This is a genomic window from Amycolatopsis jejuensis (assembly GCF_000717335.1).
Lineage (GTDB): Bacteria > Actinomycetota > Actinomycetes > Mycobacteriales > Pseudonocardiaceae > Amycolatopsis > Amycolatopsis jejuensis.
The window spans coordinates 56906-113061 of the sequence record NZ_JNYZ01000023.1; the positions used below are offsets into that span (position 1 = coordinate 56906).

Annotated in this window: 59 protein-coding genes (2 of these 59 running past the window's edge); 30 read left to right on the plus strand and 29 right to left on the minus strand. The window is 69.6% G+C overall.

Annotation, left to right across the window (positions count from 1 at the left end; translation table 11 throughout):
* Positions 1-73 carry the 3' end of a VanZ family protein gene (locus tag OO71_RS29685; RefSeq protein ID WP_033293241.1) on the plus strand. Its footprint begins 431 nt before the window's first position, so the window shows 73 of its 504 coding nt (coding positions 432-504); its start codon lies off the left edge, out of view; the stop codon is at positions 71-73.
* 248 nt (positions 74-321) lie between these two features.
* Here OO71_RS29685 and OO71_RS29690 read toward each other — a convergent pair whose 3' ends face one another.
* The gene (locus OO71_RS29690; protein ID WP_033293242.1) at positions 322-765 is read right to left on the minus strand and encodes a pyridoxamine 5'-phosphate oxidase family protein; all 444 of its coding nucleotides are present in this window, start codon (positions 763-765) and stop codon (positions 322-324) included.
* On the opposite strand from OO71_RS29690, the gene OO71_RS29695 reads away from it, so the two are divergent.
* Complete coding sequence (locus OO71_RS29695; RefSeq protein ID WP_033293243.1) at positions 764-1246, plus strand: MarR family transcriptional regulator; 483 nt, start codon at positions 764-766, stop codon at positions 1244-1246. The genes OO71_RS29690 and OO71_RS29695 overlap by 2 nt on opposite strands.
* Here OO71_RS29695 and OO71_RS29700 read toward each other — a convergent pair.
* Both OO71_RS29700 and OO71_RS29705 read right to left on the minus strand, forming a co-directional pair.
* Entirely contained in the window at positions 1243-1773 is a 531-nt protein-coding gene (locus OO71_RS29700; protein WP_033293244.1) for a hypothetical protein, read from the minus strand. The genes OO71_RS29695 and OO71_RS29700 overlap by 4 nt on opposite strands.
* A 92-nt stretch (positions 1774-1865) precedes the next feature.
* Positions 1866-2294, minus strand: coding sequence for a MarR family winged helix-turn-helix transcriptional regulator (locus OO71_RS29705; protein ID WP_033293245.1), 429 nt, complete (start codon positions 2292-2294; stop codon positions 1866-1868).
* A 64-nt stretch (positions 2295-2358) separates the two neighbouring features.
* Here OO71_RS29705 and OO71_RS29710 point away from each other — a divergent pair, with 64 nt between their 5' ends.
* Positions 2359-3693: an MFS transporter gene (locus OO71_RS29710; protein WP_245633822.1), complete on the plus strand. Its 1335-nt coding sequence runs from the start codon at positions 2359-2361 to the stop codon at positions 3691-3693.
* Here OO71_RS29710 and OO71_RS29715 read toward each other — a convergent pair.
* Positions 3663-4739, minus strand: coding sequence for a C40 family peptidase (locus OO71_RS29715; protein WP_033293316.1), 1077 nt, complete (start codon positions 4737-4739; stop codon positions 3663-3665). The two genes, OO71_RS29710 and OO71_RS29715, sit on opposite strands and share 31 nt — an antisense overlap.
* 91 nt (positions 4740-4830) lie before the next feature.
* On the opposite strand from OO71_RS29715, the gene OO71_RS29720 reads away from it, so the two are divergent.
* From OO71_RS29720 to OO71_RS29745, 6 genes are all read left to right on the plus strand, one after another.
* Entirely contained in the window at positions 4831-5640 is an 810-nt protein-coding gene (locus OO71_RS29720; RefSeq protein WP_033293247.1) for a biotin--[acetyl-CoA-carboxylase] ligase, read from the plus strand.
* An 82-nt stretch (positions 5641-5722) separates the two neighbouring features.
* Positions 5723-6298, plus strand: a complete 576-nt coding sequence (locus OO71_RS29725) for a PH domain-containing protein (protein WP_033293317.1) — start codon at positions 5723-5725, stop codon at positions 6296-6298.
* 1 nt (position 6299) lies between these two features.
* Complete coding sequence (locus OO71_RS29730) at positions 6300-7229, plus strand: hydroxymethylglutaryl-CoA lyase (RefSeq protein ID WP_033293248.1); 930 nt, start codon at positions 6300-6302, stop codon at positions 7227-7229.
* Positions 7219-7650, plus strand: a complete 432-nt coding sequence (locus OO71_RS29735; RefSeq protein ID WP_033293249.1) for a GNAT family N-acetyltransferase — start codon at positions 7219-7221, stop codon at positions 7648-7650. The genes OO71_RS29730 and OO71_RS29735 overlap by 11 nt, the downstream gene beginning before the upstream one ends.
* An 82-nt stretch (positions 7651-7732) precedes the next feature.
* Positions 7733-8629 carry a TNT domain-containing protein gene (locus OO71_RS29740; RefSeq protein ID WP_245633824.1) on the plus strand — a complete coding sequence of 299 codons (897 nt, stop codon included), beginning with the start codon at positions 7733-7735 and terminating at the stop codon, positions 8627-8629.
* Entirely contained in the window at positions 8626-8889 is a 264-nt protein-coding gene (locus OO71_RS29745) for a hypothetical protein (RefSeq protein WP_033293251.1), read from the plus strand. Before OO71_RS29740 ends, OO71_RS29745 begins: the two co-directional genes overlap by 4 nt.
* Here OO71_RS29745 and hisN read toward each other — a convergent pair.
* On the minus strand, positions 8883-9674 hold the full coding sequence (hisN, locus tag OO71_RS29750; RefSeq protein ID WP_033293252.1) for a histidinol-phosphatase: 792 nt from the start codon (positions 9672-9674) through the stop codon (positions 8883-8885). The genes OO71_RS29745 and hisN overlap by 7 nt on opposite strands.
* Positions 9675-9716: 42 nt before the next feature.
* Here hisN and OO71_RS29755 point away from each other — a divergent pair, with 42 nt between their 5' ends.
* Both OO71_RS29755 and OO71_RS29760 read left to right on the plus strand, forming a co-directional pair.
* Positions 9717-10418, plus strand: a complete 702-nt coding sequence (locus OO71_RS29755) for a response regulator transcription factor (protein WP_033293318.1) — start codon at positions 9717-9719, stop codon at positions 10416-10418.
* Between the two features lie 12 nt (positions 10419-10430).
* Positions 10431-11714: an ATP-binding protein gene (locus tag OO71_RS29760; protein ID WP_033293253.1), complete on the plus strand. Its 1284-nt coding sequence runs from the start codon at positions 10431-10433 to the stop codon at positions 11712-11714.
* A gap of 3 nt (positions 11715-11717) precedes the next feature.
* On the opposite strand, the gene OO71_RS29765 is transcribed toward OO71_RS29760, so the two are convergent.
* The 3 genes from OO71_RS29765 to OO71_RS29775 are packed head-to-tail and all read right to left on the minus strand — an operon-like array spanning position 11718 to position 15025.
* On the minus strand, positions 11718-12242 hold the full coding sequence (locus tag OO71_RS29765) for a GtrA family protein (protein WP_033293254.1): 525 nt from the start codon (positions 12240-12242) through the stop codon (positions 11718-11720).
* A gap of 37 nt (positions 12243-12279) precedes the next feature.
* A complete protein-coding gene (locus OO71_RS29770) occupies positions 12280-12777 on the minus strand; it encodes a GtrA family protein (protein ID WP_033293255.1) in 498 nt (165 codons plus the stop codon).
* Positions 12778-12787: 10 nt separating this feature from the next.
* A complete protein-coding gene (locus OO71_RS29775; protein WP_033293256.1) occupies positions 12788-15025 on the minus strand; it encodes a sigma-70 family RNA polymerase sigma factor in 2238 nt (745 codons plus the stop codon).
* A gap of 249 nt (positions 15026-15274) precedes the next feature.
* Between OO71_RS29775 and OO71_RS29780 the strand changes: the two genes are divergently transcribed.
* From OO71_RS29780 to purE, 4 genes are all read left to right on the plus strand, one after another.
* Positions 15275-16126 carry a hypothetical protein gene (locus tag OO71_RS29780; RefSeq protein WP_033293257.1) on the plus strand — a complete coding sequence of 284 codons (852 nt, stop codon included), beginning with the start codon at positions 15275-15277 and terminating at the stop codon, positions 16124-16126.
* 44 nt (positions 16127-16170) lie between these two features.
* Positions 16171-17493: a glycosyltransferase 87 family protein gene (locus OO71_RS29785; RefSeq protein ID WP_033293319.1), complete on the plus strand. Its 1323-nt coding sequence runs from the start codon at positions 16171-16173 to the stop codon at positions 17491-17493.
* A 287-nt stretch (positions 17494-17780) separates the two neighbouring features.
* Complete coding sequence (locus OO71_RS29790; RefSeq protein ID WP_033293258.1) at positions 17781-18965, plus strand: 5-(carboxyamino)imidazole ribonucleotide synthase; 1185 nt, start codon at positions 17781-17783, stop codon at positions 18963-18965.
* Between the two features lie 21 nt (positions 18966-18986).
* Positions 18987-19484, plus strand: coding sequence for a 5-(carboxyamino)imidazole ribonucleotide mutase (gene purE / locus OO71_RS29795; protein ID WP_033293259.1), 498 nt, complete (start codon positions 18987-18989; stop codon positions 19482-19484).
* On the opposite strand, the gene OO71_RS29800 is transcribed toward purE, so the two are convergent.
* Positions 19481-19939, minus strand: coding sequence for a hypothetical protein (locus OO71_RS29800; protein WP_033293260.1), 459 nt, complete (start codon positions 19937-19939; stop codon positions 19481-19483). The genes purE and OO71_RS29800 overlap by 4 nt on opposite strands.
* A 67-nt stretch (positions 19940-20006) precedes the next feature.
* Positions 20007-21680 (minus strand): class I adenylate-forming enzyme family protein, encoded by a 1674-nt coding sequence (locus OO71_RS29805; RefSeq protein WP_211260637.1) that lies wholly within the window; start codon positions 21678-21680, stop codon positions 20007-20009.
* A 108-nt stretch (positions 21681-21788) separates the two neighbouring features.
* Here OO71_RS29805 and OO71_RS29810 point away from each other — a divergent pair, with 108 nt between their 5' ends.
* A complete protein-coding gene (locus tag OO71_RS29810; RefSeq protein ID WP_033293262.1) occupies positions 21789-22946 on the plus strand; it encodes an acyl-CoA dehydrogenase family protein in 1158 nt (385 codons plus the stop codon).
* Between the two features lie 71 nt (positions 22947-23017).
* On the opposite strand, the gene OO71_RS29815 is transcribed toward OO71_RS29810, so the two are convergent.
* Positions 23018-23863, minus strand: coding sequence for a lipocalin-like domain-containing protein (locus tag OO71_RS29815; protein ID WP_033293263.1), 846 nt, complete (start codon positions 23861-23863; stop codon positions 23018-23020).
* Between the two features lie 178 nt (positions 23864-24041).
* On the opposite strand from OO71_RS29815, the gene OO71_RS51745 reads away from it, so the two are divergent.
* The 5 genes from OO71_RS51745 (at position 24042) to OO71_RS29835 (ending at position 27327) form a co-directional block, all read left to right on the plus strand.
* Complete coding sequence (locus OO71_RS51745) at positions 24042-24191, plus strand: hypothetical protein (RefSeq protein ID WP_156096610.1); 150 nt, start codon at positions 24042-24044, stop codon at positions 24189-24191.
* 45 nt (positions 24192-24236) lie between these two features.
* Positions 24237-24956, plus strand: coding sequence for a DinB family protein (locus tag OO71_RS29820; RefSeq protein WP_033293264.1), 720 nt, complete (start codon positions 24237-24239; stop codon positions 24954-24956).
* 44 nt (positions 24957-25000) lie between these two features.
* Positions 25001-25804: an alpha/beta fold hydrolase gene (locus tag OO71_RS29825; RefSeq protein ID WP_156096611.1), complete on the plus strand. Its 804-nt coding sequence runs from the start codon at positions 25001-25003 to the stop codon at positions 25802-25804.
* 64 nt (positions 25805-25868) lie between these two features.
* A complete protein-coding gene (locus OO71_RS29830) occupies positions 25869-26789 on the plus strand; it encodes an esterase/lipase family protein (protein WP_033293266.1) in 921 nt (306 codons plus the stop codon).
* 115 nt (positions 26790-26904) lie between these two features.
* Complete coding sequence (locus tag OO71_RS29835; protein ID WP_033293267.1) at positions 26905-27327, plus strand: hypothetical protein; 423 nt, start codon at positions 26905-26907, stop codon at positions 27325-27327.
* Here the strand turns inward: OO71_RS29835 and OO71_RS29840 are convergent.
* Complete coding sequence (locus tag OO71_RS29840) at positions 27263-29143, minus strand: elongation factor G (protein WP_033293268.1); 1881 nt, start codon at positions 29141-29143, stop codon at positions 27263-27265. The two genes, OO71_RS29835 and OO71_RS29840, sit on opposite strands and share 65 nt — an antisense overlap.
* 276 nt (positions 29144-29419) lie before the next feature.
* Here OO71_RS29840 and OO71_RS29845 point away from each other — a divergent pair, with 276 nt between their 5' ends.
* A complete protein-coding gene (locus OO71_RS29845) occupies positions 29420-29848 on the plus strand; it encodes a DoxX family protein (protein WP_033293269.1) in 429 nt (142 codons plus the stop codon).
* Here the strand turns inward: OO71_RS29845 and OO71_RS29850 are convergent.
* From OO71_RS29850 to OO71_RS29860, 3 genes are all read right to left on the minus strand, one after another.
* A complete protein-coding gene (locus tag OO71_RS29850) occupies positions 29843-30547 on the minus strand; it encodes a TIGR03089 family protein (RefSeq protein ID WP_033293270.1) in 705 nt (234 codons plus the stop codon). The genes OO71_RS29845 and OO71_RS29850 overlap by 6 nt on opposite strands.
* A 21-nt stretch (positions 30548-30568) precedes the next feature.
* Positions 30569-31672, minus strand: a complete 1104-nt coding sequence (locus OO71_RS29855) for an LCP family protein (RefSeq protein ID WP_033293320.1) — start codon at positions 31670-31672, stop codon at positions 30569-30571.
* Positions 31673-32191: 519 nt separating this feature from the next.
* The gene (locus OO71_RS29860) at positions 32192-33724 is read right to left on the minus strand and encodes an LCP family protein (RefSeq protein WP_084145386.1); all 1533 of its coding nucleotides are present in this window, start codon (positions 33722-33724) and stop codon (positions 32192-32194) included.
* 120 nt (positions 33725-33844) lie between these two features.
* On the opposite strand from OO71_RS29860, the gene rfbB reads away from it, so the two are divergent.
* A complete protein-coding gene (gene rfbB / locus OO71_RS29865) occupies positions 33845-34837 on the plus strand; it encodes a dTDP-glucose 4,6-dehydratase (RefSeq protein ID WP_033293271.1) in 993 nt (330 codons plus the stop codon).
* Positions 34838-34865: 28 nt separating this feature from the next.
* Positions 34866-35750: a dTDP-4-dehydrorhamnose reductase gene (gene rfbD / locus OO71_RS29870; protein ID WP_033293272.1), complete on the plus strand. Its 885-nt coding sequence runs from the start codon at positions 34866-34868 to the stop codon at positions 35748-35750.
* A 3-nt stretch (positions 35751-35753) separates the two neighbouring features.
* Here rfbD and OO71_RS29875 read toward each other — a convergent pair whose 3' ends face one another.
* From OO71_RS29875 to OO71_RS29900, 6 genes are all read right to left on the minus strand, one after another.
* Complete coding sequence (locus OO71_RS29875; protein WP_033293273.1) at positions 35754-37541, minus strand: flavin-containing monooxygenase; 1788 nt, start codon at positions 37539-37541, stop codon at positions 35754-35756.
* Between the two features lie 129 nt (positions 37542-37670).
* A complete protein-coding gene (locus OO71_RS29880) occupies positions 37671-38420 on the minus strand; it encodes an SDR family NAD(P)-dependent oxidoreductase (protein WP_033293274.1) in 750 nt (249 codons plus the stop codon).
* A gap of 7 nt (positions 38421-38427) precedes the next feature.
* A complete protein-coding gene (locus OO71_RS29885) occupies positions 38428-39276 on the minus strand; it encodes an MBL fold metallo-hydrolase (protein ID WP_033293275.1) in 849 nt (282 codons plus the stop codon).
* Positions 39277-39411: 135 nt separating this feature from the next.
* Positions 39412-40497 carry a glycosyltransferase family 4 protein gene (locus tag OO71_RS29890; protein WP_033293276.1) on the minus strand — a complete coding sequence of 362 codons (1086 nt, stop codon included), beginning with the start codon at positions 40495-40497 and terminating at the stop codon, positions 39412-39414.
* A complete protein-coding gene (locus OO71_RS29895) occupies positions 40490-43000 on the minus strand; it encodes a glycosyltransferase (RefSeq protein ID WP_033293277.1) in 2511 nt (836 codons plus the stop codon). Before OO71_RS29895 ends, OO71_RS29890 begins: the two co-directional genes overlap by 8 nt.
* A 34-nt stretch (positions 43001-43034) precedes the next feature.
* A complete protein-coding gene (locus OO71_RS29900; protein WP_211260638.1) occupies positions 43035-43964 on the minus strand; it encodes a glycosyltransferase family 2 protein in 930 nt (309 codons plus the stop codon).
* Positions 43965-43982: 18 nt separating this feature from the next.
* Here OO71_RS29900 and OO71_RS29905 point away from each other — a divergent pair, with 18 nt between their 5' ends.
* Together OO71_RS29905 and OO71_RS29910 are read left to right on the plus strand one after the other, a co-directional pair.
* Positions 43983-45050 carry a glycosyltransferase family 4 protein gene (locus OO71_RS29905; protein WP_033293278.1) on the plus strand — a complete coding sequence of 356 codons (1068 nt, stop codon included), beginning with the start codon at positions 43983-43985 and terminating at the stop codon, positions 45048-45050.
* 911 nt (positions 45051-45961) lie between these two features.
* Positions 45962-47092: a glycosyltransferase family 4 protein gene (locus OO71_RS29910; RefSeq protein WP_033293279.1), complete on the plus strand. Its 1131-nt coding sequence runs from the start codon at positions 45962-45964 to the stop codon at positions 47090-47092.
* A gap of 136 nt (positions 47093-47228) precedes the next feature.
* Here OO71_RS29910 and OO71_RS29915 read toward each other — a convergent pair whose 3' ends face one another.
* Positions 47229-47762 carry a hypothetical protein gene (locus OO71_RS29915; RefSeq protein ID WP_033293280.1) on the minus strand — a complete coding sequence of 178 codons (534 nt, stop codon included), beginning with the start codon at positions 47760-47762 and terminating at the stop codon, positions 47229-47231.
* 87 nt (positions 47763-47849) lie between these two features.
* Between OO71_RS29915 and OO71_RS29920 the strand changes: the two genes are divergently transcribed.
* A complete protein-coding gene (locus OO71_RS29920; protein ID WP_211260639.1) occupies positions 47850-48716 on the plus strand; it encodes a glycosyltransferase family 2 protein in 867 nt (288 codons plus the stop codon).
* Between the two features lie 277 nt (positions 48717-48993).
* Here OO71_RS29920 and OO71_RS29925 read toward each other — a convergent pair whose 3' ends face one another.
* Complete coding sequence (locus OO71_RS29925; protein ID WP_033293281.1) at positions 48994-49428, minus strand: hypothetical protein; 435 nt, start codon at positions 49426-49428, stop codon at positions 48994-48996.
* 141 nt (positions 49429-49569) lie between these two features.
* Here OO71_RS29925 and manB point away from each other — a divergent pair, with 141 nt between their 5' ends.
* From manB to OO71_RS50410, 3 genes are read left to right on the plus strand one after another with little or no spacing between them, the layout of a single operon-like run.
* Positions 49570-50649, plus strand: coding sequence for a mannose-1-phosphate guanylyltransferase (manB, locus tag OO71_RS29930; protein WP_033293282.1), 1080 nt, complete (start codon positions 49570-49572; stop codon positions 50647-50649).
* A complete protein-coding gene (locus OO71_RS29935; protein ID WP_033293283.1) occupies positions 50649-51542 on the plus strand; it encodes a DNA-3-methyladenine glycosylase family protein in 894 nt (297 codons plus the stop codon). Before manB ends, OO71_RS29935 begins: the two co-directional genes overlap by 1 nt.
* A gap of 46 nt (positions 51543-51588) precedes the next feature.
* Positions 51589-51870 (plus strand): hypothetical protein, encoded by a 282-nt coding sequence (locus tag OO71_RS50410; protein ID WP_156096612.1) that lies wholly within the window; start codon positions 51589-51591, stop codon positions 51868-51870.
* A 240-nt stretch (positions 51871-52110) separates the two neighbouring features.
* Here OO71_RS50410 and OO71_RS29940 read toward each other — a convergent pair whose 3' ends face one another.
* The 6 genes in view from OO71_RS29940 to OO71_RS29960 are tightly spaced (at most 9 nt apart) and all read right to left on the minus strand, a layout consistent with a single transcriptional unit that may run on beyond the window.
* Complete coding sequence (locus OO71_RS29940) at positions 52111-52464, minus strand: GntR family transcriptional regulator (RefSeq protein WP_033293284.1); 354 nt, start codon at positions 52462-52464, stop codon at positions 52111-52113.
* A complete protein-coding gene (locus OO71_RS49325) occupies positions 52461-52607 on the minus strand; it encodes an LPXTG cell wall anchor domain-containing protein (RefSeq protein WP_084145387.1) in 147 nt (48 codons plus the stop codon). The genes OO71_RS29940 and OO71_RS49325 overlap by 4 nt, the downstream gene beginning before the upstream one ends.
* A gap of 9 nt (positions 52608-52616) precedes the next feature.
* On the minus strand, positions 52617-53147 hold the full coding sequence (locus OO71_RS29945) for an NUDIX hydrolase (RefSeq protein WP_033293285.1): 531 nt from the start codon (positions 53145-53147) through the stop codon (positions 52617-52619).
* Positions 53144-54553, minus strand: coding sequence for a coenzyme F420-0:L-glutamate ligase (locus tag OO71_RS29950; RefSeq protein ID WP_084145388.1), 1410 nt, complete (start codon positions 54551-54553; stop codon positions 53144-53146). Before OO71_RS29950 ends, OO71_RS29945 begins: the two co-directional genes overlap by 4 nt.
* Entirely contained in the window at positions 54489-55481 is a 993-nt protein-coding gene (gene cofD, locus OO71_RS29955) for a 2-phospho-L-lactate transferase (protein ID WP_033293287.1), read from the minus strand. Before cofD ends, OO71_RS29950 begins: the two co-directional genes overlap by 65 nt.
* Positions 55478-56156, minus strand: partial view of a GNAT family N-acetyltransferase gene (locus tag OO71_RS29960; protein ID WP_033293288.1) — the 3' portion only. It continues 71 nt past the right edge of the window; the window shows 679 of its 750 coding nt (coding positions 72-750); its start codon lies off the right edge, out of view; the stop codon is at positions 55478-55480. Before OO71_RS29960 ends, cofD begins: the two co-directional genes overlap by 4 nt.

Here is a 56156-nt window from a genome sequence, read left to right on the forward strand (position 1 = left end):
CGCGGCTCTCGGCTTGCTGCTGGCATACGGCGCGCGTGCGGTGGCGGCACGTTTTGCGCCGGTCACCCGCTGACCCACGCGTTGTCGGCGTTGCTCGCCGAGTGGTTCGGCCGCGGTGCATTCCAGCGGCCGCAATCGGCGCGTTTGACCCCCGATACTCGTCAAGGGTTTGCCAAGTGTTGTAGGCGGTGCTCAGCCGCCATGGAGTCATTTTCTTGGGGCGACGACATTGTCGCGGATCTGGGGTTGTAGCCGCGTGGCTCGGCAGCAGTGGGTTCGGCGATTGCGCCCCACGTGCGTTGGCGGCACGTTTTGCGCCGGTCACCCGCTGAGCCATGCGCCGTCGGCGGTGCTCAGCCGCCACGGGGTCATCTTGAGGACCACGATGTTGTCCCCCAGAATCCGTGGGTCGTAGCCAAGCGGTTCGGCTGCAGCCAAGAAGAAATCCCACACCCTGCGCCGCGTCGGTTCGTCCTCGGCGAATTCTGCCGCGCATTCGGCGACCGCGACCTCGTGCGCCGGATCCCAATACGAACACGACACATAAGGCCGACGCGTCAAATGTGCCACCTTCAGCGGCGTCGGTCGCGTGAACGCCCACCCGACAAGGCCGTCGCCGACGCGTTCCCAATACGGATGAATGACCCGCGACCGCGGACGGTCCCGGCGGTCGACGGTCGCCACCGTGCACCACACGATCCGGTGCGCCACGCGGACGAAATCGTCGACCACCTTCGCCGGGGGACTGCTACATTGCACAACCATGGTTGTGCAATGTACGCCGGCGGACCTGGACCTGTCACTCGTCGCGGTATTCGCGGGCTGGGCGATGGCGGACGAGGTCCAGCGCAGGATGGTCGCCGAGCGTTTCGGGGAGCTGCGGTTCAACGACGGCGTCGTGATCCAGCACGTGGTTGCGGGACCGGTGTCGATCACCGCGATCGCGGAGCGGATGGGGGTGAGTCAGCAGGCGGCGTCGAAGGCGGTCGCGGATCTTGAACGGCGCGGCGTCCTCACGCGGCGGAAGTCACCCGAGGACGCGCGCGCGTGGTTGGTGCACTTGACGGAATACGGCGAAAACGCCGTGCGGGCCGCGCGGGTTCATCGGGCGGACCTCGACGCCGAGCTTGCGGACGATTTCGGCGCGGACCGGGTCGCCGCGGCTCGGGAGGTGCTGGCGGCCGTGGTGACCCGGTTCGGCGCGGCGGACGCGGTGCGGCACCGGCGGGTGCGTCCGGCGCATTAGTCCACCACGTACCACTTGCCGTTGCGGAGTTCCAATACTGCGTCGCCGAGGTCGCCGTCGGTGAACTTCACGCTGGCTTTCACTGCGCTGGCCGGGATTTCGACCTTCTTCGCGCCCTCGGTGATACGAGACCGGTCGACGGTGGCGGTCAGCAGTGCCTTCTTCTGCGCGGCGGAGATCATCCCGAACGAGATCGGGATCGTCTGCTCGCACGGCCCGAATCCCTGGTCCTCCGCCTTTTTCGCGGCCGGACCGGCGATTTCGCACACCGTCGCGACGTCCTGCTTGCCCACCGCGTGCATGAAGGCCTCGTACCGCTCGACCGCGCCCTGTTGCGTGGAACTCGTCGGCGGCGCGGAGGTCGACGGCGCCGTCGAAGTCGACGATGGTGCCGACGAGGTGGACGAGGCCGGGGCCAAGCTCAACGAAGAAGACGCCGGAGCCGCCGAGCCGCTCACGCCGCTCGAACACCCGGCAACCAGCAGGAAAACGCCCATGGCGAACACAGGCAATGCACGAGCGGACATGAAGTGCCTTTCCCCTCAGGAAGAATGTCCGGAGCATAAGCGACGACGATCGGGCCGGCGGGCGAAACCGGAAAACTCCAGCCCGCGGGGAGTCACCGGGGCCGGATCAACCGCTCCATCAGGTGATGGAACTGGATCACTTCGGAGCGCGACCAGTCAGCGGTCAGTTCCGCGAACACCGTCTCCTGCCACTCGTGCGCGGCTTCCACCAGATCGGCCCCGGCAGCGGTGACCGCCAGTCGGCGCTGCCGTCCATCGCGCGGCGAAGCGACCTTCCGCAGATAGCCACGCTGTACCGCCTGCGCAACGAACCGGCTCGCGCCCGATTGGTCGATGCCCAGCTCGTCGGCGACATCGTTGACCGTCGCGCCGCCGCGGTCCCGCCAAGCCTGTACCGCCTCGACGACCATCACGTCCCGGCCGCGTTCGGCGTCCACCGCCTGGCCCGCTCCGGTCCAGCGCCGTGACCAGTAGCGGACGAAGCGGAAGAGCGTCTGGCCGGGACCACGGGGTTCGCGCATGCCCCAAGTGTATGCGAAACGCATGCTATATTTATATGCGAATCGCATACATATGGAGGGGCGGATGGCCGGTTTCGCCGCGCTGCTGCTGGGCATGCTGCTGGCTCAGCTGGACACGAACATCGTGGTCGCGGCCTTGCCGTCGATCGGGAGCGACCTCCACACCGGGGCGATCGCCGGGGTGACCGCGGCGTACCTGCTCACCGTGACCGTGACGACCCCGCTCGCCGGAAAGCTCGGCGACGTCCTCGGCCGGCGAGCCGTTTTCACCGCCTCGGTGCTCGTCTTCGGCGCCGGGTCGCTGGCATGCGCGGCGTCGGGCTCGATGCTCACGCTGATCCTGGCGAGGGCGGTGCAGGGCGTCGGCGGGGCCGGGTTGATCGTGACTGCGGTCAGCACCATGGGCGTGTTGTTCGACAAGACCGAACTGGTACGCCGCCAGATTTGGCTGAGCGCGGCCACGGCCGTCTCCGCGCTGGCCGGTCCGCCGGTGGGCGGGTTCGTGTCCGCGGCTTGGGGATGGCCGTCGATCTTCCTGATCAACGTGCCCGTCTGCCTCGTCGCGCTGATGCTCGGTTTACGTGGTTTACCTGCTGGGGAAGGGGTTTCGTCGCTCCGCGGGTTCGACGTCCTCGGCACCGTGCTGATTGCCGTCGTCGCGTCGAGCATCGTGCTGCTCGGCTCCTTCGAACAGCTCGCGAACTCGCCGGCGTGGGCGTCTGTGCTCGCCGGAGCCGCGGCTGCGGGGACCTGGTGGTTCGTGCGGTGCGAACGGCGCGCGGCGAACCCGTTGATCCCGCCGGGGCTCTTCGCTTCCCGCGGGCTCGCCAGATCCATCGTCGCGACGGGGCTCAGCGGGATCGCCCTCTTCGGCACCTTCACCTTCATCCCGCTCGCCGTCATCGCGGGTACCGGCTACGACGCGGCCACGGTCAGCGGCATGCTGGTCGCCCTGACCGGAGGTCAGCTCGCAGTCACGATCACGTTTTCCATCGTGGCCCGCCGTTACCCACGCATGGTCCCGTGGGGACGGCTCGGGCTGGGCATGGGCGTGGCAGGCCTGGGTTTGCTTGCCACGCTCCCCTTTCAGCCGGGGATCGCCGCACTGCTCGGGCTCGCGCTGTCCGGCGCTGCCCTCGGCCTGTCGATGCAGGCGTACCCCTTGCTGGGCATCGCGTGCGCCCCGCCGGAGCACTTCGGCTCGGCCATGGCGACGGTGACGTTCGCCCGGCAACTCGGCGGCTCACTGGGTGCGGCCGTCTTCGGCTGGCTCGTGATCGTCCTGCAGACGCCGGCCGTCGCACTCGGTGCCGCCGCCGTCGTTCTCCTCGTCGCACTCGTTGCCGCGCCCCGGAAACGAGACGAACTTCAGCCGGTCGGCCGACCCGCTCCCGCGTAGTCGTCGCCGGGGGTGTGGAACGTGTGGATCTGGATGGCCTGTCCCTCGGTGGGCGCGTTGATCATCAGGCCGTTCCCCAGATACAGCCCCACGTGGTGGATGTTCGTGGCCGGATTGCCGTAGAAGACCAGGTCACCCAGCTGCGGTTCCTGCCCGCGCGCGACCGGCGGCAGCGCGCGGAACTGGCTGTCTGCCGTACGCGGCAAGGCGACACCCGCGCTGTCGTACGACGCCTTCGTGAGGCCTGAGCAGTCGAAACCCGCGGCGCCTGCGTCGGGGCCGTTGCCGCCCCAGACGTACGGCAGGCCCAGTTGCCCCAGCGCGAACCGTGTGGCGCGCACCGGCGGCGACGCGGATTTGGCCGGGTCGAGCGAAAGCGTGGCGTACAGCTGCGCGTACCCGAGCACCCGCTGCCGGAACAGCTCCATGTCACTGCCGTTGTGGTACCCGGACATGGCCTTCCACCAGCCGTTGCCCGCCGACAGGTCGACGCCGCTCGCGCACAGTGCGCGGCCCGCGGCGACGGACGCCGAAGACGGATCGGACAACGCCGGGTGCGCGATTCCCGGGATCTCCGCGCCGTATTTCTTCCACTGCGCCGGGGACAACCCCATCGGGGCGCCGTCGCGAGTGGCCTGGCCGACGCCCGCGAGCGTGACCCACGACAGATGGCAATCGGGGTGTTCGTTGCGCATCGTCAGCTCACCGTTGGCATACCCGAGCAGCGCGGGCGCCGGAATGTCGAGCGGTCCGGCCAGCGAACCCGCCCACTGCTCCAGCGGCGACGGACCACCGCCGCCACCCGCCGCACCCTGCGCCGGTTCCTGTGCGCGTACCGGGGCGCTCGCCTGCAGCACCGACGGCCCGCTGACCGGCGCGGGCGCGGTGAGCGCTGCCTCGGCCGGAGCGGGCGCGGGTTGGTCGCGGCCGGCCACGAGCCAGCCCGCGGTGGCCAGCCCGGCCACGAGCGGCAACGCCACCAGCGCACGATGCAGTGCACCGCGGGCCCAGGACGGGCCGGCGGTGCGGGTCTCCGGCGGCGTCACGGCGTCCAACTTAGAAGAGCGCACCTCTGCGTAACGAGCGAACGGCTCGCACGTTAGGGGGACTCTCATATCGTGGGCATATTGTGGTCGCATGCCTGAACTCGACGCGACCCGGCTGCGGGACGGACTCGGCGGCCGCTACGCCCGCCTCGACGTCGTGGCGACCACCGGTTCCACCAATGCCGACCTGCGGGAATCCCTCGTCGCGGGAGCCGCCGACCGGACCGTCCTGCTGGCCGAGGAGCAGACCGCGGGGGTGGGTCGGCGGGCTCGCTCGTGGAGTTCGCCGAAGGGCGCCGGGCTGTATCTGAGCATCGGGCTGCGGCCGTCCGGCGTGCCGTTCGCCGCGCTCGGCTCACTGTCCGTGGTTGCCGGGCTTGCGGTGTACGCCGTCGCCACCGATTTGGGGGTCGACGCGGCACTCAAATGGCCCAACGACGTGCTCGCCGGACCCGAGCGGGCCAAGTGCGCGGGCATCCTCGCCGAGGCCGTGTCCGGCGACGAACCGGCCGTCGTGCTCGGCATCGGGCTCAACGTGCTGCCGCTCGGCGACGACGTCCCGGCCGGTCCGGGCGGGCTGGCCGCGACCTCGCTCGCCGAGCAGGGCGCGACGTCCACCGACCGCACCGAGGTCGCGCTCGCCCTGCTCACCCGCTTCGACGACCTCGAACGGCGCTGGCGGCTGGCCGCCGGGGACCTCACCGAGGCCGGTCTGCTCGGCGACTACCGCGCGCAGTGCGCGACGCTGGGCCAGGACGTACAGGTGCAGCTGCCCGACGGGTCCACGCTCACCGGGCGCGCGGCCGACGTCGACGCCGCGGGCCAGCTGCAGGTCGACGTCCCCGATGGGCGGCGGCTCACCGTCTTCGCCGGTGACGTGGTGCACGTCCGCCCTGCTTGACCTGATCGGGCGCGCCTGCCCGGGTCCGGCGCCGGTACGGTGGATCCACCACACCGCTACACACTCGCAGGGGGCGCACGCCGTGGCCTATCCGGACGATTTGCTCAGCCAGAACGAACGCGTGGTGGTGCACAGCCACCCGCACTTCAAGATGCTGATCTTCCCGTTCCTGGCGTTCGTGATCACCGTCGGCGCGGCGGTGTGGCTGCTGCTGGTCACCAAGGACCTCGCCGGACCGTGGAACAGCGTCTCGATGATCGCGATCGGCGTGGTCGCGCTGGTACTCGTGGGGTGGCTCTTCCTCGCGCCGCTGGTCCGCTGGCGCACCACGCACTTCATCGTGACCACGGACCGGCTGATCGCGCGCGAGGGCGTGCTCAAGCGCACCGGCATCGACATTCCGCTGTCCCGGATCAACAGCGTGCAGTTCGAGCACGGTCTGCTCGACCGGATCTTCGGCTGCGGCACGCTCATCATCGAATCGGCCTCGGACGAGCCGCTGCGCTTCGATGACATTCCCCACGTCGAGCACGTGCACACGGTCATTTACCGCGAAGTCAACGACAATCCTTACGACGACTACCACGGCACGCCCGGCCCGCAGGACACCGAACCCCTGCCGCCGCGCGGCCGGGAACCGCGCGGAAGGAGACGCTGACGTGGGTGCTCGAGAGGTCGGCCTGCCGGAACGGGTGCCTGCGGCCGGACTGCCGCCGCGGGTGGAGATCTGGGAGGTCGGGCCGCGCGACGGGCTGCAGAACGAGGACTCCGTCGTCCCGGTCGAGGTCAAGCTCGAATTCCTGGACCGGCTCGCCGGCGCCGGGCTGACCACCCTCGAGGCGACGAGCTTCGTGCACCCGAAGTGGGTCCCGCAGCTCGCCGACGCCGAGCAGCTGCTCGCCGGGCTCGACCGGCGCGACGGTGTGCGGTACCCGGTGCTGGTGCCGAACGACCGCGGCCTGAACCGAGCGCTCGACGCCGGGGTCGACCACATCGCGATCTTCGCCAGCGCCACCGACACCTTCGCCCAGCGCAACCTCAACTCCACTTTCGAAGACCAGTTCGCCATGTTCGAGCCGGTCGTCACGCGGGCCCGCAAGGAGGGCCTGGAAGTCCGCGGCTACCTGTCGATGTGCTTCGGCGACCCGTGGGAGGGCGTGGTGCCCGCCGAACAGGTCGTGCGCGCGGGCAAGCGGCTGCTCGACTTCGGCTGCTCGCAGCTTTCCCTCGGCGACACCATCGGCGTGGCGACCACGAACCAGGTCACGCGGCTGATCGAGGCGTTCGGGGACAAGTCCGCACTCGCCGTGCACTTCCACGACACCTACGGCCAGGCGCTGGCCAACACCGAGGCCGCCCTGCGCGCCGGAGTGTCCACTGTGGACTCGTCGGCGGGTGGGCTCGGCGGCTGCCCGTACGCCGAATCCGCGACGGGCAACCTCGCCACCGAGGATCTGGTGTGGCTGCTCGAAGGACTGGGGGTGGAGCACGGCGTCGACCTCGGCAAGCTGGTGGAGACCAGCGTGTGGATGGCCGGGCAGCTGGGCCGCCCGTCGCCGTCACGAGTCGTCAACGCGATTGCCGGCTGAGAAGGAGCACGTCCGCGGCGAGGCGGCGGATGGAAAACCGTTGGGGCTGCTGGCAGTCGTCCACGGGGAACCGCTCGGCTGGGTCGCGGTGTCGCCGCGGGCGGACAACCCGCGGCTCACGCGGTCGCGCGTGATGGCGTCGGACGAACCGGGCGCGGTCTGGGCCATCACGTGCTTCTATGTCGATCGCCGCGGTCGTCGGCGTGGGCTCGCGAGCGCGTTGCTGCGCGCGGCCGTGGACTACACGGCCGAGCACGGCGCGGACTGCGTCGAGGGTTACCCCGTGGCGGACGGTGCCCGCGCCGCGAACGATCGGTACCACGGGACCACCGGCATGTTCACCCGTGCGGGGTTCGAGGTGGTGCAGGAGCGCGGACCGGCCCGCGCGTTGGTGCGGCGGCGGATCGGGTTCGCCCGATAAGGTGGCATCCTCGTTCGTCCGGAACCTCCCGGTGCGGACCGACGTCCGAACCGGTGCCGGCACGACCGAGAAGAGGGTGCCCGTGTCCGACCAGCCCCACCCGGCCGACTCCGATCCGGCCCGCCCCGACCGCGACCCCGCCCGCCCCGATCAGGCCCACGCCGATCGGTCCCACCCCGAGCTGGCCCACACCGACCTGGCCACCGGCCCGGTGCACGTGCCTGCCCAGTACGGCGGGCTGCTGGAGCGCGGCTTCGACGAGGTGCCCACGCCGCCGTCCGGTACCGGAGTGCTGCCCGAGCAGAGCCGCCGCGTGGGTGCGCTCCCGACCGATCGCGAGAGTGTCCTGGCGCTGTTCGCGGTCCACATGTTCCCGCTCGGGTACCTGCCGGTGGCCGCGGACCGGCCGGAACGGCAGCTGCCTCCGGCGGATTCCGTCGCCGAGGGAGTGCGCTGTCCGCCGTTCGACCATCCGGAATCGGCGTTGCTCGACGACCGTGCGGTGCTCGGGTACGTCAAGCAGGGCTACCGCCGTTCCCCGGTCCCGCCCGCGGATCCGGAGCCGCCCGCGGCTGTGGCCGAGGGGTACGAGCCGCCCGCGGGCGCGGAGTGGGAACGGCGGTTCGTGGCGGGCGCCGAGTACGTGTGGCCGCCCGCGCAGCGGTTCCCCGAAGGCGGCGCCGAAGCGCCGGAACCGGTGGTACTGCCGGAAAACACGCTCCTGGACCGCTTCGGCGGCGACCACGGCCGGGTGTTCGCGCCGGACGGCACGCCGTTCGCCGAGCGCGCGTTGCCGCCCGCGGCCCTGCGGTCGGGGTACCGCCGGTACCGCGTGCTGAAGCCGATGCCGGTGTGGCAGTCGACATCGGCGGAGTGGTTCGGCGGGCCGGGCGGCGGAATCCGCTACCGTACGGTGCTTTCCGCGGACGAACTGGTCACGCTGGGGTTCTTGGTCGACGTGCGGCGGGAGACACGGTGAACACGCAATCGGTGCGGAAGTGGCTGGACGTGATCGGGGTACCGGAGGAGGTCGTCTCCATCGGCCGCGAGGCGGACAACACCTGGTGCCTGCAGCCGACCGCGGACGGCGGCTGGGAAGTGTTCTGGCGCGAGCAGGGCAACCGCTACGACTGGGCCGCGTTCACCTCCGAACAGGTCGCCTGCCACTACCTCTTCGGCAGGCTGACCTGGTCGCAGGTGGTCCGGGGCGCAGTCGGCGTGCTGCCCGGCGCTCACTGACGGCGCAGCACCGCCAGCGCCTCGTCGTGGAGGAGGCCGTTCGTGGACAGCGCCGAGCCGCCCTCGTAGGTCTCCGCGCCGGAGAGGTCGCTGAACCGGCCGCCCGCCTCGGTCACGATCACCTGCGCGGCGGCGACGTCCCACGGGTTCACAATGCACTCGGCGGCCACGTCCAGCGCGCCCTCGGCGACCAGGCAGTGGTGCCAGAAATCGCCGAACGCGCGCGATTCCCAGCACGCCTCGGTGAGCGCGAGGTACTTCTCGCGGGAGTGGTACTCGATCCAGGTGTTCAAGTCCGTTGTGGACAGGTACGCGTCGGACAGCGCACCCACCTTCGACACCGACAGCTGCCGCTCGCCCGCCGCGTCGCGCAGGTGCGCGCCCTCGCCGCGGGCGGCCCACCAGCGGCGGCCGAGCAGCGGCGCACTGATCATGCCGACCACCGGCGTGCCGTCCTCGACGAGTGCGATCAGCGTGGCCCACACCGGGACCCCGCGCAGGAAGTTCTTGGTCCCGTCGATCGGGTCGAGCACCCACGCCCGGCCTTGCGCGCCCGCCGTGCCCCCGCGTTCCTCGCCCGCCACGGCGTCGCCGGGACGTTCGGCGGCGAGGATTTCCCGGATCTTGTCCTCGACCGCAGTGTCGGCGTCGGTGACCGGCGTGCGGTCCGGTTTCGCGGACACCGCGAGGTCCAGCGCGCGGAAACGGGCGGTGGTCAGTGCGTCGGCGGCATCCGCCAGCCGGGTGGCGAGAACGAGGTCATCCGAGTAGTCAGGCACGGTCACGATGGTTTCACGGCCGTTCGCCGTAAGGTTGGCCAGGTGAGCATGGTCCTACTTGCCGAAGACGATCCGGCCATCGCCGAGCCGCTGTCCCGCGCGCTGCATCGGGAGGGGTACGAGATCGAGGTCGTCACCGACGGCCCGGCGGTCCTCGAAGCCACCGCCGCACACCGGGTCGACCTGCTCGTGCTGGACCTCGGGCTGCCCGGGATGGACGGGCTCGAGGTGTGCCGCCGGCTCCGCGCCGCCGGTACCGAGCTGCCGGTGCTGATGCTCACCGCGCGCACCGACGAGGTCGACTTCGTGGTGGGCCTCGACGCGGGCGCCGACGACTACGTGGCCAAGCCGTTCCGCCTCGCCGAACTGCTCGCCCGGATCCGCGCGCTGCTGCGCCGCAGGGTCCCGGAGGTGCTGGAGGCCGGCGGCGTCCGGATGGACCTCGGCGCGCGGCTCGTCACCGTCGAGTCGCAGGAGGTGCAGCTCGCGAACAAGGAGTTCGAGCTGCTGCGCGTGCTGATGAGCCGGGCCGGGCAGGTCGTGAGCCGCGACGAGATCCTCGCCGAGGTGTGGAACGACCTGGAGTCGAAGACGTCGAAGACTCTCGACATGCACATGTCCTGGCTGCGCCGCAAGCTCAGCGTCGCCGCCGACGAGGTGGCCGGGCGGCCCGGCCGTCCCGGGCATTCCGACGGCGAACGGCGCATCGCGACCGTGCGTGGCGTCGGGTTCCGGTTCAATGTCGAGTAGCCGCGGATGAGCATGCGCCGCCGGATCCTGCTGGCGATCCTCCTCGCCGTGCTGGTGACGGCGGCGGTACTCGGCATTCCGCTCGGCATCACGGCGTGGCGGCTGGTCGAGAACCTCAACCGGGAAAGCCTTGCCGAGCGGGCCCGCAACATCGCGGCGACGGTGGACACCCAGGTCGCGAACGGCCAGGAAATCGACATCGAGCAGTTCCGCGTCGGCGTCCCGGACGGCGGCGCGCTGATCGTGCGCACCGACGGGCTCAACGAGAAGCGGCTCGGGACCGACCCGGGTCCGGACCCGGTGATCGAATCGGTGCCGACGGCGCGCGACGGAACGGTGATGCTGGCGATTCCCAGCGGTCCGGTGCGCACGAGGCAAACCCAGGCGACGTTGCTCGTCGTGCTGCTGGTGGTGTTGTCCGTCGGCACCGGGGCCGTGGTGGCCACGGTGACCGCGCGGCGGCTGGCGAAACCGCTGCGGCACGTCGCGGACCGGGCGTCGCGGCTGGGCGGCGGCGATTTTCGGCCGGACCCGAGCCGGTACCACGTGGCCGAGCTGGACATGGTCGCCGAAGCACTGGACACGTCGGGGTCCGCGCTGGCGCAGCTCGTACAGCGGGAGCGGCAGCTCGTCGGTGACGTCTCGCATCAGCTGCGCAGCCGGTTGACCGCGCTGCAGCTGCGGCTGGAACCGTTGACCGGACACGAGGATCCGGACGTCGCCGAGGAATCGCGCGCCGCGCAGGAGCAGGCCGACCGGCTGGCGCAAGCCCTCGACGAGCTGCTGGCGGCGGCCCGCGCCGCCCGTGAGGTGGACGCGGAGCCGGTGGACCTGCCGGTCACGCTGCCCGCGGTCGCCGAGGAATGGCGGCAGCTGCTGCGGGTCGAAGGGCGGAACCTGCGGCTGAAAATCGCGGACGGCCTGATGGTGCGGGTGACCCCGGCGCGGTTGCGCGAGGTGATCGGGGTGTTGCTGGACAACGCCCTCCGCCACGGTGCGGGCACCGTCACGCTGTCTGCGCGCCGCGGTGACGCGGAGGGCACCGTGGTGATCGAGGTCGCCGACACGGGGTCTGGCGTGCCGGACGAGCTTGCCCCGCACATCTTCGAACGCGGCTTCTCCGGCGGCGGCTCGACCGGCGTGGGCCTGGCTCTCGCGCGGGCGCTGGTGGAGTCCGACGGTGGACGGCTGGAGCTGTCGAACAAGCGTCCGGCGGTGTTCAGCCTGTTCCTGAAAGTGCCGCGCCCGGACGACGTCGGGGAAGTCCGCTGGCCCGCGGAGCCGGTACCGCGCTGAGGGTCAGCGCGGGAGGCGGGTGACGCCTTCGCGCCGCCGCTGGCCCAGCTCGTCCGGGAACACCCACTTTTTGAAGCCCCAGAAGCGAAACACCATCGCCAGCAGCATGCCGATGATCGAGCCGCTGGTGAAGTCCGCGATCTCCTGCACGAGCCGGGACACGTGCGGCACTTCGAGATGCAGCATGTACCGCGACATCAGCAGCGGGATCAGGTTCACCACCACCGCGACGCCGCTGATCACGAAGAACAGCGCGGCCTCGTGGGTGCGCTCGCGGCCGCCGCGGGTGCGGAAGGACCATTCGCGGTTCAGCACGTACGACACGATCGTGGCGACGATGATCGCGATTGCCTTGGCCGTGGTGGGTTTCGACTCCAGCACGCTCAGCTTCAGCAGGTACCAGACGCCGTTGTCGACCAGGAACGTCGTACCGCCGACGATCGCAAACTTCAGCAGCTCGCGGTGTTTCACGAGCACCGAGCGCAGCGGCTCCGGGGTGCGGGCGAGCACGGTTTCGACGACGGTCACGTATCGCAGTCTAGAGAAGCCGAGGTCATGGCCGGTCTCAGGCGGCCTTGCGGTCCGGAACATCCGGATTGTCCGCGACCGGGACCACCCGCACGCCCTCCTTCGGGAACACCCATTTCTTGAAGGCCCACCAGCGAAACAGCGTGCCGAGCAGGGTGCCGAGGATCATCCCGCTCACGAAGTCGGCCGTTTCCTGGGCGAGCAGGGTCACGTGCGGCACCTGCAGGTGCAGCGCGTACCGCGAAATCCACTGCGGTACCGCGTTCAACCCCAGCGCGACCCCGCTGATCAGGAAGAACAGCGCCGCTTCGTGGGCGCGCTCCCGCCCGCCGCGGGTGCGAAAGGCCCACTCGCGGTTGGCGACGTAGGAAAAAATCGTGGCGATCAGCACACCGACGATCAGCGCCGTGACCGGATGCGTCCGCAGCACGGTGAACTTGAGCCCGTACGTGACCGTCAGCGTGATCACGAAGCTGATGCCGCCCACCACGGCGAAACGGACCAGCTCACGGTGCTTCGCCAGGAGTTCGCGCACGCGGCGGACGCTACTCCGTGAACCAGCCGAAGAAGCCCCGGGGTTCGACCGACGGCGGCTGCTTGCCCGGGCTCCCGTTACCCGGCTTGCTCGGGCTCGGGTCCGGCGGCGCGCTCGTGGTGGTCGCCGGAGCACTGGAAGTGGACTCCGGGGTGTCTTTCGCGGGCGTCGTGGGCGGCGCCTCGGTGCTGTGTTTCGTGGAGTGCTTCGACGACTTCGGCGTGCTGGTCGTGGACGACTCCGGGGAGGACGTCGGCACCGACACCGCGCTCGGGTTCGGCACGTCGCACGCGGCCGGCCAGCAGCCCAGGACCACCTGCTTCGACTTCGACGCACTGCCGAGCGTGGCCGTGACATTGATCGGGGCGCCGTGTGCCGGACGGCCCTTCACCCGCACCCACAGCGGGATCTGCTGACCCGGTTTGAGGGCTTGCCGGCTCGTGCAGGTGAGCCCGGACTCGGTGGTGTCGCAGTCGAACAGGCCGAAGCTCCACGACGCGAACGCCGGGTGGTCGACGGTGACCGTGACGGGTTTCGTGGTCTCGCCGAGGTTCCGGACGTGGATGTCGATGACCGGACGCGGGTTCCACGGGAACGGCCGTCCGAGCGGCTCGGCGTACAGGGACAGGTCGTCCTTCGGAGCCTTGACCTTCACCTGGACGCTGACCTGCACGTTCACCGAAGCGCCCGCGGTGACCGATCCGGTGACGGTGCCGCCGGTCGCGTCCTCGCCGGCCTTCAGGTGGAACGTGAGCACCGCCGACTGGCCGGGCTGCAGCCCGCTGCCGGTCTTGCAGGTGACGGTTCCGGTGCCGCCCGGGCACGAAACCGCGAGCGGCGCCGATTGCGCGGCCGCGCTCGAGTACGAGCCGACCGCGCCACCGCCGCCGGCCGGGACCGCGGACACGCCCTTCGGCAGGTTCAGCGTTGCCTGGACCGGGTCGGACACCGTACCGCCGTCGTTACGCACCGTGATCGGCAGCGCGACCGGCGAACCGTCGGGCTGGAGCTCGACCCCACCGGGCGGCATCGACGCGGACAGCTTCGGCGGGGCAGCCGGGGTTTCCGCGGGCGGTGCGGCGGGAGGGGCCGCAGGCGGCGGAACCACCGGCGGAGGCGCGGGCTGGGCAGGCGGCGGTGCGGCTGGCGGTGCCGGTGGTGCAGCAGGCGGCGCGGCGGGCGGGGCCTGCGGTGCGGGCTTGGGCGCCGGTGCGGCGGCCGGGGGAGGTGCTTGCTGCGCGGTCGGAATCGACTGCTGCCCGCCACCGGCGGCCAACGCGACGGCGACCGCGGCCACCATCGCAGCACCGGACACCGCGACCCCGGCGAACTGCCGTGGCGCGGACGCCGCTGCCGCCGCTCCTGCCTTCGCCCCGCCTGCTGCGGCGGCTCCGGCTCCGATGGCGGCGGCACCTGCGGTCGCCGCGCTCGCCTTGGCTGCGCCGATGGTGGCCAGGTACCCGAGTGCGGCACCGCCGAGGACGATCGGGGCGATGATCGCGCGCAGACCGCCGTTGACGTCGGCCAGTTCGGCCGCCAGCGCCCGGCACTGGTCGCATTCATCGAGATGGTTCTCGACCTGGGCGCGCTCACGTTTGGACAGCCCGTCGCGCGTCCACGCGCCGAGCCGCTCGGCCGTGGCGCGGCACCGGTCGGAGCCGTTTTCCTGCAGGTGGACCTGCAGATACGCCTGCCGGAGACCTTCGCGGGCCCGGTACGCGAGCGCCGACACGCCGTTCGCGGTGAGCCCGAGCAGCGGCGCTACCTCGGCGGGGCTCTGCTGCTCGATTTCGGTGTGCCACAGCACTGCCTGCCAGCGTTCGGGCAGCCGGGCGAACGCTTTCGCGGCCATCGTGCGCTCGAGGCCCGCGACCGCGGTGTCGGAGAACGGCACGGTGAGCGCTTCACCGGCGGTCCCGCCGACGTCGCTCATGTCCTCGTTCAGGTCGATCCGGCGGTCGCGGCGGGTCTTGTCGTACGCCGTGTGCCGCAGCGCCGTGAGCAGGTACGCGCGGAAGGCGCTGTCCGGGCCTTTTCCGCCGCGCAGGGTGTCCAGGACCTTCGAGAACGCCTCGGACACCAGGTCGTCGGCCTCGGAGCTGGACCGCGCGAGCTGCCGGGCGAGGTTGTGCGCCGCGGCGCTGTGCCGCTCGTAGAGCGGGCCGTAGGACGCGATCTTCCCCGCGCGCACCTCGGCGATCAGCTCGGCGTCACTCTTACCGGAGAGATCGGCGGGAACGGTGGACACGAGGCTCCTTAGGCTGCGCACGCGGCGAGGTACCGCGCTGCTTACTACAACGCGCACCAAGTGTGACGGATGCGGCGACACGCGTCACGCCGTGGTCCGGCTGTTGCCTCGGTAGGCGCAGCAAGTTCACCCGGCGTCCCGGGAACGCGAGAAAAAGATCGGCGGAAACGCGTCACGCGAACGGGTCGGTGACGTCCCCTCGATGGCTGGGGACAAGATCGACAGGAACCGGAAGGAGCTGGGGGTTCGGTGGACGTACCGGCAACCGGGTCACGGTCCGGCTCCGCAAGCGGCCCGTCGGGGAACGCGGCGCGGGCGAGGTTCGATCGGGACCGGCATCTGCGCGCGCTGCGGGCCCGCTGGCGCACGGCCAGTCTGGCGGCCGGCTGGCGGTTCCCGAGCGACTGGGCGCTGCCCGAGGTCGACGCGGTGTGCGCGGCGGTCGTGCGGCACGGTTCGACCGGCGCGGAGACCGCGCTGGCCGGGCTGGGCCGGGCGCGGGCTGCCGCCGGGGCCGGGCTGTCGGAAACGCTGTCCGACCTGGCTGCCCTGCACGCGGTGCTCGCCGATCCGGACGCCGTCGACGGTTTCGTTGCCCCGGACGTGGACGCCACACCCGCCCGATTACTCCGGGTGACCGCGCTTGCCTGGGCTGACGTCGCCACCGACCAGCTCGTGCACACCGAGGTCACCGACCCGCTCACCGGGCTTCCGTCGGCCGCCTACCTGCGCACCCGCCTCGGTGAGGTCTACCGCGGCGAGGTCGCCGACGCGCACGTGCTGCTCACCGTGTCGCTCGACCTGACCTCGGTGTCCGGCTGGCCCCGGCTGACGGCGATGATCCTGGCCGCCGATGCCGTCCGGGCGGTGTTCGACACCGGCGAGTGCTACGCGACGATCGGCCCGTCCGCGGTCGCCGTGCTGGCCGAGCGCAACGAACGGCTGGCCACCCGCGGGGTCGCACTGCGGAGATCTCTCAACGAACGGCTTTCGGTGGACCCGCAGCTGCGTGACGTCGCCCGTCCGCTTGTCTCAGCGGTGCGGCTGCCTGCCACGCACGACCGTGCTTGTGATCTTCTGACGGAGCTGGCACACCGCTGAACCCTCCCCGGCCAGTGCGGGAGCGTTCGTGCTTTGCTGGTGTGGTGACCAGGACCGTACCCTCCGCCGACGACCGCGAAGCTCCGGTGAGTCCGCCGCGCCTGGCCCTGCGCCGGTCGCTCGCGCGGCTGTCCGTGCGCCCGCGGTCGATCTTGATCCTGTCGGTGATCCCGGTCATCGCGGTCGGCGTCGGCATCTGGGCATGGCTGCACGACTGGAACCTGGGCGTGGACAGCGCGGTCTACCGGGCCGGCGCACTGCAGCTCTTGCGCGGCGACAACCTGTACGACGCGAACACGCTGCCCACCGAACCCGGCTGGGCGCTGCTGCCCTTCACCTACCCACCGACCGCGGCGCTGCTGTTCGCCCCGCTGGCGCTCGTGCCGGTGCAGGTGGCGTGGGGTTTCCTGACGGTGGTTTCGCTCGGCGCGCTGGCGCTGTCGGTGCGGATCGCGATCGGCACGCTGCCCCGCCCGGACGCCGACGGCCCCCGCTGGTGGGCCTCGCCCGCCCGGTCGACGATCGTGTTCTTCGTCGTGTTCCTCGGCCTGGAACCGGTGTGGCGCACGCTTTTCCTCGGGCAGATCAACCTGATCCTGATGGCGATGGTCCTGCTGGACATCCTGGTGATCGGCGCCCGCGGCAGCCGCTGGGGCGGGGTCCTCGTCGGCGTCGCGGCTGCGATCAAGCTCACGCCGATCGTGTTCGTGGGCCACCTGCTGGTCACCGGCCGGTGGAAGGACGCGCTGCGCGCACTGGGCACGTTCGCCGGCCTGCAGGCGCTCATGTTCGTGGTGAACCCGCACGACTCGTGGAAGTACTGGACCAAGACGCTGCCCGACACCGGCCGCATCGGCCCGGTCCACTGGGCGGGCAACCAGTCGCTCAACGCGCTCATGAACCGCGCCACCGACCTGGCCCCGTGGGCCTCGAACGCCGCGATGGGCATCGGCGTGCTGCTCGCGATCCCGGCGCTGTGGCTGCTGATCCGCTTCCACCGCCGCGGTCAGCCGCTGGCCGCGGTGCTCGTGACGGCGTTCTGGATCCTGTTGATCTCGCCGATTTCCTGGTCGCACCACTGGGTCTGGGTCGCGCCGCTGGTGGTGCTGCTCGTGTCCCGGCTCCCGAAAACGACCCCCGCGACGGCGTGGAAACGCTGGCTGGGCACATTTTTGGTGGCGTTCGTGTTCGTGAGCTGCGTGCTCCTGATCCTGCCGAACGGCCGCAATGTGGAACTGCACTGGCAGGTGTGGGAAAACGTGCTGGGGGACGCGTACATCCTGATGCCGCTCGCACTGGCGGCGGCGCTGATCCTGCGGTGGTGGTTGCTGCGGCGGGCGCGGAAGCGGGCCGAGGCGGCGCCTTAGCTGCGCAGGTCGCCGGTGGTGTGCCGGGTCTCGCTGGTCCGCGGAGAGTTCGTCGACGCGGAATGGCGACATCGCCGTTTCACGAGTGGGTCGCGTTCGCGAAGCTGCTTCATCAACTCGGCGGGATTTTCCACCGCCACCCGAGCACGTCGCCGAGGCCGGTGGGGAAGCGTGGCGGCCGGGTGTCGCGTGTGGTGAGTATTCCGGCGGCCACGCCCAGCAGGGGGTGCCGTCGCTGCAGGTCGCCGGTGGTGGGCCGGGTCTCGCACAGTAACCTGGGCAGCGTTATGGACAAACGTACCGGTCTTCCCGTCGTCGGCATGGTGGGTGGTGGGCAGCTCGCCCGCATGACGCAGCAGGCGGCGATTTCGCTTGGGCAATCACTGAAGGTGCTCGCGGCCGACGAGGGGGATGCGGCTGCGCTCGTGGCCAGCGACGTCGTCCTCGGTCACCACACCGACCTCGATGCGCTCCGCGAGTTCGCCAAGCAGGTCGACGTCGTCACCTTCGACCACGAGCACGTACCCGGCGAGCATCTGCTCACCCTCGCGCTCGAGGGGTACGTCATCCGCCCCGCGCCGACCGCGCTCGGGTTCGCGCAGAACAAGCTCGTGATGCGCGAGATGATGGCCGGTCTCGGCGTACCCGGTCCCGCGTTCGCTGAAGTGTCCACTGTGGACGACGTCACCACGTTCGGTGGCAAGCACGGCTGGCCGGTGGTGCTCAAGGCGTCGCGCGGCGGGTACGACGGGCGCGGCGTCTGGATGCTCGACACCGCGCAGCAGGCCCGCGAGACCGTCCCCGAACTGGTCGACGCAGGCACCGAACTGCTGGTCGAGGAGAAGGTGACGATGAAGCGCGAGCTGGCCGCGCTCGTCGCCCGTTCGCCGTTCGGCCAGGGGGCGGCGTACCCGGTGGTCGAGACCGTGCAGACGGCGGGCATCAACACCGAGGTACTCGCACCGGCGCCGGGGTTGTCCGAATCGCGCGTGCACGAGGCGCAGGAGCTGGCGCTGCGCATCGCGTCCACGCTCGACGTCACCGGCCTGCTCGCGGTCGAGCTCTTCGAGACCGACACCGGCCTGCTCGTCAACGAGCTCGCCATGCGCCCGCACAACTCCGGGCACTGGACCATGGACGGCTCGCGCACGTCGCAGTTCGAACAGCACCTGCGCGGCGTCCTCGACTACCCGCTCGGCCGTACCGACCTGATCGCGCCGGCGTGCGTGATGGCGAACGTGCTCGGCGCCGACGTCTCCCCGCAGATGAGCCCGGACGAGCGCGTGCACCACCTCTTCGCGCGATACCCCGAGGTCAAGATCCACTTGTACGGCAAGCAGGATCGGCCGGGCCGCAAGCTCGGGCACGTCAACTTCGTGGGCGACCGGATGGACGATCTGCGGAACCGTGCGCTGCTGTCCGCGCACTGGCTGTCCCACGCCGTCTGGCTCGACGGCTACGAAATTCACTGAAATCCGTTGAAGGGGTACACAATGGCGCCGCAGGTGGGCGTGATCATGGGCAGCGACTCCGACTGGCCGGTGATGGAGGCCGCCGGGCAGGCGCTGGCCGAGTTCGGCGTGGAGTACGAGGTCGGCGTGTACTCGGCGCACCGGACGCCGCAGCGGATGCTGGACTACGCGAAGTCCGCGGCCGGTCGGGGAGTGCGCGCGATCATCGCGGGCGCCGGGGGTGCCGCGCACCTGCCGGGCATGGTCGCGTCGGCGACCGTGCTGCCGGTGATCGGCGTGCCGGTCCCGCTGAAGTACCTCGACGGCCTCGACTCGCTGCTGTCGATCGTCCAGATGCCCGCGGGCATTCCGGTGGCGACGGTGTCCGTGGGTGGGGCGCGCAACGCAGGTCTGCTGGCAGTCCGCATCCTGGCCGCGGCAGACCCCGAGCTGCAGGCGAAAGTGTTGCAGTTCCAAGCGGATCTGGAGCAGCTGGTGCTTGAGAAGGACGCAAAACTGCGCGAGAAGGCGGGTTTCTAGTACCGCCAGGGGATGTTCGCGCAGCCCGGGTATCCGGCCTTCCCGGCGGCGGTGGCCAGCGCGCTCTGTGCATCGTCGGCACGGGTCTTGTAGTCGGCCAGATTCAACGCGGCGACGAGGTCGCTGCCGGGCCCACCCGGACTGTTGGTGTACTTCAACGCGTCCTGCCACACGTCGCGGACTTCTCGCAGTGACTTGGTCATTTTCTGCCAGCTGTCGCGGAATCCGCCGTCCGCTCCGGCCTCGGCGAACTCCTTCTCCGCCGCGACGGCCGCGTCGATTTCCTTCGCGATCCTCGGCGCTGTATCGCGGCCGGTGTCGTGGTCGGCGGTGACCGGCTGGGCGTTCACCACCTCCTTCACCGTCGCGCACGCGTCGTCGGCCTTGTCCTGAATGGACGCACAACTGGTCAGCGCGAGCGCCAGTACACCCCCGGCTGCGATGAGCTGCTTCACCCGAGTCCTCCCCGTCCGATCCGGTCGGCACACGCTAACCGGACCGTCCGGGGACCGGTCCCGGAGCTCAGGCCGGGGCGGGGAGCCGGTTCCGCAGTTCCCGCTTCAGCACCTTCCCTGCGGCCGACACCGGGATCTCGTCGACGAAGTGCACTTCCCGCAATCGCTTGTACGGCAGCACCTTCTCGTTGACCGCGGCCATCAGCTGCCCGGCGTCGACCTCGATACCCGGCTGCCGGACCACGAACGCCACCGGCAGCTCCCCGACCTCCGGGCTCGGCCGTCCGATCACCGCCGCCGAAAGCACGCCGGGCAGCGCGCTCAGCAGCTCCTCCAGCTCCCGCGGGAAGACGTTGTATCCCTTGTACAGCAGCATGTCCTTCTTGCGGTCCACAATGGACAGACAGCCGTCGTCGTCGAGGACGCCGATGTCACCGGTGTGCAGCCAGCCGTCGACCAGCGCCGCGGCCGTTTCCTCCGGCCGGTTGCGGTAGCCGCGCATCAGCTGCGGCCCGCGCAGGCACACTTCGCCTTCCTGCCCGGCGGGCAACGGTTCCTCGCTGCCTTCGGCGACAAGTTTCACCTCGGTGTCGAAGACCGGCCCGCCGACTGACCCGACCTTGCGCACGCCGGAGCGGTAGCTCGGCGCGACCACCGCGCCCATCGTCACCTCGGTGAGGCCGTACCCCTCGCCAATCAAGACCCCCGGGAACCGCTCGTGCAGTGCGCGGATCATGTCGTGGCTCATCGGCGCCGCGCCGGAGCCGATGGTGCGTACCGACGAAAGACTGGCCGTGTGGAAGGCGGGCGTGGCCAGCAAGGCCGCGAAGAGCGCGGGCGCGCCGCTCATGGACGTGACCTGCAGGCGCTCGGCGTCGGCGACGTACGCGGCCGGGTCGAACCGGGCGTGCAGCACGATGGTGGTGCCCAACAACAGCGGTCCGTTGAGTCCGGCGATGACGCCCATGGCGTGGAACCACGGCGTGAGGTTGATGGCGACGCCGGTGCCGAGTCGCGTCGGCCACTCGTCCGTGCTGCCGATCTGGTTGAGCTTCAGGTTGCCGTTCGTGTCGAGTGTGGGTAGGGAGCCGGTCTGCCAGCAGGCGTACTGCAGGGTGTTGGCGACGACGTTGCGGTGGGTGAGTTCGACGCCTTTCGACCTCCCGGTGGTGCCGCCGGTGTAGGCGAGGTGGGCGAGGTCGTGGTGGACGTCGATGGGGACGTCGGGCCGGGTCGTGGGCTGTTCGCGGTGGAATTCGCCGAATTCGACACTGTTTTCGTCGAGTTCGGCTTCCGGCGCCACGATAATCGTGAGCTGTGCCGGAATCCGGTCGGCGACCGCGGCGAGCGTCCCGGCCACCGGGCCGAACGTGACCACGGCTTTGGCCTGGCAGTCGGTGAGCTGGAAGGCGAGGTCGTCGGGCGGGAGCAGCGGGTTCGTGGGGCTGAACGTGGCGCCGGCGAGCAGGATGCCGTGGTAGGCGACCGGGTACGCGAGGCAGTTGGGCAGGTGCACGGCCACGACGTCGCCGCGGCCGATCCCGCGGGCCCGCAGCGCATTCGCGAAGCGGCAGGCGGCGGCCCAGGTCTGGGCGTACGTGAGCCGGTCTTCGCCCATGATGAACGCAGGACGGTCGCCGTACCTGGTCGCGGCGCCGGCGAGCACCGAACCGAGCGGGACCTCGGGGTAATCGAGGGAAGCGGGCAATCCGGGCGGCGGGGTGGACGCGACGACGGCCATCACCCGACCTTACGAAGATCGCAGGCCCGAGCACAAGGAGTGAACGGACGTGAACGCGGGCTAACATCGGGGGACTTTCTCCGTTCACTGCAGAAGAGGTGACTGAACGTGGCCGAGGGCCTCTACCAGCTGGCCGAAGAGCACGAAGAACTGCGCGCCGCGGTCCGGGCTCTCGCCGAGAAGGAAATCGCGCCGTACGCGGCGGAGGTCGACGAGCAGGAGCGCTACCCGGTCGAGGCGAACCAGGCGCTGGTGAAGGCCGGGTTCAACGCGGTCCACATCGCCGAGGAGTACGACGGCCAGGGCGCCGACGCCGTGGGCGCGTGCATCGTGATCGAGGAGGTCGCGCGGGTGGACGCGTCGGCGTCGCTGATCCCGGCGGTCAACAAACTGGGTACGCAGCCCATCATCCTGTCCGGGTCGGAAGACCTGAAGAAGCTGGTCCTGCCGTCGATCGCAACGGGCGAGGCGTCGGCGTCGTACGCACTGTCGGAGCGCGAAGCAGGCTCGGACACGGCATCGATGCGCACGCGCGCCCGCCTCGACGGTGATCACTGGGTGCTCAACGGCACCAAGTGCTGGATCACCAATGCGGGTGAATCTTCGTGGTACACGGTCATGGCGGTGAGCGACCCGGACGCGGAGAAGAAGGCCAACGGCATTTCGGCGTTCGTGGTACACAAGGACGATCCGGGCTTTTCGGTGGGCCCGAAGGAGAAAAAGCTGGGCATCAAAGGCTCCCCGACCCGCGAAATCTACTTCGAAAACTGCACCATCCCGGCCGACCGCATCATCGGCGAACCGGGTACCGGATTGAAGACGGCCTTGCGCACTTTGGACCACACCCGCCCGACCATCGGCGCGCAGGCGTTGGGAATTGCGCAGGGCGCGCTGGACGCGGCGCTTGCGTATGTCAAGGAGCGCAAGCAGTTCGGTAAGGCGATCGCGGATTTCCAGGGGGTGCAGTTCATGCTGGCGGATATGGGCACGAAGATCGAAGCCGCCCGGCATTTGGTGTATGCGTCGGCTGCGGCGTCGGAGCGTGGTGACAAGCGGGCGAGTTTCATGGCTTCAGCGGCGAAGACGTATGCGTCGGATGTGGCAATGTCGGTGACGACGGATGCAGTGCAATTGTTCGGCGGCGCGGGTTATACGCGAGACTTCCCGGTGGAACGCATGATGCGGGATGCGAAGATTACGCAGATTTATGAGGGGACGAACCAGATCCAGAAGGTTGTGATGGCGCGGAGTTTGCTGAAGGGCTGAGTTTTTCGGGACGTCGTAGGGTGGCCTTGCCGTTACCGGGCCACCCTACGACGAAGAGGACGCGGCTACGTCTATCCGACAACGTCGGTGTAGCCGTGCCCGGTAACGGTATCGCCGCGGAAGATGCCGGTCACCGTGCACACGCCACCGTAGAGACCTTCGCGGGAGCCGGGCAGCTCGCGGTGGGTGACTGTGAGCACTGCGTCGAAGGTGGGGATGGTCAGCTCCCACGTGTTTTCGCTGCCGGTCCGAGTGGCACCGGCGAGGGTGTGAGTGCCATCAGCGTCGAGCGCGGTGAGCCAGGAGCTGCCGTCGCCGGAGGTATCCCAGACGCTCAGGTACCGGCCGGAGCCGAGATCGAGGCCCAGCCACGTGAAGCGCGGGGGCTCATTGCCGGGGGTCGCCCACTGGCGGTCGAACCAGGTTCGCCCGGTGACCTGGTACTCGGTGCCGTTGGTGGTGATCGTCCCGGTGGTGGTCAGGCCGGGCAGCGCGTACTGGCCGGTCTGGCCACCACAGAACGGGAACAGCCCGGCTCCGGCGTTGTACAGCACAGGTTCGTTGCGCCGTAAGGCAAGTTTGACCACCGCGTCGTCCGTGGCCCCGGATACCTCCATGCCGTCCAAGTCGCCGTGCATCTGAAGGAGGGGGGTTTTGATCTCGAACGCGTCGGTGGACACCGTCACGTCGTCGCTGCTTTCGACAGCTTCTTTCAAGCTGGTATGGCCTTCGGGCTCCTGCAGCAAGGCGACGACGCTGTGGCACGTGTGATTCGTGGTCATTGCCTGGATTTTCACCCAGAACTGGGTGTCCCCGGCGCGCAGCTGGGCGGTGTACCACCAGGAATCCACCGGATGCGAAGCGGAAGCAGGCAGTTCGTCGGCGGGGTTGATCAAAGTCGGGTGTGTGGTCGTCATGGCGGCTCCGTAAGTCAGGGGGTGCTGGAAGCGGGTTGAACGGGTTGCGCAGACAGAAGGCGGTGAGGAATTCGATGGACTTGCCCGAGGGTCTGCAGTACTCGAAATTTTGCACTAAGTGGAGGAAAAAATTCCACTTAGTCCCGCGGAAAAGTGATATGAGTCACATGGTGCTCAGTTGTTAGCACTCCGGGATGCGCGGCCAAAGTCCGTCGCGCAGCTCACGATTATCGTGGCGCTGGAAGCTGAACTCGACGAAAACCGTTTCGAGTTCAGCGAATTCCACCGCGAACCGCCGCTGGCGGCGCGGAGTTTGCTGAAGGGCTGAGCTGGCGACGCGGAATTGTCGGTGCCCGGGCCTACCATCCGGAACATGACGCGATACGTCGACGAGGACCTGCACGATGCCGAGTTCCGGGAGTGTGATCTGACCGGGGCGCGGCTGATCGGGGTCGTCATGCAGGATGCCGTGATTGATGGGCTCGTCACCAACCTCGTGGTGAATGGGGTCGAGGTCAGTGGGTACGTCGAGGCGGAGCTGGATCGGCGGTATCCGGTGCGGGTGCTGATCCGTTCCGAGGATCCGGCCGATCTGCGGGAGGCAGCGCGGCAGCTGCATGCCGGGTGGGCCGCCACGGTCGAGCGAATGCGCCGGACGCCCGGGATCGAGCGGCGCAGTGTGAATGACGAGTGGTCGGCGGTGCAGACGATGCGCCATCTGGTCTTCGTGCACGACTCGTGGTTCCGCCGCTGCTGTCTGGGTTCCACGGAGCTGTTCACGCCGATGGGGATCGGGCCGAGTGTCGAGCCGTATCGCGAAGCGCATGGACTGGACCTCTCGCTCGAGCCGTCTCTTGACGAGATCGTGCGCGGGCGTGCTGCGCAGGTCGCGGAGCTCGAAGCCTGGCTCGGCGAGGTCACTGCGGCGCAGCTGGCCGCGCCTGCGCCGGTGCCTGAGGACGATGTCTGGCCGCCCTATGCCCGGGGTCGCTCGGTGCGGCGGTGCCTCGGGACGGTGCTCAACGAGACCTTCGAGCACCATCGCTTCTGCGTCCGCGACCTCGACCTGATCGATGAACAGGACGGTGCGTAAGGCTTCTCCGCTGAGCAACGGCTTGCCAAGCCGGCGGATCGGGTGTGACATCTCAGGTCATGCCGATGATGATCACCCCCGCCGGGCAGCGCGTGCACTACCGCGACCACGGCGGTGACGGCCCGCCGGTCGTGGTGCTGCACAGCTTTCTCATGGACCTCTCCATGTGGGACCGGCAGGTCGACGCTTTCCGGGACGGGTTCCGGATCATCGCCGTCGACGAGCGGGGGCACGGGGAAACGCCCGCCGACGGGCCGTTCGGCTACTGGGACGTCGCGCGGGACGTGCTGCACCTGCTCGATCACCTCGGGGTCGAGCGCGCTGCGGTAGTCGGGACCAGTCAGGGTGGGTTCGTCGCGCTGCGCATGGCGCTGCTCGCGCCGGAACGGGTTACCGCGCTCGCCGTGCTCGGCACTTCCGGGGAGGCCGAGGACCCGCAGGTCGCCGAGGGGTATCGGCAGCTTGCCGGGATCTGGGCTGCCCAAGGACCGGACTCGGTGATCGACGCCGTCGCCGCCATCTGTCTCGGGGAGACCGACGCCTCGGCGTGGACGCCGAAGTGGCGGGCGGTCCGGGGGGAACGGTTCGAGCGGATCGTGGGGGCGCTCGTCGACCGGGACGGGGTGCTCGATCGTGCAGGCGAAATCACCGTGCCCGTGCTGGTGCTGCATGGCACGGCGGACCTGGCGTACCCCGTGGCGCGGGCGGAGGCGCTCGTCGCCGCGCTGCCGAAGGCCGAACCGCTCGTCACCATCGACGGTGGTGCGCACTTCCTCAGCGTCACCAACCCCGATGACGTCTACCCCCACTTGCGTGAATTCCTCGACGCGCATGCGGACGGAAAGTAACTGCGTTTCCCTTTTCCGGGTTCCGCGTTAACTACGGCATCGGGTTCACAGAGAGGTGGGGCGGATGGGCGCACGGGGATTCGTGCTCGCGGCCGCGGCGGTGGTGGCTGCCGCGCTGAGCACCGGTACCGCGTCGGCGGCGGAGAAGGAGCCGACCGGGCCGGTGCAGCCGAACATCATCGCGGCGGCGCTCTACTCGGTCGCGCAGCCGACGATTGCGCCGCCGGGTGCCAATGACTGGGACTGCAAACCGTCCGCCGCGCACCCGAATCCCGTGCTGCTGTCCAACGGCACCACCGCGAACGCGTACGAAAACTGGGCGAATCTGTCCCAGCGGCTGGCCGACGCGGGGTACTGCGTGTTCGCGGGCAACTTCGGCGGCTCGCCGGGTGCGTTCCTGCAGACTGTCGGCCCGGTCGCCGGGACCGCGGGGCAGCTCGCGACCTTCGGTGACAAGATCCTCAAAGCCACCGGGGCAGCCAAACTCGACATCGTCGGGCACTCGCAAGGCGGGATGAATCCGCGGTACTGGATCAAGAACCTCGGTGGCGCCACGAAAATCGGCAAGCTGATCGGGCTGTCGCCGTCCAACTACGGCACGAGCCTGTACGGGCTGCTCACCGCAATCCAGGCGATCCCACCCGCGCGTGACCTGGTGGGCGTAGCTTGTGCGGCCTGTAACGAACAGTCCACCGGATCCGCATTCCTCACCGAGCTCAATGCCGGGGGCGACACTGTGCCGGGTATCGACTACACCGTGATCCAAACCCGATATGACGACGTTGTCACGCCTTATCCCAACGCATTTCTCAAGCCCGCGCCGAACGTGAAGAACATCGTGCTCCAGGACCTCTGCGGCCTCGACTTCACCGACCATCTGGGGATTCCCTACGACCCGATCGCCCAGCGCGAGGTGCTCAACGCGCTCGATCCGGCAACCGCGGTGCCGCCGAAATGCGTATTCGTGCCACCGGTGATCAGCTGAAAACCTCCATCGCATCTGGTAAGGTTTGCCTTAGCGAAGGTACAAACGCGAACATTTTTCGGACCCGCGGGCATTTCGGTTGTGCAATCGGGGTTTCGATGTCACAGTCGGCGACATGCTTTGGCCGCTCCCCGACACCTGGCAGCCGCGTGATGACGCCGAGCTGGTCGCCGGCTGGCGGCTCTGGCTCGAGCTGAGCGACCGCGCATGGCCGACCGCAGCATGGGACGGCACCCCCGCCGGTGCCGTGGACCAGCTGCGTGGCCTGCTCGACGCGTGCGACGACATCGACGCTGCATGCCGGGTTTCCGGGGAACCGTCACGGGAATTTTCGGGCATGATCCAGCCGCTGGTGCTGTCCGCGAGCGCGGTGATCGGCCTGTGGTGGGACGATCACGCACCGCTGGATTCCGCCCGTGCCCGTTCGCTCCACGAGGACCTGCGCCGGTTCGCGGTCCTCGCGGAGCGGGTGCTCACCCTGCTGTCCGCCCACGGCGGCTGGGCGCAGCTCGATTCGGCCCGGCGCCGCCCGGCTTGAGCCGGTACTCGGCGAAACCGGTCACGAGCGTGCCCTCGCCCTGCGTGGCCGCGGGCAGCCATTGCTCCAGCTCGTGCACCGCGACGGCGGGGAGATGACCGTCCACAGTGCACTGGGCACCGGTGACCACCGGCTCGCCGGGCACCGCGCGTAGTTCGACCAGCTTGCGCAGTACGGCGCTCACCGCGGCGGCCGGTGCTTCGATCTCGAACGCGTGCACCGGCTCGTACACCCGGGTTCCGGCCTCGCGAAGGGCGTCCCGCAGCACAAGCCGGGTCATCCCGCGGAAGTCCCCGGCCGTGCTCACCGGGGAGGAAAACCCGCTGTGGGTAAGGGTGACCGTGCAGTCGATCACTTCGCGGCCGTGGAGTCCTTCGTGGAGGGTTTCGTACACAGTGTCCTCAATGGCCTTGTGGAAAGCCAGCGGAAGGGACCCGAGTTCGACCTCGAGGTGGTAGCCGATCCCGGAGCCGGGTGGCGCCGGTTCCACGCGGAGCCCGACGGTGGCCCAGAAGAACACTCGCTCGTCCGGCGCGCGGTGCCGCACGCAATGTCCAGTCCCAGGTAGACGCTCGACGAGCAGTGGCCGTGACTCCTCGAACTCGGCGGCGATCACGAACTCCTCGGCGAGTGTCGCGCGGATGACCTCCTTCTGGACCTCGCCGTACAACCGGACGGTGATTTCCCTTTCCCGGCGCCGGATGGTGATCAGCGGGTCCTGTTCGGACAGTCTGGTGAGGGCGGAGTACAACGCTCCGGCCTGGTCCGGATCGGCTGGCCGGACGAGGGTTTCCAGGCTTGGTGGTGCGAAAAGCCGGTCGGGTGGCCGGTCGGTGCCTTCACCCAGCCGGTCGCCGATCCGGATTTCCGGCAAGCCCCGGACCTGCGCGACGTCACCGGCCAGTGCATCACCGGTCACCGGGGTGGCGCCGTGTTCGTACACCCGCACGGCGGTGGGCCGACCCTGCCGGAGGGGCTGACGGGCGGTCAGAGAGCCGGAAAACACGCGTACGTAAGCGATTTTCTCCCCGGCGGGGCCGCGCTCGATCTTGAAGACGGTCGCGTCGAGTGGTCCGTCCGCGCAGCGTTCGCGGGAGGGCAGCAGCTCGCGTACCCCGCTGACGAGGTCGCCCACCCCGGCGCCGGTGATGGCCGAGCCGAAGAAGACCGGATACACCGCAGCCTTGGCGACCTGGCGTACCAACGCTTCCCGATAGTCCTCTTCGGACACCTCACCGGCCACATAGGACGCGAGGAACCGGTCGTCTTCGGCGAGGACGTCTGCCAGGTGCTCGTCCGGCGGTAGTGGCGCGGGCTTCGCTGCGGCGGTACCGATTCCGGTCACTGTGGACACTGCGACACACTTCGGGGAAAGCTTGGTACGCAAGGATTCCAGCAGCTCGGCTTCGCGAGCTCCGGTGCGGTCGATCTTGTTCACGAACACCAGCACCGGAATGCCGAGCCGGACGAGGGTGCGCATCAGGATGCGGGTCTGCGCCTGCACTCCCTCCACTGCGGACACGACGAGCACCGCGCCGTCGAGTACGCCGACGGCACGTTCGACCTCCGCGATGAAGTCGGAGTGGCCTGGGGTGTCCACGAGCGTGAGCCGGTGGCCGGGCGTGCTGACCGCCACGACGGCGGACTTGATCGTGATCCCGCGCCGTCGTTCGAGGTCGAGGGAATCGGTTTGGGTGTTGCCGTCGTCGACGCGGCCGGCGTGGTCGATCACGCCGGTTTCGAAGAGCAGCCGTTCGGTGAGACTGGTTTTACCGGCGTCGACGTGCGCCAAGATGCCGATGGTGAGTGCTTTCATGCAGGTGGAGGTCCTCGGATGCGGGGGACAGGCCGAACTGGGGTCGATCGGACTGTCGGCGCATCGGGTCTCCTAGCAGTCGGAAAGCGGGGCGGCTGGACGGTACCGCCGGGCACGGTGGCGAGTACACCGATTTTCGGACCCGCCGGTGAAGGGCGCCCGGATTGCGGCGCCTGTCGGTTTCTTATCGATCACTCGCCGAGGCCCCTCCGAAGGTGCTCAGCGCCCTACCGTTGGCCGGGTCAGTGGAATTTTCACCTCTCGGGAGCTGTCTCCATGATCACTCGAGTCAAGGACGTCGCGCTGCTGCTCGGCCGGATCGGCGTCGCGGTGGTGTTTTTCGCGCACGGCCTGCAGAAGTGGGACAACGGGGTCGGCGGCACCACGGCCATGTTCGACCAGTTCGGCATCCCGCTGCCGGGGATCGCCGCGGTTCTGGTGATCGTGCTCGAGCTGCTCGGGTCGGTCGCGTTCGTGGCCGGTTTCCTGCTGCCGGTGGTCGCGATCGGGTACGCGATCGACATGCTGGGCGCGCTGCTCGCCGTGCACGCCTCGAACGGCCTGACCGGCGAGGGCGGTTACGAGCTGGTGCTCGTGCTCGGCCTCACCGCGCTGGCGCTGGGCTTCAACGGTGGCCGGCTGTCACTGGACCACGTGCTGTTCCGCCGCCGTCGCGAAGGGGCGCACGAGCTGCAGAACTCATGACGGCAGGTCGGCGGTAGTGCGTTCGGCCTCGCGGCGGGCGGGCAGTTTCGCCGGGTCGGCATGGGTGACCTGGACGAGGTGCGCGCTCGCCGCGAGCGGGACCAGGAAGCCGTCGAGTACGCCGTCCGGGATCGTCCAGTCTATTGTGGACAGTACCCGGTCGGCGGCAGTCAGGCCGAGTTTCCCGGCGCGGGCAGTGGCTTCCGTCCATACTTCGTCCACAGTGGACGTGGCGAGTGCCGGAGTGTCCCCGGGTACCGGATGCATCGGGACGAACTGGTCGCCGGACATCCGGGCCTCGGTGAGGTAGTCGAGTGCCCCGCCGGACGGGGGTGTGCTCAGCCCGCGGCCCATCGGGTCGAGCGAGACCACCGCGACCGCCGGTGCGTCAACCTCCTCTTCCGGGCCGGTGAACACCACCCGGGCGCCGTCCGGTTCCGCGACGACGTGCGCGCCGCACCACCACGCGCCGAGCAGCACTCCCGCGGTCTGCCAGTGCGCGGGCAGCCGCACCGCGACGGCGTCACCCGGCTCGACGTCGAACTCGTCGACCAGCCAGTTCGCCGTTTTCGCCGCCCAGTTCGCCAGGGTCGCCACGGAGAGTTCCACGCGGCTGCCGACCCGGTCGTCGTAGTGCGTGACCAGCGGTTTTGCCGGTGCGGCCAGAAGCGGGCGGAGCAACTGCTCGGTGAGACTCATGCGCCAAGGCTAACCGGGCGGTCAGTCGACGCAGGGCACGCCCGGCAGCCCGGAGTCGAGCTGCAGCATCGGCGACCCGGCCGCCGCGCCGCCGCCACCGGCCGGACCGCGCCCGACCAGCCCGGCCACGAACTTCCGCACCGACGGCAGGTCCAGCTCCACGATGCTCTGCCCGTCGGCGCTGCGGCCGTTCGTGGTGACGACGGGGACGGTGGTGAAGTTCAGATCGCCGGACGCGACGCCCTTGACCTGCTGGGCGAACTCGAGCACGTCGAGGCCGTCGTCGAGCACGATCGACCGGTGCACCGCGTCCATCAGGCCGTTCATCGTGGACGGGCTGGCCAGCGTGCCCGCCGACAGCACCTTGCGCAGCGCCGAGGACAGGAACGCCTGCTGCCGCTTGATCCGGTCGAGGTCGCCGCCCGGCAGGTTCTTGCGCTGGCGCACGAAGGAAAGCGCCTCGCCGCCGGACACCGTCTGCACGCCGCGGCGGAAGTCCGCGCCGGAGTCCTTGTCCGTGGTCGCGTGGTTCAGGCACACCGGCACGCCGCCGAGCGCCTCGGTGAGCAGGTAGAAACCGAGGAGGTTGATCTCGGCGTAGTGGTCGACGCGCACCTGGGTGAGATCCTGCACGGTCTGGACCAATGCCCGCCGCCCGGCCCCATCCGAGTCCCGGGCGACTTTCGCCTGGTCACGCTCGCCGCGTGCGCGGTCCTCCTCCTCGGCGTGCGCCTTGGCCACACCGTACGCGGAGTTGATCTTGGCTTGGCCGCGTCCGGGAACGTCGACCCAGCTGTCCCGCGGAATCGACACCGCGGACGCTTTCCCGCCGTTCTTCGGGATCCGCAGCAGGATGACCGTGTCGGTGTTGATTCCGGCTTTTTCTTCGGTGCGCAACGATTTCAGCATGCTGAGCGGCAGTGGGTTGCCTTGCGCATCGGTACGCGCGTCACTGCCGACGAGCAGGATGTCGGTGGCCCCGTCGTCGGCAGGCGGCGCCGGGGGTTCCCCCGCACGGGGGGTGAGGACGTCGGTGGTGGGGACGTTGTCCTGGAGCTTGTCCTTGGTGACGTAGGCGTACCCGGTGGCGCCGAGAGCGAGCAGGGAGACGAGACCGATGGCAATCCGCCTGGTGACCCGGGTTGCGCGACCGGTCCGGCCCTCGGCGGCGGGCGGGGGCTGGGACGGCTGGGGGAGCTGGATGCGCGGGTGCGGGGAGGGTTTCCAGTCCGCGGCCGGGGTGGGCGCGGGTGCGGCTGGGACGGGCTCGGCGGCGTGTTTCGGCTGCGAAGGCGCGCTGTTGTCGGCTGCGGGTGCGGCGGGGGTGCCGTCGGCGTCGGCGGCGGCGGGTGCGGGGGCGTCGGCGGCTGCGGCTGCGGTGGTGGGTGCGGCGGGGGTGCCGTCGGCCGAGGACGTCTCGGTTGAAGTCGCAGGGGTGCCTGACCTGGCGGATTCGTCCTCGACCTCGGCGGAATCCGCGGTCACGGCGTCCGAAACTGCCGGAGTCTCCGAAACCTCCGCCGATTCCGCCGATTCCGCCGATTCCACTGTCCGGTCTGGTTTGTCCTGGTTTTCACTCACCCCATGTACCTCCCCGTCCCCAGCCTACGGCCCGCAGCCGGCCGCCACGCTGGGTGCCCGACTCTAGTTGACGCAGGGCACATCGCCCGCCGTGATCGGCGGCGCGGCGGGGGTGGCCGGGGGTGAAGAAGGGGCTGAAGAAGGGGCTGAAGCGGGAGGGGAAGAAGGAGCGTCGGCCGAACCGTGGCGTGCGTCCTTGCCCAGCAGTACCCGGACGTGTCCGGCGGCGACGTCGGCGTCCGGTTCGGCCTGTGCACTGATCCCGAGGGCCTCGCGGACCAGGTCGGCCGCGGCCTCGTCCGACGGGTGGTACCGCAGCACCGTGGTGGACCGCGTGGACAGGCCCGTGTCCGGTGCCAGCTGGAAACCCTTGCCCTGCAACAGGTTCCGCAGCGGACCCGCGGCGCCCGCGCCGGAGCCGTCGAACAGCTCGACCGTCACCTGCCCGGCGCCGGGAAGAGTGCCCGACGGCGGCGGGGCCCCGTCGGAGGTGAGGCGGTCGACGGCCGCGCGCACCTTGGCCTGGTCGACGCGCAGGACGTCGGCGCCGCCGATCACCGCGTTGCCCTCGGTGGGGATGGTGTGGAACTCGACGTTGCCGCCGGTCAGCCCGCGCATCTGGGCGGCGAACTCGGCGAGGTCCCAGCCCGCGGACAGCACCACCGACTTCTTCACGGCCTCCACGAGCTGCGCGATCCGCACCGGGTTGGCCAGTACGTCCGACGACAGCACCTTGCTCGCGAGCCCCGACAGGAACGCCTGCTGCCGCGCGATCCGGTCCAGGTCGCCGTTGGGCAGGTCGTACCGCTGCCGCACGAAGGCGAGCGCCTGCACGCCCTCGACCGTCTGCTTCCCGGCGGGCAGGTCGACGCCCGACTTCGTCTCCTGCACCGCGTGGTTGAGGCACACCTGCACGCCGCCGATGGCCTTCGTGACCTCGTAGAAGCTGGCCAGGTTCACCTCGGCGTACCGGTCGATCATGCCGGGTTTGCCGATGAACTTCTCGAGCGTGGCGACCAGGTTCTTGCGCCCGGCGAGCTTGGCCTTCTCGTCGATGTCCTTGCCGTCGGTGTTGCCTTGGGCGCGCAGGGTTTTGGCCGTGTCGTTGTACGCGTACACATACGCGCTGTTGAGCTTGTGCTTGCCGAAGCCGCCGGTGATCTCGACCCAGGAGTCACGCGGGAAGGAGATGGCGATCGCGTGCTGCCCGTTCTGCGGGATGTGCACGAGGATCATCGTGTCGGTCTGCTTCTCGCCGTCCGAGTCGCCGGCGTGCAGCATGTCGAGCACCTCGCGGGGCAGCGGGTTGCCCTGCGCGTCGGTGCGGCTGTCCTGGCCGACCAGGAGGATGTCGACCGCGCCGTCGAGCGGTTTCGCGTGCGCCTGCGGGTCGCCGAAGATCTCGGTGGTGGAGAAGCCGGACTGCGGGTCGCCGATGAACTGCCAGCCGTACCAGGTCAGGGCCAGCACCACCACCGACAGCACGGACAGCAGGACCTTGCCGCTGCGCCGCAGCACGACGAACACGCCGCGACCCCGGGGTACCGGCAGCTGTCCGCGGTGCACCGGCAGCGGTGTCCCTGGCCATTCGGCCACTGATCCTCCCCCGGACGCCCCCGCGCGCTCCACTCCTTCGCCGGACTCTACCGACTCCGCTGTGAACCACCCGTAGGCTGGGGGCGACAATGCCCGGTCGGGCAAGAAGGGTGGACGAGAATGCGGGTCCTGGTCACGGGCGGTGCCGGATTCATCGGATCGCACTACGTGCGGCAGGTGCTGTCAGGGGCGTACCCGACGCTCAGTGACGCCGAGGTCGTGGTGCTCGACAAGCTCACCTACGCGGGCAACGAGGCCAATCTGGCGCCGGTCGCGAGCAGCCCGCGGCTGCGTTTCGTGCGCGGCGACATCTGCGACGCCACGCTGGTGTCCGACCTGATGCAGGGCGTCGACCTGGTCGTCCACTTCGCCGCGGAGTCCCATGTGGACCGTTCGATCCTCGGGTCGGCGGACTTCGTGCTCACCAACGTGCTCGGCACGCAGACGCTGCTGCAGGCGGCGCTGGAGGCCGAGGCCGGCAAGTTCGTGCACGTGTCCACCGACGAGGTGTACGGGTCCATCCCGGACGGTTCGTGGTCGGAAGACCACGTGCTGGAGCCGAATTCGCCGTACTCGGCGTCGAAGGCGTCGTCGGATCTGATCGCCCGCTCGTATTCGCGCACGCACGGGCTGCCGGTGTGCGTCACGCGGTGCTCGAACAACTACGGCCCGTACCAGTTCCCCGAGAAGGTGATCCCGCTCTTCGTCACCAACCTGCTCGACGGGCGCAAGGTCCCGCTGTACGGCGACGGGCTGAACGTGCGCGACTGGCTGCACGTGGACGATCACTGCCACGGCATCCAGCTGGTCGCGGACGGCGGCCGCCCGGGGGAAATCTACAACATCGGCGGCGGTACCGAACTCACCAACCGCGAGCTCACCGAACGGCTGCTCGCGGCGGTCGGCAAGGGCTGGGAGATGGTCGAGCCGGTCGCCGACCGCAAGGCCCACGATCGGCGGTACTCGGTCGACATCGCGAAGATCAGCGGTGAACTCGGTTACGCTCCGCGGGTGTCGTTCGAGGACGGTCTGGCCGACACCGTGCGCTGGTACACCGACAACCGCGCGTGGTGGGAGCCGCTGAAGGACCGCGCCGCGCTGGGCACGTCCTGAAAACCCTGTCGCAGTAGGAGGTACGCCGGTGCAGCTGGCTGTTCTCGTGCCCGGCGGTTCCGGCCAGCTCGGCCGGGACCTGGTGAGTTCCGCGAGCCCGGAGACGGAGGTGGTGGCGCCCTCTTCGGCGGAGCTGGATCTGACGCAGACGGGCGACGTCGTCCGGGCAGTGAGCGAACTGGCCGAGCGAGCAGCGAAATCCGGCGCGTCCCCGGTGGTGATCAACGCGGCGGCGTACACGGCGGTCGACGCTGCGGAAACCGATGAGGCACGGGCGTTCGCGGTCAATGTGGACGGTCCGCGGGTGCTGGCGGCGGCTTGTACGTCGAGGCGGGTGCCGTTGATCCACGTGTCCACGGACTACGTGTTCCCTGGCGATGCCACGCAACCGTACGAAGTGGACGATGCCCTTGGCCCGCACAGTGCCTATGGCCGTACCAAGGCTGCGGGCGAGGACGCGGTGCGGGGCTCGGGTGCGTCGGCGTGGATCGTGCGCACCAGCTGGGTTTACGGCAAGACCGGCTCGAACTTCGTGAAGACCATCGCCCGCCTGGAATCCGAACGCGCGGAACTGTCCGTTGTGGACGATCAGATCGGCTCGCCGACCTGGTCGGCCGATCTGGCCGGGGGATTGCTGGAACTGGCGCGCGCCATCGCCACCGGTCACGCCCCGGCGTCGAACGTCCTGCACTGCACCGGCGGCGGCGAAACCTCTTGGTACCACTTCGCCCAAGCCATCTTCGAAGAGCTGGGCGCCGACCCCGGCCGCATCAAACCCTGTACCACGGCCGAATTCCCGCGCCCAGCTCCCCGGCCCGCCTATTCGGTACTCTCCAACGCTTCCTGGCAGGCCGCAGGCTTGCCGCCACTACGCAACTGGCGAGAAGCCCTGCACGCCTACTTCACCGGCTGACCGTCAGCCAAGAACCGGTGCGCCTGCTGAGCGCCGGAAGGACGCGGGAATCGCGCCGTCCAGTTCCGCCTTCACCAGCAGCGCAAGGCGGAGCGATCCGGGGCGGACCTGGTTGATGCCGCCGCCGTTGAACCACAGGCCGGGCTGCCCGGTCTGGCACCACATGTTGGCCCATTCGCCCTCGTCGTCGAGCCGGGCGATGGTGCCGACGCGTCCGGCGACGTCCGCGCCGAACTGTTCCGCCACCTCCACGGAGCGGTTCTGGTACCCGGTGGCCAGCACGATCAGGTCAGCCTCGACGACGCCACCGTCGGCGAGCCGGGCGCCGTCGGGTCCGAACGTCGCGATCCGATCGGCAGGCAGGACCGAGATGCGGCCGTCGACGATCGCTTCGGAGGCCCCGACGTTCAGGTAGTACCCGCTTCCGGTGCGCAGGAACAGATCGAGCCATCCGGCCTGGTCGACGCCGTCCCCGAGTCGCATCCCGGCCGCCTCGAGCCCGCGCAGCAGATCGGCGTCCATTTCCTTCGCCATCCGGTGGTACTGCTGCGATCCGGCGGTCCGGAGTGGATTGATCAGGCCGACCCCGTAGCGCACGTCCACCAGTTCCGTCGGCGTGCCGTCGAAGTAGGCGGCGTACGCGAGGTTCGCGGTGGCCACGTGGTTCACCACGACCGGACCGCGCTGGACCATCGTCACCTCGACGCCGTGGTTGTGCAGGTCCAGCGCGATGTCGTGACCGCTCGCGCCCACGCCGACCACGATCGCCTTGCGCGCCGCAACCTGCGTTGCCCCGTGATAGGCCGAAGAGTGGACGACCTTGCCCGCGAACTCGGTGAGCCCTGGCAATTCGGGGATCGCAGGTTTGCCACCGATGCCGCCGGTCGCGTGGACGATGTGCCGCGGGTGCAGCACCCGGGTCCGGCCGTCGCCGCGGCGAACCGTCGCGGTCCACGTCCCGGCCGTCTCGTCGCGTTCGGCACCCTCGAACGAGGTCGCCGTCCAGACGTCGAGATCGAGGTAGCGGGCGTAGATCTCCAGCCAGTCGGCGACGACGTCCTTGGGCAGGTATTCCGGGTAGTGCGCCGGGAACGGCAGGAAGGGGAAGCCGTTCATCTCCACCGGGTTGTGCAGGGCCAGCGCTTCGTACCGGTTGCGCCAGTTGTCCCCGACCCGCTCGTTCTTGTCCACGACCAGCGCCGACACGCCGAACCGGCGCAGGTACGCGGCGGTGATCAGGCCCGCCTGCCCGCTGCCGACGATCAGCACCTCGGGGTCGGTGCCGGTGAACTCCCGCCGGGCCTGGCGGTTTTCGCCGTAGGTCTGGCCCGGCTGCGCGGGGTCGTACCCCAGACCGCGCGGATGCACCTCGGGCGGCTCGACCGAGTGCAGCCGTTCGAGCCGCGTGTAGAGGGCGTGCGCGGTGAAGCCGTACGGCGACTGCGCGTCGGGCCGCGCGTTGAGCAGCCCGAGTCCGACGCCCGCGGCCGTGTCGAACTCGAAGAAGATCTCCACCACCGCCGAGTCACCCTCGCCGAACAAGTGCGGCACGGGCCATTCACCGGCGATGCGCAAGTTGGCGGGCTTGATGTCGGCGACGACGCGGAGCAACGTCGAGACGACGGCTTCCCGGCCGTGGAACTGCCGGAAGTCCCAGGTCAGCGCACCGTTGTCGCGCAGGTAGGACTGCTCCGCGAACAAGCTCGCGAGCGCGTCGGCGGCACAGGTCGCGAGCGCCCGCTCGAAGTCGGCAAGCCAGCGCTCGGCGCCGGGCAGCAGGTTCTCGGTCATCCGGGTGTCCTCTCGGTTCGAGCGCCAGGGCGTCGTGGCGCCTTGTGGACGTGGTCCGAGGTTAGGAATCGGTGGCGGTCAGCCGAAGCGTTGTTCGGCCAAGCCGAACGCGGGTGTACTTCCGGTGGTTCAGCGCGCGGTGAGTCCGCCGTCGACGACGAGGGCGTGGCCGGTGATGAACGAAGCCTGGTCGGAAGCCAGAAACGCCACCGCGGCGGCGATCTCTTCCGGACGGCCCCAGCGCGCCATCGGTACCCGCAGCGTCTGTGTGATCAGCGTGCGGCTTTCCGCCTCGCTGGAGGTCATCGCGGCGGTCATCCGGGTTTCGACATAACCGGGGCACACCGCGTTGACCCGGATGCCGTCGCGCGCATAACGGAGCGCCGCGTCCTTGGTCGCGCCGATCACGCCGTGTTTCGCGGGGCCGTACCCGGTCGGTCCGATCGATCCGGTGATACCGCTGATCGAGGCGATGTTGACGACCGAACCGCCCCCGTACCGCTGCAGGATCGGGATTCCCACACGCATCCCGCGCCACATGCCGAACAGGAACATGTCCACGTTGCGCTCGAAATCGTCGTCGCGCCCGTTGCTCGTCGCCCCGGCGGAGTTGACGACGACATCGAGGCGGCCGAAGTGTTCTTCAGCCGAAGCGACGCTGGCGCGGACCGATTCGGTGCGCAAGACGTCGGTCTCGGTGAACGTCGCTTCGCCGCCTGCGCTGGTGATCTCGTCGACGAGGCTCTTGCCTGCGGTCTCGTCGAGGTCCGCGATGACCAGCCGGGCACCGTCGCGCGCCAAGGCCTGCGTGATGGCCCGGCCGATCCCGTGCGCGCCCCCGGCGACCCAGCACACGTGCCGGGAAAGACTGTCGTACATGAGGTTCCTACCGGACGGTCTCGTAGGCGATGCCGGATGGGGTCGCGCCGTCCTTGACCAGCCGACCCCATTTCAGGCCGGGAAAATGGGCCGCGGCGAACGGCAGCCCGGTGTCGTAGAGGCGGCGCCGGTACCGTTCGATTGCCTCGATGGCCTTGCCGTGGTCCTGGTTGAAGGCCAGATCCCAGGCCTCGACCAGTTCCCCCTGCGTGTGCACCAGATCGCCGAGCAGCAGACCCTGCTCGCCTCGGGAAGTCAGCTCGAACACCGTGTGCCCTGGGGTGTGCCCGGCGGCTTCCAGCGCGACGATGCCGGGCAGAATCTCGTCCCCGGCCTCGAAAAGCTCGATCCGGTGGGCGACCGGCGCGAACCTGACTGAGACCAGGTCGCGGTCGGCCTTGGTGACCGCGACTTCCCACTCCTCGAGCTGGTAGCCGGTAGGGGAGTAGTGCTCCCAATCGCGCCGGTCGATCCGGATGGCCGCATTGGGGAAGTACGCCTTGCCTGCTTGCGACGTCCAGCCGATGTGGTCGATGTGCAGGTGTGAGTACACGACGTCGGTGATGTCGAGCGGGCTGACGTCCAGCGCCCACAGCGCCGACCGCAGCCCGCCACCGTTGAATGGCGGCAGGGCATCGAGTCCCATTCCGGTGTCGTGCAAGACAACCTTGTCGCGGTAGCGAATGAGGTACGACCCGATGGTGTTGATCTGCTGTCCGGTGCACGGATCGAGGTATCTCGCGTAGGGCGCCCAATCTTCCTCCGTGGGCGGGTTTACGCCCCCGTAGAGGCCCTCCTTGTCCAGCGCGGCCTCACCGTCGATGAGCGCGTCGATGCGCATGTCGCCGATCTGCATGAGCGCTCCCTTGCCCGAGCTGTGCTTCCGCACTGAGCGTCGGTTTCGAGGGCACTTCGGTAAAGGCGCGTTCGTCTTTCGCGGACGGTTCGCCGCTACCCGCTGGTCTGTGGGAGACTCGCGGGGTTTGCGCGGTCAGCGTCCGGCGGCCTGGCGGTATGCGGCAAGGGTGCGCAGGGCGGTGTTGTGCCAGGTGAAACCGGCGGCGTGGGCGCGTCTTGCGGTGGACGTCGCGGTTGCGTGCGGGTCGATCACGGCTTGCCGCAGGGCGTCGGCCAGGCCGTCGACGTCGTCGTACTGGACCAGGGTGGCGCAGTCGCCCGCGACTTCCCTCAGCGCGGGGATGTCGGTGCACACCACGGGGACGTCGGAGGCCATGGCTTCCAGGATCGGGAGCCCGAAGCCTTCGTCGCGGGAAGGCAGGACCAGGGCAGCGGCCCCGGCGACCACGGTGCGCAGGTCCACATCGGACAGATAGCCGGTCTGGCCGGAGCGGGGCAACCGCGGGAACGGGCCGGGACCGGCGAAAACCAGCGGGGGCAGGTCGGGGGCGGCGGCGTGCGCGGCGGCCAGCCAGTCGAGTCCCTTGCGGGGACCGGCGGCACCGGCGAAGAGCAGGTATTTGTCCGGGAGCCGCAGTTTTGCGCGGACACCGTCATCGGGAGGACGGGCGGTGAACCACGCCGGATTGACGCCGAGCGGGGTCGCGACAATGCGGGAACGGTCGACGTCCAGTTTCTCGGCTACCAAATCTGCGACGGCTTCCGTCGGGGTGCAAATGACGCTCGCGCGATGCGCACCACGGCGGACCAGTTCCGGCAGGGTTCGGTCCGATGGCGACAATTCCTGGGGGGCGTCGATGAAAGCCAGGTCGTGAATGGTCAATACCCCGGCGGCGCGAAGTCGGCCGGGGAGGACGAAATTGGTGCCGTGTACGACATCCGTGGTTCCGGCGAAAAGCTCGACCGGCGGTAGTTGCGAGCGTAGCCAGCTGGCTCGGAGGAGCCGAGCCGACACTGGCATGCCGCGCGCCTGTACGCCGTGCGGGAGGACGTGGCGGAGTTTTCGCCAGCCACGCAAGGTAAAGGCGACGGCGCGAAGGTCCACTTCGGACATTGACGCGAGTTCTTCACTCAGTGCGGCGGTATAGCGGCCGATCCCGGTGCGGGAGCCGAGAAGGGGAGTGCCGTCGAGGAGGACGCGCAGGGGACGGTCAGCCACGGCGCAACCGCTCGCGGGCGACCTTCGTGACCCGGCCAGCCGCGCGTCGCGCCAGCTCGCCCGGGCCGCCGGCAGCGAGGTATTCGCGGACCAGCGCGAGGTCACGACGTACCAATGCGGCACCGCGGACCGGTTCGCTCGTGGTGAGATCGGCGCCGCCGGGGAGGCGATCCGCGGCCGGACGCGGGTTCCGGCAGAATTCCACCAGCGGCTTCAAGGCTTCCGGCCACGCGTACCGCTGCGCGACCACCCGGATCCGCTCGACGCATCCGGCCGTGAATTCCTTATCGTACAAGCACTTTTCGAGGGCATCGGCCAACGCGGCGGCATCTTCGGCGGGTACCACGACGCCGAGGTTTTCGGCACGGACGAGGTCGGCAAATGCGTCACCGTCGGTGGTGACAATCGGCAATCCGGACCAGAGGTAATCGAGTACGCGAGTGCGGAAAGCGAAGGTGGTCTCGACGTGCTCGTAATGCGTGGTGACACCGCAATCGGCGTCGAGAAGCCAATTCTGCCGGTCTGAATACGGGACCCACTGCTCGTTGAAGAATACGTTCTTGTCCGTCAGCCCGAGTGAATCCGCGAGCCGCATGGTCCGCGCGCCGATATCCATTTCCGCGACCTCGGGATTCGGATGTTTCATCCCGAGGAATACGAGCCGGGCGTCGTCGCGGCGGTGGCGCAGGAGATCGAAAGCGCGGATCAGCGTCAGCGGGTCGAACCAGCTGTACACCCCGCCCGCCCACAGCACCACGCGGTCGGATTCGCCGATTCCCAGCGACGAGCGCAAACCCGGCCCGGTGCGGACCGGCGCCTGCGGGGAAAGGCCGAACGGCACCACCGCGAGCAGCGACTGCGTGGTCGGATCCGCGTCGTACAGCCGCGGGGACAGCCTGCCGAGCGCGGCGAGGTGACCGAGCCAGAAATGCCGCTGCCGTTCGGACGCGCAGAGGAAGAAGTCGGCCCGTTCGAGCTGCGCGTCGAGGACCCGGGTGACGCCGGCGAGGTCGAGCGCGCGCTGGTCGTCGGGCGCGTCCTTGCCCTGTTCCAGCAGCTCCAGGTGCATCGGATCGTAGACATCGGCGACCACGATCTTGTGCTCGTGCTGCTTTTTCAGCGACGGCGCCAGCTCCAGCACGTGGCCCTGCAGGATGATGACGTCGGCCCACGCGATGGGGCCGTCGAGGTCGCGATGCTTGCCCGAGCTGATCCGGAACGCCGCGGGCGGCGGCGAGACCAGCGGGTTCGTGGTCATGAGGTGGACGTCGTGCTCGGTGGCGAGTGTCGAGGCGATGTTCCACGCGCGGATCGCGGGTCCGGCCATCCGCTCGGTGATCGAATCGCCGGTGAGCACGAGAATCTTGCGCCGCTGCCCGAAAACCTGCTCGATCCCGAACGCTTCGACCAGGATTTCGTGCGCCCGCAGGTAATCCGGCAAGGGGTAGGCGGGCTCAAGTGCCTTGCGCAGCAAGGGAAGCAGGTCGGCGTCGGTGCGTACGCGCGCGGCTTGCTCGGCCGCGCGGGACTCGGCCAGCGACGGCAGCATTTCCACGAACCGGTCCACTGCCAGCACGCCGGCGAGCGCTGTGCGGGGGATGGCGACGTCGGAGGTGTCGACTGGTCCGACGCCTTTTTCCAGATCGAGCTGGTCCGCGTCGATGCCGCCGCGTGCGGTGGCCCGGCGCACGGCCAGGGCGAGCGCCGCGGGTAACGCGCGGGCCAGGGATTCGTCGGACAGGTTCTTGTACAGCGCTGCGAGTGCGTTGCGCTCCAAGAGGAAGGTCTCGCGGCCGGTGTCGAGCGCGTCGACGGCGGCCATCGTGCCGTGGTGCCGGTGGTAGGTGAGGGATTCCGGCACGTACCGGACGCGCCAGCCGCGCAGGTTGAGCCGCCAGCCGAGGTCGACGTCCTCGTAGAACATGAAGAACCGCTCGTCGAAGCCGTCCAGCTCGGCGAACACCGCCGCGCGGACGAACAGCGCCGAACCGGTACCGAAGAGCACGTCCTTTGCTACGTCGTGCTCGGCTGCGGGCACGTCGGCGAGCGGGCTGCCCGCGTGCCGTTTGTAGCCCATGCCGAACCAGGTCAGGCCTGCGTCGACGAAGTCGGTGCCGGTGCCGTCCCAATCGAGGACCTTGCTCGCGACCGCGGCGACGGCCGGCTGCGCGCGCAGCTCGGCGACCGCCGCGGAGATCCAGGCCGGCGCGGGGCGGGCGTCGTTGTTGAGGAAGCCGAGGACGGTGCCGTTCGCGTGCCGCGCGCCGAGGTTGCAGCCGCCCGCGAACCCGGTGTTGACTGGCGATTCGATGATCTTGGCGCCGGGTACCGCGGCCCGGATGCGCGCAGCGTCGTCGCCACCGGAAGCGTTGTCGACGCAGATCAGCTCGGTGTTGGGGTAGTCGAGGCCCTCGAGCGCCCGCAGGCAGGTGATGGTGTCGTCGGCGCCGCGGTAGTTCACCACGATCACCGAGACGAGCGGTTGCGGGTCCCCCACTGCCAAGACGAGCTCCCTGTCTTGTCGATTTCCGCCCAGCTTAAAGCCCGGCCCATGCCTCCCAGATCGCGCCTCGGCGCAGTGCCGCGATCCGGGTGACGCGGCCGCGTTCCCGCAGCGTGGCGGGTAGCCGGACGGCAACTTCCGCAAGCACGTGCAAGCGCAGCGCAGGGTCGAAGTTGGCGGCTTTCGGACGCGTGCGGCGGAGCGGCAGCAGCGCGGTCAGGACGGCGAATCGCGCCAGCTCACGCACGGCGACCGCGGCCGGTGCGCAGCGCAGCAGCATGAGCAGGCGGTTGCGTTCGTTCCAGCGGTGGAACTGCGGCGACCCGGGGTTCGTGCTGGCGCCGTGGAGGTGTCGGACGCGGGCTGCCGGCGCGGCGACGACGTGCCAGCCGGCCAGCCGCAGCCGCCACGCCGTGTCAGTGTCCTCGTAGTAACAGAAGAAGCTCGCCGGTACGCCGCCGACCGCGCGGACGGCCTCGGTGCGCAGCAGCGCGGCGCCGCCGCAGAAGCCGAAGACCTCGGTGGAAGGTTCGGCGAGGTCAGCGCCATGCCCGTCGGCCGTGAGCCGGACGCCGGTCGACTGCGTACGCCCGTCGGGCAGCTCCAGCCGCGACGTGACGGCGGCGGCGAGCGGCTGGTTGTCGAGGGTGTCTTCGAGGGTCGCGAGCCAGGTTGGTTCGGGGGCGGCGTCGTCGTTGAGCCAGGCGATGCGGGGGGTGGTGACGCGGTCGAGCGCGCGGGCCATCGCACCGGCGTACCCGGTGTTGCGCCGCAGCCGCAGTACCTCCGGACGGCTCGGGTGGGCGGCGAGGAGGGCGGCGGTGCCGTCGGCGGAAGCGTTGTCCACCACGAGTGTCCGATGTGGACGGCTCTGCGCGGCGAGGGCGTCGAGGCAGGCGGTGAGGTGGGCCGCGCCACGCCAGGTCACCACGACGACGGTGGTGCCGGATTCCGCGCTGGTCACCTGGGAGAGAATAGCGGCGTGCCCGAACTGGTCGTGATCGCCGAGCAGTTGCTCGCCCCCGTTCCGGGTGGCACCGGCCGGTACACGGCCGAGCTGCTGCCCGCGCTCGCGCGCACCGCGCCGCCGGGCTGGAGCGTGTCCAGCGTGGTCGCGCGGCATGCCGACGTGTCGGCGGCGCAGATCGAGGGGGTCGAGGGACCGCGCGTACTGCCGCTGCCGCCGCGCGCGTTGGTCGCGCTGTGGCAGCTGGGCGTCCGGTGGTGGCCGGGCGGTGACGCAGTGCATGCGCCTACCCCGTTCGCGCCCCCTCGTGCCCCGGCTGGCCGAACACTGACCGTGACGGTGCACGACACGGTCCCGTGGACGCACCCGGAAACCCTGACGGCCCGCGGGGTGAGCTGGCACCGGTCGATGATCGCGCGTGCGGCGCGCCGGGCGTCGGGCCTGATCGTCCCGACCCGCGCGGTGGCCGACGAGCTGGCGGTGCTGGTGGACGTGACGGTGCCGGTGCGCGTCGTACCGCACGGGGTTTCGGTGCCGGCGGGGTCGGCTTCGCTGGACTTGCCGCCGCGGTATGTGCTGACGGTCGGGACGATCGAGCCGCGCAAGGGCATGGACGTGCTAGTGGATGCCGTCGCACAACTCGACGGGGTCGGTTTGGTGATTGCCGGCCAGCCCGGGTGGGGAGGGATCGACCCGGTCCGCCTGGCAGCCGAGCGAGGGCTGAAATCGGTGCGGGTACTGGGAAAGGTGACGGACGCCCAGCTGTCGACGGCGCTGCGCGGTGCTTCGGTGCTGGCAGTCCCGAGCCTGGCGGAGGGTTTCGGGTTGCCGCTGCTGGAGGCGATGGCGGTGGGGGTGCCGGTGGTGCACACGGATGTCCCGGCCCTGGTGGAGGTCGCGGGCGGCGCAGGGGTGGTGGTACCGCGGGGGGATGCACCGGCGCTGGCCGCGGGGTTGCGTGAGGTGCTGGGGTCGGCCGAGCGAGCAGGGGAACTGTCGAGGTTGGGACGGGAACGCTCGCGAACGTTCACGTGGCGAGCCGCGGCGGAGGCGGTTTGGGCGGCACATCGACGGGCTGGGTGAGGGTCGTTGGGGTCGCGTGTTGAGCTTTTGGGCCGGTTTGGGGTTGAGGTGAGGTTGAGGGTGGGGCCGGGGTGGGGTTGAGGGTGGCTCGGGTGTTGGGGCCGGGCGTGGGTTTGGGATGGCCGTGGGTTTGGCATGGCGCGGATTGGGTTGGCGTGGGTTTGAGGCAGCTCCGGATGTCGGGGCGGCGTGGGTTTGGGGTGACTCGGGCTGGGCGTGGGTTTGGGGCGGCGTGGGTGTCGGGGCTGGCTGTGGTGAGCTATCGCGGTAATGAACTCCGGAAGGCGTGAAGCTCCCCTTCATACCTTTCTTCTCGCCGGGCAGTCGCGACTTGCCAACGGCGCTCCGGCAAGAGCCATGCCGACTACGCCCGGCAAGGAATGAAGGTCCCCTTCAATCCGCTCGCTTGCTCGTCTGCCCGCCCGTCCGTCCGCCCGCCCGTCCGCTCACTCGCCCGCCCGCCCGCTCGCTTGTTCGTTCGCGAGGGTCCCCGTCGCGCAGTTGCCTGTTGCGATGGTCCCCCTCACGGCCGCCGCGGATGGTGTGAAGGTCCCCTTCATCCCGTCCGGTCGCTTGCGAGGGTCCCCGTCGTGCGGCTGACTGTTGCGATGGTCCCCCTCACGACCGCCGCGGAAGGAATGAACGTCCCCTTCACCCCGCCTATGCGCTTGCGAGAATCCCTCCCCCACGCCCGAGTGTCCGCGATGGGTCCCCTCGCACCCACCTGGCGAAGCATGCTCCCTCCGCGTCATCGAGGGTCGCGCCGTCCGACCGGCTCGCGGTGAGGAATAACCCACCCACTGGCCGCCCTTCCAACAGCGTCCGACTGCAGGCATAAGGGAAGTTTGCCGGTTCCTGACCTGTGCGGTGCGTGATCGCCGTACGCTGCACTCGTGACCGGTGATCCCCGTGTGCTGATCGACGCGACCGCGGTGCCCGCGGACCGGGGTGGGGTCGGTCGGTACGTGGACTCGCTCGTCTCGGCGCTCGATCAGGACGGGGCCCGGCTCACGGTCGTCTGCCAGCCGCGGGATCTGCCGCTCTACGACCAGCTTGCGCGCAGCTCCACGGTCGTCGCCGCATCGCCTGCCACCTCCACCCGCACCGCGCGGCTGACCTGGGAACAAGCCACCCTCCCGAGACTCGCGCGCCGGCTTGCCCCGGACGTAGTCCACTCGCCGCACTACACGATGCCGCTCGGCAGCGGGGCCGCTTCGGTCGTCACCCTGCACGACGCGACCTTCTTCACCGACGCCGTCCTGCACTCGTCCGTGAAAGCCCGCTTCTTCCGCGCCTGGACCACCACCGCCCTCCGCCGCGCGACACTCTGCGTAGTGCCCAGTCACGCGACCGCCGCCGAGCTGGCGCGCGTCAGTCCGGTGCATCGCGCGGAGTTGGAGATCATCCACCACGGCGTCGACAGCGAACGTTTCCACCCGCCGTCTCCGGAGGAAATCGCCGCCGCGCGCGCTGCGGTCGGCCTCGGGACGACGCCGTACATCGCCTTCCTCGGTGCCCTCGAACCGCGCAAGAACGTCCCGGCGCTGATCCGCGGGTACGCGCGCGCGGTCGCCGGCCGCCGCGACCCGCCCGCGCTCGTGCTCGCCGGTCAACCCGGCTGGGACACCCAGGTCGAACGCGCCCTCGACGCCGTACCGCACCGCCTCCGCGTGATCCGCGCCGGTTACCTGCCGTTCGGCACCCTCGCCGGCTTCCTCGGCGGATCCGACCTGGTCGCGTACCCGAGTCTCGGCGAAGGCTTCGGCCTCCCCGTTCTCGAAGCAATGGCTTGCGGCGCAGCGGTTCTCACCACCCGGAGGTTGTCGTTACCGGAGGTCGGCGGCGACGCGGTGGCATACTGCGGCGTCGGCGCAGGTGACGTCGCCGCGGCACTCACGGAACTCCTAGCCGACCCGTCCCGCCGCGCGTTCCTGGCGTCTGCCGCCCAGCGCCGCGCAAAGGAATTCGCTTGGGCGACAACGGCAGACCGCCACCGTGAGGCGTACGGCAAAGCCTGGCATCGGCATTTACGCAACCGGTGAATCTTGCTATCCGCGCACGCGACAACTTTGGCAGTCAGTCGTGCTGTGCTACGCTCTGTGATGCGAGGTCCTCGTAGGACCGAGTATGAGAGCCTGTGACGCGTCCGGACGGTCGTCTCACAGGCTCTTCGCCTGTTCAGACCTTGATCTGCTCGGCGATCAGCGGTGCCACGCGATCGGCCCATCCGCCTCCCGCTCCGAAGCACCAAGCCACTGCGTCCGATACCCACAGGATGGGCTCCAGCGTCGAGTCAAGGTGTTCGTAGGTCAGGCGAGTGTTCGACGGTCGTGCGCCAAGGGCATGCCACAGGGTCCGGTGGTCATGCACATCGCGGTGGTCACGGGTGTCGAGCACGAGGCGGTGCGCCCGCAGGTCGAGCAAATCCTCGATCGCCCGATGCAGGCAATCCTGACGGACCAGCTCTTCGGTCTTGGGCAAGCAAGGCCCGGAGTACATCCGGACGGTGACCGCCAGCTTCATCATCTGATCGACGATCTGTCTTCGGCGTGGATCCTTCTCCTTCTTGAAGTGAAGTTCCCGCGCACCGCGGAGAAGCAATCCGGTCAGGGCTCGCCGGGTCGGTCCCAGGTGCGCAGGCTCCACGACAGTCATACGCAGGAGACAGCGGCGAGCGCGGATCGATTCGTCGATGAAGGCGTGCACAGGCATTCGCACATTGTGACCCGCTCAAGATTACCCTAGGTGATCGGGTCGGCGGGTTGTTGTAGCCGTGCGTGAGCGGTGGACAATGGCGCCGTGACTGAGCAGCGTGTGTACGGCGACCGCGTCGGTGTTGTGACCGTGACGTACTTTCCCGGGGAAACGCTCGAGAAGTTCCTCGACACGCTCGGCAAAGCGACCGACCGTGAGGTGCACGTCGTGGTCGCCGACAATGCTTCCACCGACGGTGCGCCCGAGAAAGCGGCCGAGCGGGAGAACGTCACTCTGGTCAGCATCGGCGAGAACGTCGGCTACGGGACGGCCGCCAACCGTGGCGTTGCGGCGCTCGACGACAGCTTCGGCTGGGTCGTCGTGGTCAATCCGGACCTCGAGTGGGAGCCCGGGTCGCTCGACGCGTTGCTCGAGGTCGCCGGGCGGTGGCCGCGCGGGGCTGCGTTCGGGCCGTTGATCCATGACCTCGACGGCACCGTCTACCCCTCTGCCCGGCTGCTGCCGTCGTTCGGGCGCGGGATCGGGCATGCGGTGTTCGGCAAGATCTGGCCCGGTAACCCCTGGACCCGCCAGTATCGCCAGGAAAACTCGGCACCCGCCGAGCGGACGTCCGGCTGGCTGTCGGGTTCGTGCCAGCTCTTCCGGCGCGAGGCGTTCGACGCGGTCGGTGGGTTCGATCCGCGGTACTTCATGTATTTCGAGGACGTCGATCTCGGGGACCGGCTCGCGAAGGCCGGGTGGCTGAATGTGTATGCGCCATCGGCGAGTGTGATGCACATCGGCGGGCACTCGACGGCGCGGGCGTCGGCGAAAATGCTGCGTGCCCACCATGCGAGCGCATACCGCTACCTCGCCGACCGGCACCACGGGCTGCAGTGGAAGCCGGTGCTCGCGGCGGTGAAGCTGGGGCTGGCGTTGCGGGTGAAGCTGGAGACCCGGAAGGACGGATAGCTCCCGCGGAGCCAGACCGACGCGGAAATACCGGCCGGAGAAGCCAGTGCGGGGTCGCAGACCTGTGAAAGCGCCGCGCAAACTCGGTCGGGCGACCGGCCCGAGGAAACCCGCTCGGTCACAGGCTTGCGGAAGCGCCGCGAAAATCACCGGCCGGGAAGCCCCAGTGGTCACCGGCCACCGAAAACACGGTGGCTACTCGCCCGCACAAACCCCCGCGGGCTCAGCGGCCTGCGAAACCCCGCACGAGCACCAGCTCAACGAAATCCCAGCAAGATCACAGACCGTCGAGACGCCTGGACAGATCCGAGCGGCCGTTGGTCTGCTTGATCGTCGGAACCAGACCCGTCATCTCGGCCTCGTCCTGTTCCCTCAGCGGGCTTGCGACCGGGGCGGCCTGCGGGCGCGGCACCAGCGGCGTGGTGGCCTGCGGGCCCGGTACCTCCAGCGGCCTCGTCGGGGACGGCTGGGCCAGTGGGTGCGGCGACGGTTGCGTGGAGGTGCCCGCGGCGAGCGGGTGGTCGTTTTCCTCGATCAGCGATGCCGGGAGCTGGGTCGTGGTGTCCGGGTCCAGGTCGGACACCACCGATCTCGGGATCTGCTGGGTGTTGGAGGCGTCCATCGGCGACGTCATGTTGTCCGGCGTCACCACGAAGGTTCCGCGCGAACGTGCACGTGCGAGCAGGGCGTCCGCGCGATCGCGGGGGTCCATTCCCCTCGGCCTCCCGACTGACCCGGGGCCCTCTAGGAAAAGGCCCGCCTGTTTCCTGTCTAGGGTAGGCCCTCGGGGCCCGCGCCGCCCACGTTTCCCGCGGCTTGTCGCCCAGCGGGGCGTGATACAAAGGAGAGTGCTGTGACGTCCGAGGTCGAGGTCGACGCCGTCGTGCTGGTCGGCGGGCAGGGCACGCGGCTGCGTCCGCTCACGCTGTCGGCGCCGAAACCGATGCTGCCCACAGCCGGTACCCCCTACCTCAGCCACCTCTTTTCCCGCATCCGCGCGGCCGGTATCCGGCACGTGGTGCTCGGCACGTCGTACCGGGCGGAGGTGTTCGAGGAGTACTTCGGCGACGGGTCCGCGCACGGCCTGGAGCTGGAGTACGTCGTCGAGGACGAGCCGCTCGACACCGGTGGTGCCATCCGCAACGTCTACGACCGGCTCCGCGCCGACCACGCGATCGTCTTCAACGGCGACATCCTCTCCGGCGCCGACCTGCACGCCCAGCTCGCCACCCACCTCGGCTCCGCCGCGGACGTCACCCTCCACCTCCAGCGCGTCCCCGACCCCAGCCGCTTCGGCTCGGTGCCCACCGACGAGGACGGGCGCGTCACGGCCTTCCTCGAGAAGACGCCGGACCCGCCCACCGACCAGATCAACGCCGGCTGCTACGTCTTCCGGCGGCCGGTGATCGAGACCATCCCGGCCGGGCGCCGGGTGTCCGTCGAGCGCGAAACCTTCCCCGGACTCCTCGCCGACGGTGCGCACCTGCATGGTTTTGTCGACTCTTCGTACTGGCTCGACGTCGGCACCCCGGAGGCGTTCGTCCGCGGCAGCGCCGACCTCGTCCGCGGTATTGCGCCCACCTCGGCACTGGCCGGTCCGACCGGAGACTTCCTCGTATTGGAAGGGGCTTCGGTGTTCACCGGGGCCAAGCTGACCGACGGGTCGACCATCGGTGCGCGGGCAGTCGTGGAGCAAGGGGCGACGGTGTCCGGCTCGGTGATTTTCGACGACGCCGTGATCGGCCGCGACGCCATTGTGGAACGTTCGGTGCTGGGCCGCGGGGTGGTGGTCGGCGCGGGTGCGGTGCTGCGCGGGGTGGTACTCGGCGACGGCGCTTCGGTGGGCGCGGGCTGCGAGCTGCTCGACGGCGTCCGCGTGTGGCCCGGAGTCACCGTGCCGGACGGCGGCATCCGATTCTCGAGTGACACCTGATGGAGTGGCGCCCGCCGTTCCCGGTGGACCTGGCCGCGGTGCTGGGTCCGCTCAGCCGTGGCCGCGGGTCGCTGAACTTCCGGCGTGACCGCGGGGTCTGGTGGCTGGCCGCGAACACCCCTGGTGGCAAAGGAACTTTGGCGCTGCTGCCGCGAGCGGACAGGGTCGTCGAGGCCGAAGCTTGGGGCGACGGCGCGGAATTCCTGCTCGACGGCGTACCCGCGCTGCTCGGCGCCGACGATGACGACGCCGGATTCGTCGCCCACCACCCCGTGATCGCCGCAGCGCGCCGATGTTCGCCCGGGCTCCGGCTGGGCGCGACCGGCCGGGTTTGGGACGCGCTCGTGCTGGCCGTGCTGGAACAGAAGGTGAGTGGCAAGGAGGCAATCCGGTCGTGGGCGGAGCTGTGCCGGTGGTTCGGTACGCGCGCGCCCGGTCCGGGGCCGGATTTCCTTCGGGTACCCCCTGATCCGGTCGCTATTCGGTCCATTGTGGACTGGAACTGGCACCGGATCGGCGTGGACGTCAAGCGCCGCACGACCCTCATCGAGGCGGCCCGGGTCGCCCCGCGGCTGGAGGAAGCGGTGTCCCTGCGCGGCGCCGAGGGACGGGCGTTGCTGCGGAAGGTGCGGGGAATCGGCGTGTGGACGGCGGCGGAAATCGCCCAGCGCGCATGGGGCGACCCGGACGCGGTCAGCTTCGGGGACTACAACATCCCGGCGATGGTCGGGCACACCCTGCTGGGCCACAAGATCGACGACGAGCAGATGGCGCAGCTGCTACAGCCGTACGCACCGCAGCGGCAACGGGTGATCCGGTATTTGGAGACGGCCGGGGCTCGCCGGCCGAGGTTCGGGCCGCGCATCGAACTGCGGGACTACCGCGCGATGTGACTCACGCCTGCGGCGGGTTTTGCGGTGGGGCGGGTGGTTGCTGAGGGTGCTGCTGGGGCGCGCCGGGTTGCGGGGAGCCGGGCTGCTGTGGTGGGAATTGCTGGTTACCCGGCTGCGTGCTGTGGTGCGGCGGTGTGCCGGGGTGCGGCTGCCCGCCGGGCTGGGATGGCGTGCCGTATTGCGGTTGCCCGCCGGGGTGCGGCTGCCCGCCGGACCGGGATGGCGTGCCGTATTGCGGCGGTGTGCCAGGCTGCGGCTGCCCGCCGGGTTGCGATGGCGTGCCGAATTGCGGTTGCCCACCGGAGTACGGCGGCATGCCGGGTTGTGATGGCCCGCCAGGTTGCCCGCCGTACTGCTGAGGCCCGCCCGGTTGCCCGCCGTACTGCTGCGGACCACCCGGACCAGGACCCTGCGGAGGTCCGGACCGCGGCGGTTGCTGAGGCCGCCCTGCGGTGAACTTCACCACCAGAATAACGACCAGCACCAGGATCAACGCGCCCGGCACGATCAGGTTCGTGAAGCTCATCGGTCACTCCCGTCGGTTGCCACGGGCCCGAGCGTAGGGCCTTCAGCGCAGCGCCGCCTCCGCGATCGCCAGGCCCTGCTCCGCGGTGAGGCCCAGCTGCCGGATCACCGATGCGTACGACGCCGCGGCCGCCTGTGCTCGGGTCAGGGCGAAATCGCCCGTTGCGCCTACGAAAGTGCCTGCTCTGCCTCGGGTTTCCAGCAGACCGGCTTCCTCCAGTTCGCGGTACGCGCGGGCCACGGTGTTCGGCGCGATGCCCAGATCTGCGGCCAATCCGCGGACCGTCGGGAGCTTCGTGCCGACCGCCAGGGTGCCGTCGTTGATCTGCGTTGCCAAGGCCGTCCGGACCTGTTCGTACGGCGGGACCGGCGAACCCGGGTCATAGCCGATGCTCATCGCTGCCGCCGTTTCCGCCGGATGCTGATCACCACGGCCAGTGCCAGCAGCGCAAACGCCACCACGAAGCCGATCAGCACCACCCATCCGCTGACATATCCGCCGGTATCCCCGGGGTGCAGGTGTGGCCGCGCGAGATACATGGCTCCAGGTTAACGGACGGCGACCTGCATCAGCTCGGCCAGATCCGCCGAACCCGCGGGCAGTGCGTCCACCGGCCACCAGCGCAGGTCGTCGGACTCGTGGCTGCGTACCGGCTGTGCTCCGGGCGGCGCGTGGACGACGTAGCGCACGTCGAAATGCCGCGTCGGGACGCCCAGCGAGCAGGTGATCGGATGGACGTCCAGGTGTACCGGCGAAGGTCCGATCACCAGGTCGCGCATGCCTGATTCCTCAGTCGCCTCGCGCAGGGCCGCTTCCGCCAAGGACGCGTCGGCCGGTTCGCAATGGCCGCCCAGCTGCAACCACCGGCCGACCCGCGGGTGCAGCGTCAGCAGAACCTGCGTGCCGGTCGAGTCCAGGACCACCGCGGACGCCGTCAGGTGCCCGGCCTCGCACGAACGCTGGCAAGTGTCCGAACGGGACGCCAGAAAACCGAGAAACGCTTGCCGCAGCGCCTCTTGTGACGGCAGTGCAGGCGTCCACTCGGACAACGCCGTGACAGCAGCGGAATGCAGGGTCACCGTTCGACCAGCCCATCGCCGGGGGAGAGGGGGCCGCGCGGCGGGGGCGGCGAGGCCGGATGTCCGATCGCGACGGCGCCGAGGGGGTGCCACTGCTCGTCGAGGTCCAAAATGGACCGGACGAGGTCGGCCGCGAAAATCGTCGACCCGATCCAGCATGAGCCGAGGTCTTCGGCCGCCAGGGCAACCAAAAGACCTTGTACCGCAGCGCCTGCGGCAACGGTGAACATCGTGTGCTCGTGCCGATTGCGCCGTTCGTCGCGATACGTGTGTGCGCCCTCAGGTACCAGGAAGGGGATCACCAATTGCGGTGCGCGGTAGAGAATATCGCCGCGGGACAAGCGTTTCGCGATCTGAGCAGCGGTGAAACCGTCGCTGGCAAGGTCGGCTTCCCAGGCGTCGCGCATGGCGTCGAGAAGCTTGCGTCGTAGACCTTCATCGCGCAGCCAAAGGAATCGCACCGGATGGGTGTGGTGCGGCGCAGGCGCGGTCAACGCCGCTGCGACCGCGCGTCGCATGGCGGACGGGTCCACCGGCGAGTCGCTGAACTGCCGCACGGAACGCCGGTGTGGTACGGCTTCCTGGCGGCCTTGCACAATGGACTCGTTGGTACCCAAGCGAAAGAGGTCTTCGTCGACTGGGCGGACCAGATCCCGTGCAGAAGACCCATTGTCCCTAATGGACAGTCCACGAACGACAGCCACCGGCAGCCCGCCGAGCTTGCCCTTCACCAGATCCGCCGCGGCAGCAACCTCATCCGCGACCGCGATCTCGGTGACCGCCAGCTCGTTACCCTGCGAATCGACCTGCCCCGCGTACCCGTGCAGCACCTGCAACCCGGACGAGCCGATCGCCGCGTCCGTCTGCCCGACGCGCCAAGCCCGGCCCATCGTGTCCGTGACGACAACGGCGACCTCGACCCCCAGCCGTTCCCGCAAACCGTTACGCAGAGCCAACGCCGACGCATCCGGGTCCGCAGGAAGCAAGGCCACTTCGTCCCCGCGTACATTCGACGCGTCGATTCCCGAAGCCGCCTGCACAATCCCCAGCTGGTTCTCGGTGATCAACGTGCGTGCGATCCGGGCGACCACCCGTACCGCCTCCTGCTCGATCAGCTCGCGACGAGCGGCGTCGCGGGCCTCGGGATCGGTCGGCACGCGCACCAGCCGACCCTCGATCTTCGACACGACTTTGCTCGTCACCACCACGACGTCGCCCGAGCGCAGCCACGGCGCGGCGGACACGATCGCTCCGGTGAGGTCGTCGCCGGGACGGAACTCCGGCAACCCCTCGACCGGCAGGATCTCGATCTTCTGGGAAGCGTGATCAGCCTGTGTCGGATCAAACACTGGAAACTCCAGCCACGTCGAGCGCCGCGCGGACCATCTCCGCGGTCGCGTCCACATCGGACATCAGCAGCGGCACCGCGCGCACGTCCACGCCCGGCACCGTGACCTCGTGGTCTTCCGGCGCGACCAGCCAGCCGTCGAGCACGCCACCGTCGGAACGGGCGCCGTAATGGCGGCCCACCGCCTCCGCCGACGTCTCCACCCCGATCGCGGTGAGGCACGCGTCCGCCATACCCCGTAACGCTTTCCCGCCGATGATCGGCGAAATCCCGACCACCTTCGCGCGGGATTTCCGCAATGCGTCCCGCACTCCGGGTACCCCGAGCGTCGTCCCGACCGAGACCACCGGGTTCGACGGCGCGAACAGCACGACGTCCGCCGACGCCAGCGCGTCCAGCACGCCCGGCCCGGGCTTGGCCTCGTCGTTGCCCACCGACACGATCGAATGCGCGGGCACCGCCGCGCGGTAGCGCACCCACCACTCCTGGAAATGGATCGCCTTGTGCTGGTCGGGCTGGTCCGGGTCGTCGATCACGACGTGCGTCTCGACCCGGTCGTCCGACATCGGCAGCAGCCGCACGCCGGGCTGCCAGCGGTCGCACAACGCCTCGGTGACCGCCGACAGCGGATAACCCGCACGCAGCATCCGCGACCGGATCAGGTGCGTCGCGATGTCCTTGTCGCCGAGGCCGAACCAGGTCGGCTCCGCGCCGTAAGCGGCCAGTTCCTCCTTGACCACCCACGTCTCGCCCGCGTGGCCCCAGCCGCGTTCGGGGTCGATGCCGCCGCCGAGGGTGTACATGCACGTGTCGAGGTCGGGGCAGATGCGCAGGCCGTGCATCCACACGTCGTCGCCGGTGTTGACCAGCGCCGTCACCTCGTGCGGCGACTCCCCGGCGCCGATCACGGGCAGTCCGAGTGCGGTCTTGACCCCGAGCAGGAACCGGGCGCCGCCCACCCCGCCGACAAGTACGACGATCTTCACGACTGGCGATCCTCGCACGTACCCGGTCCCGGACCCCAATACCGGTACCTGTGGTGCTCCGAACAGCCCAGCGCGCCATACAGCGCGAGCGCACCGGCATTACCGACCGCGACCTGCAGTACCCACTGGTCGGCGCCGTGCGCACGCCCCCACGCGGCAAGCGCGTGCAGCACCGTGGTCGCCAGCCCGCGTCGACGGAACGACGGTGCGACCGCCAGCCGCGCGACATGCAGCCAGCCGTCCACGATCGCGCCGCGCACCGCCCCAGCGGTGACCCGGTCGGCCGCCACGACGCCGTAGCCGACCTTCCCAGCGGTCACGACGTGCCGCTGGGCGGAACTCGGCGCGGCGGTTCCTTCGGTGAGTTCCCACCATTCGGGCGTCGGCTCGTCGAGGACGTCAGCGTCCGGGAACGGCCCGGACGGCAGCGGCCCGGTGAGCACCGAAACCCGGTACCCAGCGGCGTGCTCGACCTGTTCCCGCCACCCGGCCGTCGCGACCTCGCGCTCCAGTTCGCTGCCTTCGAGCACCTGGACGGCCGCCGGAATGCCGTGGGCGTGGGCGAACTCACACACCGCGTCCAGTGCCGACGGGACCGGAATGCCGGGGTCGCCCACCGCACGTGCGCTGTTCGCGCGCCCGGTGAAGCCGTCCGCCCAGCGCAGGACCCATTCC

Bases quoted from the DNA above. Each gene is read 5' to 3' on its own strand.
- OO71_RS29720 (WP_033293247.1), top strand. From the start codon at position 4,831: ATGCCTGAACTCGACGCGACCCGGCTGCGGGACGGACTCGGCGGCCGC.
- OO71_RS29710 (WP_245633822.1), top strand. From the start codon at position 2,359: ATGGCCGGTTTCGCCGCGCTGCTGCTGGGCATGCTGCTGGCTCAGCTG.
- OO71_RS49325 (WP_084145387.1), bottom strand. From the start codon at position 52,607: ATGTATCTCGCGCGGCCACACCTGCACCCCGGGGATACCGGCGGATAT.
- OO71_RS29850 (WP_033293270.1), bottom strand. From the start codon at position 30,547: ATGAGTCTCACCGAGCAGTTGCTCCGCCCGCTTCTGGCCGCACCGGCA.
- OO71_RS29690 (WP_033293242.1), bottom strand. From the start codon at position 765: ATGGTTGTGCAATGTAGCAGTCCCCCGGCGAAGGTGGTCGACGATTTC.
- OO71_RS29700 (WP_033293244.1), bottom strand. From the start codon at position 1,773: ATGTCCGCTCGTGCATTGCCTGTGTTCGCCATGGGCGTTTTCCTGCTG.
- OO71_RS29755 (WP_033293318.1), top strand. From the start codon at position 9,717: ATGGTCCTACTTGCCGAAGACGATCCGGCCATCGCCGAGCCGCTGTCC.
- OO71_RS29950 (WP_084145388.1), bottom strand. From the start codon at position 54,553: ATGTGGACGCGACCGCGGAGATGGTCCGCGCGGCGCTCGACGTGGCTG.
- OO71_RS29835 (WP_033293267.1), top strand. From the start codon at position 26,905: ATGCTTTGGCCGCTCCCCGACACCTGGCAGCCGCGTGATGACGCCGAG.
- purE (WP_033293259.1), top strand. From the start codon at position 18,987: ATGGCGCCGCAGGTGGGCGTGATCATGGGCAGCGACTCCGACTGGCCG.
- OO71_RS29840 (WP_033293268.1), bottom strand. From the start codon at position 29,143: ATGAAAGCACTCACCATCGGCATCTTGGCGCACGTCGACGCCGGTAAA.
- OO71_RS29830 (WP_033293266.1), top strand. From the start codon at position 25,869: ATGGGCGCACGGGGATTCGTGCTCGCGGCCGCGGCGGTGGTGGCTGCC.
- OO71_RS29875 (WP_033293273.1), bottom strand. From the start codon at position 37,541: ATGACCGAGAACCTGCTGCCCGGCGCCGAGCGCTGGCTTGCCGACTTC.
- OO71_RS29760 (WP_033293253.1), top strand. From the start codon at position 10,431: ATGCGCCGCCGGATCCTGCTGGCGATCCTCCTCGCCGTGCTGGTGACG.
- OO71_RS29805 (WP_211260637.1), bottom strand. From the start codon at position 21,680: ATGGCCGTCGTCGCGTCCACCCCGCCGCCCGGATTGCCCGCTTCCCTC.
- OO71_RS29790 (WP_033293258.1), top strand. From the start codon at position 17,781: ATGGACAAACGTACCGGTCTTCCCGTCGTCGGCATGGTGGGTGGTGGG.
- OO71_RS29845 (WP_033293269.1), top strand. From the start codon at position 29,420: ATGATCACTCGAGTCAAGGACGTCGCGCTGCTGCTCGGCCGGATCGGC.
- OO71_RS29705 (WP_033293245.1), bottom strand. From the start codon at position 2,294: ATGCGCGAACCCCGTGGTCCCGGCCAGACGCTCTTCCGCTTCGTCCGC.
- OO71_RS29935 (WP_033293283.1), top strand. From the start codon at position 50,649: ATGGAGTGGCGCCCGCCGTTCCCGGTGGACCTGGCCGCGGTGCTGGGT.
- rfbB (WP_033293271.1), top strand. From the start codon at position 33,845: ATGCGGGTCCTGGTCACGGGCGGTGCCGGATTCATCGGATCGCACTAC.
- OO71_RS29695 (WP_033293243.1), top strand. From the start codon at position 764: ATGGTTGTGCAATGTACGCCGGCGGACCTGGACCTGTCACTCGTCGCG.
- OO71_RS29925 (WP_033293281.1), bottom strand. From the start codon at position 49,428: ATGGACCCCCGCGATCGCGCGGACGCCCTGCTCGCACGTGCACGTTCG.
- OO71_RS29880 (WP_033293274.1), bottom strand. From the start codon at position 38,420: ATGTACGACAGTCTTTCCCGGCACGTGTGCTGGGTCGCCGGGGGCGCG.
- OO71_RS29885 (WP_033293275.1), bottom strand. From the start codon at position 39,276: ATGCAGATCGGCGACATGCGCATCGACGCGCTCATCGACGGTGAGGCC.
- OO71_RS29820 (WP_033293264.1), top strand. From the start codon at position 24,237: ATGACGCGATACGTCGACGAGGACCTGCACGATGCCGAGTTCCGGGAG.
- OO71_RS29815 (WP_033293263.1), bottom strand. From the start codon at position 23,863: ATGACGACCACACACCCGACTTTGATCAACCCCGCCGACGAACTGCCT.
- OO71_RS29940 (WP_033293284.1), bottom strand. From the start codon at position 52,464: ATGAGCATCGGCTATGACCCGGGTTCGCCGGTCCCGCCGTACGAACAG.
- OO71_RS29915 (WP_033293280.1), bottom strand. From the start codon at position 47,762: ATGCCTGTGCACGCCTTCATCGACGAATCGATCCGCGCTCGCCGCTGT.